Genomic DNA, 55715 nt, shown 5'->3' with positions numbered 1-55715 from the left:
TCACGGTCGCCTTGATGCTGCCCGCGGTCATTATGGTGGTCGCCTCGTACTTGCGCGGTCGCATCTATGCCGCGCTGAAGCACCCGATGCTGGCCGGCGTCAAGCTGTGGGCCGCGGCGCATCTGTTGGCCAACGGCGATCTCGGCTCCATCATCCTGTTCGGCTCGTTCCTGGGCTGGGCGGTCTATGACCGCATCTCGCTGAAGCGTCGCACCGATGCCGGCGGGCCGCCAATTCCGGTCGGCGGTGTCACCAACGATCTGATCGCGGTCGCGGTCGGCATCGTCGCCTATCTGGCGCTGGCGTTTGCGTTCCATCCGGTCGTGATCGGCGTGCCGGTCGTGGGGGTCTGACGCAGCGGATCAGCGCAAGACGGTTTCGCGCAGCCGTGCGCGGAAGGTGACAAAGCAACAAGCCGAGGGCGTTCGATGGACTGGTCGCAATCTCAGATCCCGCCGATGCGGCTCGAGGCGCGGTTTGGCGATCGGGTGGTGCCTTCCTTTGGCGACCGGCCGGCAAATCTGTGGGCGATGATCGCGGACGCCTGCGCCCGCAATGGCGATGGCGAGGCGCTGATCGCAGGCAATGTCCGGCTGAGCTGGCGGCAGGCCGTCGAGCAGGCGACCCGGATCGCCGCGGGCTTGCGCAAGCTCGGCCTGCAGCGCGGCGACCGCGTGGCGATCCTGCTCGGCAACCGTATCGAATTTCCGCTGCTGCTGTTTGCCGCCGCGCATGAGGGGCTGGTGACGGTGCTGCTCAGCACGCGTCAGCAGAAGCCGGAGATCGCCTATGTGCTCGCCGATTGCGGCGCCAAGATCCTGATCCACGAGGGCTCGCTCGCCGAGCGGCTGCCCGAGGCGCAGGATGTGCCTGATCTGATCCATCGCATCGCCATGGACGACGATCCGGCCCGATCGCGCTTCGCGGCGCTCGCCGACAACGCGCCGGCCTCGGCGCCGGTCGAGGTGAGCGAAGAGGACACCGCGATGATCCTCTACACCTCGGGCACCACTGGCAAGCCGAAGGGCGCGATGCTGGCCCATTGCAACATCGTGCATTCCTCGATGGTGTTCGTGTCTTGCCTGCAATTGACGGAAGCGGATCGTTCGATCGCGGCGGTGCCGCTCGGCCATGTCACCGGAATCGTAGCCAACATCACGACCATGATCCGCTGCGGCGGCGCGCTGATCATCATGCCCGAATTCAAGGCCGCCGATTACCTCAAGCTCGCTGCCCGCGAGCGCGTCACCTACACGGTGATGGTGCCGGCGATGTATAATCTCTGCCTGCTCCAGCCCGATTTCGACAGCTATGATCTGTCGAGGTGGCGCATCGGTGGTTTTGGCGGCGCGCCGATGCCGGTCGCGACCATCGAGAAGCTCAAGGCGAAAATTCCGGGCCTCAAGCTGATGAATTGCTACGGCGCGACCGAGACGACGTCACCTTCGACGATCATGCCGGGCGAGCTGACCGAGAGCCATATCGACAGCGTCGGCCTGCCTTGCCCGGGCGCGCGCATCGTGGCGATGGGCCCGGATGGGCGCGAGCTGCCCCGCGGCGAGATCGGTGAGCTCTGGATCCAGAGCGCCTCTGTCATCAAGGGCTATTGGAACAACCCGAAGGCCACCGCCGAAAGCTTCACGAGCGGATTCTGGCACTCGGGCGATCTCGGCTCGGTCGATGCGGAGGGATTTGTCCGCGTGTTCGACCGGCAGAAGGACATGATCAACCGCGGCGGCCTGAAGATCTATTCGGCCGAGGTCGAATCCGTGCTGGCCGGCCATCCCGCCGTGGTCGAGAGCGCGATCATCGCCAAGGCGTGCCCGGTGCTGGGCGAGCGCGTCCACGCCGTGGTGGTCACGCGAGAGCCGGTCACCCATGAGGTCCTGCGGACCTGGTGCGCCGAGCGGCTGTCTGACTACAAGGTTCCCGAGACCTTGGCGATCACAGCCGATCCCTTGCCGCGCAATGCCAACGGCAAGGTGCTGAAACGGCAGTTGCGCGAGCTCCTGGGAGCCTGAGCCGGGCAGGCCATCCGGGCTCTCCCGGGTGGTTAACGCCTTGATCGGGCTCGCTTTGCCTTGCCAGCGCCATATCGTTAGGGTACCTCGCCGCCACGTGGGGGACGGGATTCCTGACGCGGACGCTTCGGCGCGCGCACCCGGACGGGCATGGGATTAGCATAAGTGTCTGAATTATTTGACGAAGTCGACGAGGAAGTACGTCGCGAACAGCTCAAGAAGCTGTGGGATAAATATTCGATCTACTTCATCGCCCTGATGGTGCTGATCGTCGCGGGCGTCGCCGGCTGGCGTGGTTACCAATATCTGGAGACCAAGAAGGCCGCTGAGGCCGGCGCTGCCTTCGAGAAGGCCGTCGAGCTGTCGGAGCAGGACAAGCACGCCGACGCGGAGAAGGCCTTCACCGAGCTCGCCGCCAAGGCGCCTTCGGGCTATCGAACCCTGGCGCGGCTGCGCGCCGCGGCCGAGGCTGCCGCGCGCGACCCCAAGGCCGCCGCGAAGATGTATGACGACCTTGCTGCCGACCGCAGCGTGGGCGGTGAGTGGCAGGATCTGGCGAAGATCCGCGCCGCCGGCCTCGTGCTCGACAGTGCCAGCTATGCCGACATGCAGCAGCGCCTGGAATCCTCCGCTGCGCCCAAATCGACAGCGACCTTCCGCCATAGTGCTCGCGAGATGCTGGCGTTGTCGGCCTGGCGCAACAACGACATGACCGCGGCCCGCAAATGGCTCGAGGCGATCGCCGAGGACGGCGAGACGCCGCCCGGCCTGCGCTCGCGCGCCGAGGCGCTCCAGGCCCTGTTGCCGCCCGTCGCCAAAAGCTGACCAAGAGCTGACTGACGGGCCCTCTGACGTAAACGAGACACACGATGCGCCGTATGCCACGCTTGATCGCAGCCGCCGTCCTGATCGCCTTCACGGGCGTCCTGGGCGGCTGCTCCAGCTTCGATCCAAGCGACATGCTCGACTTCCTCGACACCAAGAAGAAGCTGCCGGGCGACCGCAAGCCGGTCTTCCCGGAAGGCGTGCCGGGCCTCGAACAGGGCGTGCCGAAGGAGCTGTACAAGGGCGCGCAGCAGCAGCCCGATCCGAACGCGCCCGCCGTCGCGGCCTTGCCCGCGGAGCCGCCGCCCGAGCCGGCCAAGCCGGCGAAGGGCGCCAAGGCTAAGAAGACGAGGCAGCCGGCCGCCGCAGCTGTGGCGCCGGCTGAGGCGCCTGCCGGCGAGGTTGACGGCGAGGCCCAGCCGGAGGCCGCGCCGCCCACGGCCGCCCCGCCGCCCAAGCACAAGATCGTCCGCAAGCGCACCACTGCACCGCCGCCGGATCAGCCGGTCCAGCAGGCACAACCGACCCAGACCACGCAGCAGCAATCGCAGGGAGCTTTCCCGGCGCCGCTGCCGAGCGGCAGCTTCTCGCGCTGATCATTCATTTCATTGACACGCGCAGCCCCGGCAGCGCACGAATGACCGATGTCCTTCACGATCGCCATTATCGGCCGGCCCAATGTCGGCAAATCGACGCTGTTCAACCGTCTGGTCGGGCAGAAGCTCGCGCTCGTCGATGATTTGCCGGGGGTCACCCGCGACCGCCGCGAGGGCGAGGCCAGGCTCGGCGATCTCGAATTCACCATCATCGACACCGCCGGCCTCGACGAGGGTGCCAGGGGCTCGCTGACCGCGCGGATGCAGGAGCAGACCGAGGCCGCGATCGCACAGGCGGACGCGCTGTTCTTCGTCATCGATGCCCGCATCGGCCTCACGCCCACCGATCGGGCCTTCGCCGATTTCGCCCGCAAGGCCAACAAGCCGGTGCTGCTGGTCGCCAACAAGAGCGAGGGCAAGCACGGCGATGCCGGCGCGATGGAGGCCTTCGCGCTCGGGCTTGGCGATCCCATCCAGATCTCGGCCGAGCACGGCGAGGGCATGGGCGAGCTCTATGATGAGCTCGCCAAGCTGATGCCGGAGCCCGTCGATGAGGATGAGGACGAGGACGACGGCGTGCCGCTCACGGAGGAGGAGGCCGCGACCCGCCCGATCCGCGTCGCCATCGTCGGCCGGCCCAATGCCGGCAAGTCGACGCTGATCAACCATCTGCTCGGCGAGGAGCGCCTGCTGACGAGCCCGGAGGCCGGCACCACGCGCGATTCCATCGCGGTCGAGATCAACTGGAAGGGCCGTGATTTTCGCGTGTTCGACACCGCGGGTCTCCGCCGTCGCTCGCGCATCGAGGAGAAGCTGGAGAAGCTCTCGGTCGCCGACGCGCTGCGTGCGGTGCGCTTTGCCGAAGTCGTCGTGCTGATGATGGACACGCAGAACCGCTTCGAGGAGCAGGATCTGCGCATCGCCGATCTGATCGAGCGCGAGGGCCGCGCCATCGTGCTCGCCGTCAACAAATGGGACCTGATGGAGACCAAGGGCGGCGGCGCGATCTCGGGTCTGCGCCGTGATGCCGATCACTGGCTGCCGCAGGTCAAGGGCGTGCCGATCGTCGCGGTGTCGGGCCTGATGGGCGAGGGCATCGACCGCCTGATGCAGGCGGTCCAGGACGCCTATGCGGTCTGGAACAGGCGCGTGCCGACCTCGGCGCTCAATCGCTGGTTCGAGCAGGCGGTCCAGGCCAATCCGCCGCCGGCGGTGTCCGGCCGCAGGCTGAAGCTGAACTACATCACGCAGAACAAGGCGCGCCCGCCGAGCTTCGTGCTGTTCTGCTCGCGCGCGGACGCGGTGCCGCAGTCCTATCTGCGCTACCTCACCAACTCCATGCGCGAGACCTTCGATCTGCCGGGTACGCCTGTGCGCATCACCCTGCGCGAGAAGGCCAATCCCTTCGCGCACAAGCGCAAGCGGCCGTCGTGAATGATGGCGCCGGAGAGGTGACGGCGCAGGGCGCTGTGCCAGCGAGGGGCGGCGCGGTCGCCTTCATCTTCGTGACCATCCTGCTCGACATGCTCGCGCTCGGCGTGATCATGCCGATCCTGCCGAAGCTGATCGAGAGCTTCGTCGACAACGACACCGCGCACGCGGCCCGCATCTTCGGCCTGTTCGGCACCGCCTGGGCCCTGATGCAATTCGTGTTCTCGCCGCTGTTAGGGGCCCTGTCGGATCGTTTCGGGCGGCGGCCGGTGGTTCTGCTGTCGAATTTCGGGCTTGCCGCCGACTACGTGCTGATGGCGCTGGCGCCGTCGCTGGCCTGGCTGTTCGTCGGCCGGGTCGTCTCCGGCATTACGTCGGCCAGCATCTCGACAGCCTTTGCCTATATCGCCGACATCACGCCGCCGGAGCGGCGCGCGGCGGTCTTCGGCCGGATCGGCGCAGCCTTCGGCGCCGGCTTCGTGCTCGGTCCGGCGCTGGGCGGCCTGCTCGGCGACATCGATCCGCGCCTGCCGTTCTGGGCCTCGGCGGGGTTGAGCCTCGCCAATGCGCTCTACGGGCTGTTCGTCCTGCCGGAATCGCTGGCGCCCGACAAGCGCGCGCCGTTTCGCTGGCGAACCGCCAGTCCGCTCGGAGCGCTCCACCTGCTGCGCTCAAACGCGGCGCTGGCCGGATTGTCCGTCGTCAATTTCATCGCGCAGGTCGCGCATGTCGTGCTGCCCTCGACCTTCGTGCTCTATGCGACCTATCGCTACGGCTGGGATTCCAAGACCGTGGGATTGACGCTGGCGATGGTCGGCATCTGCGCCATGGTGGTGCAGGGGCTCGCGATCGGTCCCATCGTGCGTGTGCTGGGCGAGCGGAACGCGTTGCTGCTCGGCCTGTGCTGTGGCGCACTCGGCTTCGTGGTCCTGGGCGCGGCGCCGACCGGGCCGCTGTCCTGGATCGGAATTCCCATTCTGGCATTGTGGGGCATTTCGGGTGCGGCGTCGCAAGCGTTGATGACACGGCTGGTGGCGCCCGAGCAGCAGGGTCAGCTGCAGGGCGCGACCGCGAGCGTGCAGAGCGTCTCGCAGCTCGTCGGCCCGTTCCTGTTCACGCTGACCTTTTCCTATTTCATCGGCGCCAGCGCGCCGCTGCATCTGCCCGGCGCGCCGTTCCTGCTGGCGGCGGCGCTGATGGTGGTGTGCGTCGCGATTGCGGTGCGGACGCTGGGTGGACCGAGGACGGTCTCGTAGGGTGGGCACTAAAAGTTGGGCGGATTAGCGAAGCGCAATCCGCCGTCTTCCAGGTGAGAGATAGAGGCGGGTTACGCCTGTGGCTAACCCGCCCTTACGACCTCTCGCCTATTTCTTCACCAGCGGGCAATCGCTGTCCTTGAGCGGCTTGGCGGCGTCTTCCGCCGAGATCGTGGCGATCTGCTTGTAATAGTCCCACGGTCCCTTCGACTCCTCGGGCTTCTTCACCTCGAACAGATAGGCCGGGATGAGGCGGCGGCCGTCCTGGCGCAGCGGGCCGTTGCCGAACAGCGGATCGTCGGTCGGCAGCTCCTTCATCTTGGCGACGACCTTGGCGCCGTCATGCGGATTGCCGCCGAGCGCGTCCATCGCCTTGAGATAGTGCAGCACCATCGCGTAATTGCCGGCCTGGGTCATCGACGGCATCGCGTTCTTGCTGGCGAGCTGCGAGAAGCGCTTGGACCATTCGCGGGTCTTGTCGTTCAGGTCCCAGTAGAACGATTCGGTGAAGGTCAGGCCCTGCGCGGTCTTCAGGCCCAGCGAATGCACGTCGTTGATGAACAGCAGCAGCGCGGCGAGCTTCTGGCCGGCGGAGACGATGCCGAATTCTGCCGCTTGCTTGATCGAGTTCGTGGTGTCGCCGCCGGCATTGGCGAGGCCCACGACCTTGGCCTTGGACGATTGCGCCTGCAGCAGGAAGGAGGAGAAGTCCGCGGTGTTGATCGGATGCTTGACGCTGCCGAGCACCTTGCCGCCGTTCGCAGTCACGACCGCCGTGGTGTCGCGCTCGAGCGCATGGCCGAAGGCGTAATCCGCGGTCAGGAAGAACCAGCTGTCGCCGCCGGCCTTGGTCAGCGCCTTGCCGGTGCCGTTGGCGAGCATGTAGGTGTCATAGGTGTAGGACACCGTGTTCGGCGTGCAGGCCTTGCCGGTGAGGTCCGCGGAGGCGGCGCCGGAATTCAGCAGCACCGCGTTCTTTTCCTTGACGAGGTTGCTGACCGCAAGCGCAACGCCGGAGTTCGGCGTGTCCGCGATCGCGTCGACCTTCTCGTTGTCGATCCACTGCCGGGCGATGTTGACGCCGACGTCGGGCTTGTTCTGATGGTCGCCGCTGATGACGTCGATCTTCCAGCCCTTCTTGAGCAGGCCGGAATCCTCGACAGCCATCTTGATCGCGACCACGGAGTTCGGGCCGCCGATGTCGGCATAGAGGCTCGACATGTCATTGAGCACGCCGATCTTGACGGTCTTGTCCTGCGCGAAAGCGGATGTTGCAAAACCGAAGGCGGCACAGGCCAGAAGGGCCGCAGAGCGGCGCGCGAACGTCGTCGTCATAAAAGGTTTCCTCCATTGTCAAATATGCGGACGGCTCTCTTGCGGAGCCTCGTTCCGGCTGATGGCTCTAGCCTGTCCGAGGCCCGGCGGCAATGCGCCTAAAGCCGGATGACGCTTTCGTCGCAGCGTCATCCGCAGGTTAACTTTTTGGACAAAATGCGTTGAGACGCTATTTGAGTGCGTCCGATGTCAGCTTGAATTTCTGGATGCGCTTTCCGGTGTCGACCTCGGCGGTATAGACATTACCCTTGGCGTCGATCGCCATGGCGTGCACCCAGTGGAATTGACCGGCGTTGCGGCCGCTATGCCCGAAGCTGCCGACCACGCTGCCGTCCTCGCGCTTGATCACCCTGATCTCGTTGTTCTCGCCGTCGGCGCTGAGCAGCCAGGTTTGCTTCGGATCCGGCCAGATCGCGATGTCCCACACCGCGCCGTTGCCGAGCGTGTTCTTCTCGAAGAAGAACTCCTTCACGAAGCTGCCGTCCTTTTTGAACACCTGGATGCGGTTGTTGATGCGGTCGCAGACATAGACGAGGCCGTCATTGGCGAGCTTCACACAGTGAACCGGATTGCCGAATTGCTGCGCGGCCGGCGCCTTGGGATCGTAGGGCGCCTGCTTGGCGTCGTCGGGCTTGTTGCCGTAGGCGCCCCAGTGACGCTTATAGGCCAGCGTCGTCGCGTCGAACACGATGACGCGGCGGTTGCCGTAGCCGTCGGCGATGTAGATCTCGTTCGCCTCCTTGTCGATCGCGGTCTCGGCAGGCTTGCCAAGCTGCGTCGTGTCGTTGCTGCCGAGGCTCGGCGCGAACTTGCCGATCTGGGCGACGAATTTGCCGTCGAGCGTGAACTTCAAAATGGCGTTGTCGTTGTCGGCATTGCCGCCAACCCAGACGAAGCCGCGCTCGTCGACCTCGATGCCGTGCTCGCGGCCGACCCATTCGTAGCCCTGGCCCGGCCCGCCCCAGGACCGCAGCAGATTGCCCTCGGCGTCGAACTCGAGCACGGGCGGCGCCGACACGCAGCATTTCGAGCGGGGCGGGGTCAGGCTCGCGCCCTTCTCGTCGTCGGTGAGCGAGCGCGGGCGATGGATCACCCAGATGTGGCCCTGCCAATCGACCGTGATGCCGCCGACCTGACCGAGGATCCAGTTGTTGGGCAGCTGCTTCGGCCAGGAGGGATCGACCGCGAAAGTCGGAACGTCGCCGGCCCGCGCTGTGCCCGGAAGCACGAATGCCACCGCGGCGATCAGGATCGAGACGGCGTGAGAGACATTCGCGAGCGCACGCGCAAAACCTGCGCGACCATGCCATTGCGTCATGGTGACCTCCCTTTTGGCTTGCGGCTTGCTGCCGCTTGAGCGGCGGCAGTCAATCGCGGGGAGGCATGCGAGTCAATCAGGCGGGCGAGCGAAAGCTCATCAGCGTGCGGGTCTTGTAATCGTAGAACTTGCCGGTCTCGGTCCAGTCGGGCGCGCACATCGGCACGATGCGTTCGGCGACCTGCTCGGGCGTGTCGAGCGTCGCCGGATCCTCGCCCGGCATCAGTGTGGCGCGCATGCGGGTACGGACCGGCCCCGGGTTGAACAGATTGACGCGCAGCTTCGTGTTCGCGGTCTCCTGCGCCCAGGCGCGCGCCAGCGTCTCCAGCGCGGCCTTGGACGCCGCATAGGGGCTGACATAGGCGGTCGCCTTGTTGGCGGCGCCCGAGGTGATGAACACGGCGCGCCCCGCGTCGGACTGCTTCAGCAGCGGCTCCATGCAGCGGATCAGCTGAAAGTTCGCGGAGACGTTGATCGCCATGACGTCGGTGAAAGCCTTGAGTTCGATATGGCCGATCGGCGAGGAGGGGCCGAGTATGCCGGCATTGCCGACGAGGATGTCGAGCTTGCCGTAGCGTTCATGCAGGCCGGCGCCGAGGCGCGCGATGCCGTCGGAATCGGTGAGGTTGAGCGGCACCAGGGTGGCGCTGCCGTCGAGTTTGCGGATCTCGTCGTCGAGTTCCTCCAGCCCGCCCTGCGTGCGGGCGGTGGCCACGATATGCGCGCCGGCCTTCGCCAGGGCGAGGGCCGTGGCATAGCCGATGCCGCGCGAGGCGCCGGTGACGAGAGCGATGCGGTCAGCGAGGGGGTGTGTCATGGCGGGGTTTTACAGGCGTGGACGGCCCGGACAAGCCCCCGCGTGGTCGTCATTCCGGGGCGGTCCGCAGGACCGAACCCGAAATCTAGAAGTTCGAGGCAACACATCGAGATCCCGGGTTCGGCGCTTAGGCACCGCCACGGGATGACGGCTTCGCCGTCAGCTCGCCTCCGCCAGCAGCGAGAGCTGCCGCGGCTGCTGCTCGGTCTGGGTCTGGTCGGTGAGGTGGGTCGGATACGCCCCGGTAAAGCAGTGATCCGAGAATTTCGGATTGGCGGGGTCGCGGCCGGGCTCGCCCATGGCGCGGTACATGCCGTCGATCGAGAGGAAGGCGAGCGAGTCGGCGCCGATGATCTCGCGCATCTCCTCCAGCGAATGCGTCGCGGCCAGAAGGCCGCCGCGGTCCGGCAGGTCGATGCCGTAATAATCGGGATACAGGATCGGCGGCGAGGCGAGGCGGAAGTGCACTTCCTTGGCGCCGGCATCGCGCATCATGCGCACGATCTTCTTCGAGGTGGTGCCGCGCACCAGGGAGTCGTCGATCAGGATGATGCGCTTGCCTTCGATCGCGGCCCGGTTGGCCGAATGCTTCATGCGCACGCCGGATTCGCGGATCGCCTGCGTCGGCTGGATGAAGGTGCGGCCGACATAATGGTTGCGGATGATGCCAAGCTCGAACGGCACGCCGGAATGCTGGCTGTAGCCGACCGCGGCGGGCACGCCGGAATCCGGCACCGGCACGACGACGTCGATCGGCACGTGGCTCTCGCGCGCAAGCTGGGCGCCGAAGGCCTTGCGCACCTCGTAGACCGAGCGGCCGTGCACGACGGAATCCGGACGGGAGAAATAGATGTATTCGAAGATGCAGGGACGCGGCGCCATCGGCGGGAACGGCTTGTGGATGTCCTGGCCATTCTCATCGAACACGATGACCTCGCCCGGCTCGATGTCGCGGATGAAGCGCGCGCCGATGATGTCGAGTGCGCAGGTCTCCGAGGTCAGGATCGGGCAGCCGTCGAGCTCGCCGAGCACCAGCGGGCGGATGCCGCGCGGATCTCGCGCGCCGACCAGCTTCTTGTTGGTCAGCGAGACCAGCGCGTAGGCGCCCTCGATCTCGCGCAGCGCGTCGATATAGCGCTCGATGAAGCGGCTGCGCTTGGAGCGCGCGACCAGGTGCAGGATCACCTCGGTGTCGGTGGTCGACTGCATCATCGCGCCGTTCTTCACGAGCTCGCGGCGCAGCGTCAGGCCGTTGGTGAGGTTGCCGTTGTGGGCGACGGCGAGGCCGCCGGCATTGAGCTCGGCGAACAGCGGCTGCACGTTGCGCAGGATGGTGGCGCCGGTGGTGGAATAGCGGACATGGCCGACGGCCATGTTGCCGGGCAGGCGGTCGATCACCTCGCGGCGGGAGAAGGTGTCGCCGACGAGACCGAGCCGACGTTCACTGTGGAAACGGCTGCCGTCGTAGGAGACGATGCCGGCGGCTTCCTGGCCGCGGTGTTGAAGGGCGTGCAGGCCGAGCGCGGTGATGGCGGCGGCGTCGGGGTGGCCGTAGATGCCGAAGACGCCGCATTCCTCGCGCAGCGTATCCCCCTCCAGATCGTCCTGGACCTCTAGCGCAGCCGGACCCGGGCCGGCGTGTGGATCGAGATCGAATTGGGCGTCCTGGTCAGGGTGTCGCATCTCGTCCACGCCTCTCTTTAGGGGCAATCAACGCGCCGCAGGTTTCTCGATCAGTTTCTTCAAACTGTCACGAGCAGGTTTACTGTATCCGTCGCCACTGCCCGAAGGCTGCTGCTCGGAATCAGCTTGATCATCATCTGGTTTGTTTTTCTTGAATCTCTTCAAGATGGTGTTCTCGGGGTCGTCAGGCAAGAGGGCCATCAGCCAATCCCCGGTTCCCTGCAGCACCACACGGGACTTCGCGCCCGTGACCCAGTCCGGGCGTTGCTTGTCCGGCACCAGCCAGGTGAAGAATAGGAACGCGACGACGACGATCAAAAGCCCGCGAGCCAGGCCAAACAGGAACCCCAGCGTGCGGTCCAGCGCGCCGATGCGCGAATCCAGGATCATGTCGGAGATCCGGACCGTGATCACGGAGACCACGACCAGGGTGCCCACGAATACGCCCGCGACGACGACGACGCTCGCCACCGTGTCGTTGTTGAAATAGGTCTTGGCGGTCGGCAGGAGCTTCGAGAACGAGTAGAGCGTTACGATCGCCGCCGCGCCCCAGGCCGCGATCGACAGGATTTCGCGCATGAAGCCGCGCACCATGGCGAGCAGGCCCGAGATCAGCATCACACCGAGCAGGATCAGGTCAAGGAGTGTAACTGGCATCGGCTGGTCTGGTCCGCTCGTACTTCGAAGGTGCTCTAGCGAATCGGTGTTTGGCCGCTGCCCTAAAAGAGGGGCAGACGGCGTTCCCGGCAAGGCCGCAACCACGCAATCCCATGCTGCTTTTGTGACGGCTGTATAGCGGCGGGGGCCTCCGGCGTCACCTCCACCTAGCCCTCTCCGCGGCGGAATCTTGCCGGTGTGGCATTTTTCTCGGCCGGCGCGTTCGATTCGCCCCGGCGCGAGCCGCGGGCGGCGATCTCGGCCACCAATGTCGTCAGGCTATTGACCGCGTTCAGCGTCAATCCGGCATCGCCGCCGGTCTCGCCCCGGGCCGATTCGGGCAGCACGGCGCGCTGGAAGCCGAGTTTTGCGGCTTCCTTGAGCCGGGCCGGGGTCTGTGCCACCGGCCGCACCACGCCGGAGAGCGAGATCTCGCCGAAATAGACCGCATCGGTCGGCAATTGCGCATTAACCAGGGATGACACCAGCGCCGCCGCGGCGGCGAGGTCGGCCGCCGGCTCGTGGATGCGCAGGCCGCCGGCGACGTTCAGATAAACGTCGTGGCCGGACAGCTTGACCCCGCAATGGGCCTCCAGCACCGCCAGCACCATCGACAGTCGGCTCGGATCCCAGCCGACCACCGCGCGCCTGGGCGTGCCGAGCGAGGTCGGCGCGACCAGCGCCTGCAACTCGACCAGAACGGGCCGCGTGCCCTCGATACCCGCGAAGACTGCGGTGCCGGGCGTGCCGAGATCGCGCTCGGACAGGAAAAGCTCCGAGGGATTGGTGACCTCGCGCAGGCCGAGGCCCGTCATCTCGAACACGCCGATCTCGTCGGTCGGCCCGAAACGGTTCTTCACGGCGCGCAGGATGCGGAATTGCTGCGAGCCTTCGCCCTCGAACGACATCACCGCGTCGACCATGTGCTCGACCACGCGGGGGCCAGCGATCTGGCCGTCCTTGGTGACATGGCCGACCAGGATGATGGCCGCGCCGGTCTTCTTGGCAAAACGGATCAGCGCCTGCGCCGAGGCGCGCACCTGGGTCACGGTGCCGGGCGCCGATTCCACCGTGTCGGTCCACATGGTCTGAATCGAGTCGATCACGATGAGGCGCGGAACGGCGCCCTCCGACAGTGTCGAGACGATGTCCTCGACCGAGGTCTCGGCGGCGAGCTGCACCGGCGCGTCCGACAGGCCGAGCCGCTCGGCGCGCAGCCGCACCTGCGCGACCGCCTCTTCGCCGGAGATGTAGACGACGCGGTGGCCTGCACGCGCCAGCAGGCTGGTCGCCTGCGTCAGCAGCGTCGACTTGCCGATGCCGGGATCACCGCCGACCAGCAGCACCGAACCACGGACGAAGCCGCCGCCGGTGACGCGGTCGAGCTCGGTCATGCCAGAGGACAGGCGCGGCGCATCCGGGCTCTTGCCGGCGAGGCTCTCCAGCGCAAACGTCCGCCCCTTGCGCTTGGAGCGGATCGAGACCGGCACGCTCCCGCTGGTGTCTTCTTCCGCGAGCGTATTCCACTCGCCGCAGGACTCGCACTTGCCCTGCCAGCGGTTATAGGCCGCGCCGCAGTTCTGGCAGACGAAGGAAAGCGTGTTCTTGGCCATGGGGACAGATGAGTCGAGGTTTCAGCTTGCTGATAGCACGGAATGGCAGGGTGATCGCCGGCGCTTCGATTATCTCAATTCGGCAGGCCAGATATACCTTTCATTAGCCCTGTGTCGCCGTGGCCGGATGGATTTTGCGAAGTGTTAGCGGACGCGGGTCCAACCTCGGAACCATCGGGGGCGGCGAAGAGAAATGACGAGATTCCTGCGAATAGTGCTCGCTGTGGGCATGGCCGGCGGCGTTTTCGCGTCCGCCAGCCCCAGCTATGCCAAGCCCCTCGACATCGTGTTCGTCAATCCCGGCAAGACCGGCGAGGTCTACTGGGACATGGTGGCGCAAACCATGCAGGCCGCCGGCCGCAAGCTCGATGCGCATGTCGAGGTGCTGACCAGCGAACGCAACTATCGCACCATGCAGGAGCTCGGATTCGGCGTGGTCGCACGCCGTGACAAGCCCGATTTCCTCATCCTGTCGAACGAGGAATCCGCCGCCGTTCCCATCCTGGAAGCGGCCGAGGCTGCGGGCGTCAAGACGCTGCTGCTCTCGAACACGCTGATCGGCGAGGATGCGGCGCGACTTGGACCGCCCCGGCAAAAGCTCAAGACCTGGCTCGGCGACATCACGACCGATCTTCAGACCGCGGGCGCGCGGATGGCCAACGCCCTGATTGCGGCCGCGCGTGCCGAGAAATGGCAGAGCCCGGACGGCAAGATCCATCTTCTCGGCATCGGCGGCGACGAGATCACGCCCGCCTCGATCGCGCGCAACGCCGGTCTCAAGCTTGCGGTGGATGCCGCGCCTGACGTCGTGGTGGACCGGCTGCTGTTCGCCAACTGGACGCAGTCGGAGGCCGAGCAGGTCACCACGAATTATCTGGGCTGGGCTTCGCGCAAGGAGATCCGGCCCGCCGGCATCTGGGCCGGAAACGATCCGATGGCGCTCGGCGCGCTGCGCGCGGTGGTCGCCGCCGGACTCGTGCCCGGCCGCGACATCCAGTTGGTCGGCCTCAACTGGTCGGAGGACGCGCTGCGCGAGATCAGGGCAGGCCGCCTGCTGCTGACCGACGGCGGGCATTTCCTGCTTGGCGGCTGGTCGATCGTCCTGCTGCGCGATTATGCCGACGGCTGCGATTTCGCGGCGGCCTCGCCCCGCGTCGAGGTCAAGACCTCTGCGATCACCCGCCAGAATCTCGCCTCGGTCGGCGACCTCATCAAGACGCGTGCGTTCGACCGGATCGACTTCGCGCGCTTCAGGGCGAAGCCGGGACGTTGCGGTCATTACGACTTCTCGCTCGATGCGCTGATTTCGTCGCTGCCGCTTCCCGAAGGCGCCGCGGACTGATGCGCGAGGATGAGGCGATGAACGAGCCTGAAAGTAACGACGAGGCCGCGCCGCCGCGCCTGCGCTCGGTCGTTCGCGCCATGATCTGGGCCACCGTGCCCGTTCTGCTGCTGGTGCAACTGCTGGCCTCCGCCGGCGTCGAGGCTTCGAGCTTCTGGTCGCAGATCAGACAGCTCGACGCCCGCATGGCCCGTGTTGCCGAAAGCCGCGCAGAGCTGATCGCCGAGCCGCTCTGGAAGATGCGCTACGACCAGGTCACGGGCGTGCTCAACGAGATCATGCACGACGAGACCATCGCGGCGGCGGCCGTCTATGACGACACGGGCGCTGCGATTGCCCGCGTGGTGGCGCGCCCCGAAGGCCAGACGGTCGCGGAGGTCTCGCGTCCGATCCAGTACAGCAACGGCAACATGGCCGTTCAGGCCGGCCGCATCGCCATCGCCTATTCCCATGCGACGTTGTATGCGGACACCGGCAGCCGGATGGTGCTGCTGCTGGTCGTCGGCCTGCTCGCGACGTTTGCGACCCTGATCGCCATGCGGATCTCCGCCAACATCTTCATCGGCAGGCCGCTGGCGGCGATGATGTCGGCGATCCAGCGCAGCAAGCAGGATGGCCGCGCCTATCCGGCGGACGTCACATCCGCGAACGAATTCGGCCAGCTCGCGCGCGCCTTCAACGCCATGCAGCACACGACGTCGGGCGCGCTCGACCGGCTCGGACACATGGCCGCGCACGATCCGCTCACGGGGCTGCCTAACCGGCGCTCGCTGACCGAGCGGCTTGCCGTCGCGAGCCGCGATGGCGGCAGGCCGGACGCGCTGGTGGCGTTCTGCTTCATCGACCTCGACGACTTCAAGGGCATCAACGACACCTTCGGCCACGAGGCCGGCGACCAGCTCCTGGTGCACATTTCCGAGCGTCTTCGTCGTGCGGTCGAGGCGGAGGATTGGGTCGCCCGGCTCGGCGGCGATGAATTCGTCGTCATTCGCCCCGAGGTGAGCAACGAGGCGTCGGCGCACGCCTTCGCGCAGCAGGTGCTGGCCGCCATTTCCGAACCGATCCGGCTCCACGACAAGCAGGTCGTGCCGCGCGCCAGCATCGGCCTTGCCGTGCGCCGCGCCGACGATCCGGAGCTGTCGCACCTGCCGACCCTGGCCGATATCGCGCTCTATCATGCCAAGAGCAAGGCGCCCGGCACGGTCGCCGTGCTCGACGAAGCGCTGCAGCGCGACTATCGCCGCCGCAGGGATCTCGAGCTTGCCATCCCCACGGGCTTTGTCGAGGGACAGTTCGAGGTCTGGTACCAGAGCCAGGTCGACCTCGAGAGCCAAGATGTCGTCGGCCTGGAAGCGCTGATCCGCTGGCGGCATCCCGAACATGGCGTGATCGGCCCGGCTGAATTCCTGCCGCTGATCGAGCGCAGCGGCAACAACGCGCGGCTGACCCGTTACGTGCTGACCGACGCCTGCTGGGCGCTGCAGCGGCTCGCCGCCGCCGGCAGGCCGCAGATCCGGATCGCGATCAATCTGCCGCCCTCCGAGCTTGCCGACCATTCGCTCGCCGCCGAACTGCGTGCGACCTGCGCGCGCTTCGACGTTGCGGCCTCACTGCTGGAGCTCGAGATCACCGAGGGCTCGCTGATCAACAACATCGCCAGCGCCTCCGAGACGCTGCATCGCCTGCGCCGCCTGGGCGCCACGATCGCGCTCGACGATTTCGGCACCGGTTACAGCTCGCTCGCGCATCTCCGGCGTTTCCCGCTCGACAAGGTCAAGATCGACAAGGCGTTCATCAACGAGATTCCCGATAGCGCGGAAGACAAGGCGATCGTCGGCGTGATCGCATCGCTCGCTGGCACGCTGGGGCTCACTTTGGTCGCTGAAGGCATCGAGCGCGCCGAGCAGGCCGCGGCCATGCGCGAGATGGGCGTGAGGTTCGGGCAGGGCTACTTCTATCAGCGGCCGCAGCCGCTCGACGCCGTGCTGCAATGGCTCGAGACGCGGCCGGCGGTCGAAAGCCGCGTCCTTGCCGACAGCCCATCGATCGCGCCCGAATTCGCCGCCTGAGCGCGATCAGGGCTGCGTCGCGTTCCACAGCATCGAGAGCCCGGCCGCGATCATGATCGCGTCCATCAGCAGGCGGAACATGTCCGGCTTCAGGTGCAGCACGAAGCGTTTTGCGATGAAGGCGCCCGACATCAGCGAGGCGCCCGCGATCAGGCCCTTCATGAAGACATCGCCGGTCAGCGCGCCGAAGCGCTCGAAGGTCACTGATTTCGCGAAATAGAGGCCGAGCGAGCTGGCGGCCTCGGTGGCCAGGAAGGCGCCCTTCGAGAGGCCGTAGAACAGGAACAGCGGCACGCTGAGCGGGCCGGTCGACACCACGATGCCGGTGAGATAGCCGATGACCGCCCCGCCGATAGCGAGGTGCCAGAGATTGGCCTTCAAATCGTGCCGCGCCAGCCAGTGCCGCACCGGCACCATCGCGATCAGGAACACGCCGATGGCGAGATCGACGGCATGCGAGGGCAGCGCCAGCAACGTCCGCGCGCCGAGCACGGCGGCCGGAATGCCCGTGACCGAATAGGCCGCGCAAGCCCGCCAGTCGACCTCGCGCCACCACGCCAGGATGCGCGAGAAATTCGCCATCACGGACGCCACCGCCATGATCGGCACGGCTTCCTTCGGCCCATAGGCATAGACCAGCACCGGCATCAGCATGATCGACGAGCCGGTGCCGACGATGCCTGAGATGGTGCCGGCGACGAGGCCGACGGTGAGGACGAACAGAAAGGCCAAGAGGAGAAGCTCCGGGAATCGGAGCAGTGTAGCTGCGCGGGCCGGCGAGAGCGATACCGGCTGCAGCCTGGGTGTGCTTCCCGCGAGGCCGGAACTCTAGCGCGGCAATGGCGCTTCCGCGACATCGAGCAGCGCGCCGAGCCCTTGCAGAAGGCGTCGCGTGGCCGCGTTCTCGGTGGCAAGACCAAATACGACAAGCGACCGTCCGGTCACGGCGTAAGCGTGTCCGAGCTCGAATGCGGGCATCTGGGCCTCAGGCTGATTGGTATCGATCAGGCCCAACCAGCTGTTTCCATCGGTGACCGTCGGTAGGGTGAAGTTCACCACGTCATAGTGGGCGTTGTAGATCAGAAGCATCGTCGCGTCCGAGCCGCGGCGCTTGATCCCGGTCTCCTGGGCGCGTCCGTCGAGCAGCATGCCGAAGCACTTGGCGTTGCCGTCCTGCCATTGCTCGCTGGTCATCTCGTCGCCGGAGGGCGACAGCCATGTGACGTCCTTGACGTCGAGCTCTTCGTTGTGCGAGCCGACCAGGAAGCGGCTGCGATAGAGGATCGGGAAGGCCTTGCGCGTGGCGATCAGTTTGCGCGCGAATTCGCGAAGGCTGCGGCCGTTTGCCGTGATACCCATCCAGTCGAGCCACGTCGTCTCGTTGTCTTGGGCATAAGCGTTGTTGTTGCCATTCTGGGTGTGCCCAAACTCGTCCCCGGCGAGCAGCATTGGCGTGCCGTGGGACAGTAGCATCGTCGCGAGCAGATTCCGCTTCTGGCGTTCGCGCAGCGTAGTGATCTCGGGATCGTCGGTCGGTCCTTCGACGCCGCAATTCCAGGAATGATTGTTGCTGTGCCCGTCGCGGTTGTCCTCTCCGTTCGCCTCGTTGTGCTTGTCGTTGTAGGAGACGAGATCGTTGAGGTTGAAGCCGTCATGCGCCGTGATGAAGTTGACGCTGGCCCAAGGCCGGCGTCCGCGCTTGTTGAAGAGATCGCCCGACCCCGACACGCGCTTGGCGAAGTCCGCGATTGATCCCTCGTCGCCCTTCCAGAAGGCGCGCGCACTATCCCTGAACTTGTCATTCCACTCGGCCCATCCGGGCGGAAATTGGCCGACCTGATAGCCGCCCGGGCCGATGTCCCATGGCTCCGCGATCAGCTTGACGCTGGACAGCACCGGATCCTGACGGCAAGCGTCGAGGAAGCCGCCGCCTTCGTCGAAGCCATAGGGTTCGCGCGCGAGGATGGTGGCGAGGTCGAAGCGGAAGCCATCGACCCGCATCTCGTTTGCCCAGTAGCGGAGGGAATCCGCAACCAGCTGCAGCACCCGCGGATGCGACAGGTTCACCGTATTTCCGGTGCCGGTATCGTTGATGTAGTAGCGCTTCTGGTCCGGCAGCAGCCGGTAATAGCTGGCATTGTCGATGCCCTTGAACGACAGCGTCGGGCCGAGCTCGTTGCCTTCGGCGGTGTGATTATAGACGACATCCAGGATGACCTCGATGCCATGGGCGTGGAACTGGTTGACCATTTCCTTGAACTCGTTCGCGAACGGCGTCTTCAGGTAACGCGGCTCCGGCGCGAAGAAGGCAATGGAATTGTAGCCCCAGTAATTGCGCAGGCCTTTGTCGACCAGATAGCTATCATCGACAAAAGCATGGATCGGCAGCAGCTCGGCGCTGGTGATCCCGAGCGAGCGTAGATAGGCGGGGATTTCCGAATGCGCGAGGCCGGAGAACGTCCCGCGGTCTGCCTCGGGCACCAGCGGATGCAGCTGCGTGAAGCCTTTGACGTGCATCTCGTAGACGATCGTCCGCTCCCACGGCACTTCGGGCTTGCGCGCCGCGCCCCAGGTGAACGCGGGGTCGATGACGCGGCACTTCTGCATGAGCGGTGCGCTGTCGCGCTTGTCAAAGGAGAGGTCCTTGTCGGCGTGGTCGAGCTGGTAGCCGAACAGCTCGGGCCCCCAGCGCAATTGTCCGACCAGCTGCTTGGCGTAGGGATCGAGCAGCAGCTTGTTGGGGTTGAAGCGATGTCCGGCGTCGGGCTCGTAGGGTCCATGAACGCGATAGCCATAGACCGTGCCGGGGCGGGCCGCCGGCAGATAGCCGTGCCAGACCTCATCGGTATATTCCGGAAGCTCGATGCGCTCGATTTCGGTTTCACCGTCGGCGTCGAACAGGCATAGCTCGACCTTGGTGGCATAGGCCGAGAACAGCGCGAAATTGACGCCGAGGCCGTCCCAGGTCGCGCCGAGCGGAAACGGCTTGCCTTCCGTGATCCGGGAACGGCGCAGGCTCGACGCCGCCCGCGTCAGGGCGTCGTCGGATTGCGTCTTTTGGTCCATGTCTGCCCCCCAATGACGATCGGGTCAGGATGTCGGCGCTGTTGCCGGTAGTTCGGTCGCGGCCTGTTCAGCAGCCGTTGCCGAGGCGATCACGGCGGCCGGCGGCACATCGGCCGGCTTGGGCAGGACGCTGGCGCGCTGCTGAGCCGCTTCCTTGCTGATCGCGGCGATGGAGTTGCCGATCCGCCCGGCGATGGCAGTCAACTCGGCATCTGACAGACCCAAGCGTTTCCTGACGAGGCGCATCTGCGCGCGGTCGGTCAGGTCGAGCTTGTTGCGAATGGGCTTCGGTGTCGAACGGCGCATGGCGGCAACTCCTGTGTGTGGTCGTAACAGTCGCCGGATGTTTCCGTTCCAGTGAATGCGAGACGCGTCAGCTTGCGGTTGTCGCTCCCATCGCCAGACTGGCGGAAGGTATCGGCATCCGGATCGCCACGTCACTTTCGGCAATTGCGAGCATGCCGAGTCCAGGCATTTGCTGAAGCGCGGGCAGGCGGCGATAAGCGGCAAGATAGTCTTTGGCCATCCGCTCGGCCGTGAAGCGTTGCTCGAACCGTTTGCGGATCGCCTGACGTTCGAGCGTGCCGACCAGTCTTGCTGCCGCAATCGCCTCTTCCGTCGTATTCACGACAAATCCGCTCACACCGTGATCGATGACTTCAGGCACAGAGCCGTGGGCAAGGGCAATCACCGGCGTGCCGCAGGCCATGGCTTCAATCATGACGAGACCGAACGGCTCCGGCCAGCAGATCGGGAACAGCAACGCGCGGGCGTTGCCGAGAAAATCGGCCTTCTGGAATTCGTTGATCTCGCCAATGAACTCGACATTCGGGTGCGCCGTGACCATCGGCGCGATGACCTGATCCCAATAGCCTTGATCGGCGGCGTCGATCTTGGCCGCCATCTTCAAGGGAACGCCAGTCCTGGCCGCGATTTCGATTGCCTTGTCGGGACCTTTCTCCGGCGAGATCCGCCCGAGGAACGCAAAATAGTCGCCGGAAGGTTCTTGCCGATAGGGCAGGATGTTCTCGGGCAGGCCGTGCAGCACGGTGCCGAGCCAGTTGACCGGCGGCATCGGATTGCGTTGCGCGTTAGAAATCGAGATCAGCGGCGGCTCGGGGAAGGCTGAGTAGAACGGCATCAGATCCGGAAGGTCGAGCCGGCCATGCAACGTCGTGAGAATTCGGTTCGCGTAGGGCCGCATCAAGGGATAGTGCAGTTGATCGGTGTGGAAATGAAGGACGTCGAATTCGTCCGCGCGTCGCGCAACACGGTCCAGCATCATGACGTGGTGGGGCGTCATGTCCTTGACGTCAGGATCGAGACGAAGGGCCATCTTCGAGCACGGCACCAACTCGGCCGACGTGATTGAATCTCCGCTTGCGAACAGCGTAACCTCGTGGCCCTGGCGCACCAGCTCTTCAGTCAGGTAAGAGACGATCCGCTCGGTGCCGCCGTACAGCCGCGGGGGACAGCTCTCGGCGAGGGGAGCAATTTGAGCGATCTTCATGGTCAGTCCCCTAGATCGATGATTTGTAGAGCGCCGCGTAGGATTTGGCCGACTGGCTCCAGCTGAAGGCCTGGGCCATGGCAGCCCTGCGCATATGATCGAGGCGATCCTTCATGCCGAAGGTCGAAAAGGCCCGGCACAGGCTCCCGAGGAAGCCGGGCGCCGATGCCCGGTCGAACAAAAATCCCGTCTCGCCGTCGACGATGGTCTCGGCGAGGCCGCCGGTGCGGTGGCCGATCGGCAGCGAGCCGAAGCGCTGGGCGTACATCTGGCTCAGTCCGCACGGTTCGAAGCGCGACGGCATCAACGTGAAGTCGCTGCCCGCGAAGATCTTCCGCGCCTCGGCGTCGTCGAAGCCGATCTTGACGGCAATCGATCGCGGCGCGCGCGCCTGCGCCTGGAGCAGGGCCTCTTCGAACCGCGGCTCGCCCTTGCCGGTGACGACGATCTGGCCCCCGGCATCGACGATCGTTTGCGCGCTTTCGATCACGAGGTCGACGCCTTTCTGATGGACCAGGCGCGCGACGAGGGCGAACAGGGGGCCGCGTGAGATTGCCAGGCCGAACTGGTCCCTGACGTCGTCGGCGTTGAGGGAACGCTCGGTCCAGTCACCGGCCCCGAATGGCTGCAACAGCGACGAGCACGTCCTCGGGTCCCAGCTCTCGTCGATGCCGTTGAGGATGCCGGACAGCTGGTTGCGATCAGCTCTTTGCTTCAGGAGCCCTTCCAGACCGCAGCCGAACTCGGCCGTCGTGATCTCCCGCGCATAGGTCTGGCTGACGGTCGTCAGGTGCGAGGCATAGACCAGACCCGCCTTGATGAAGGACAGGCGATTGTAGAATTCGACACCGTCGATGTTGAAGCTCGCCTCGGGGATCCCGAGCGGGGCCAGCGAGCTCCGATCGAAGACCCCCTGATAGGCCAGATTGTGGATCGTGAAGACGGTCGGAATGTGCGCGTAGTGCCATTCCAGATAGCCGGGGATCAGCGCGCATTGCCAGTCGTTGGCGTGAACCAGGTCGGCGGACCAGTCCTTGTCGACCAATCCTCTGGCGATCTGAGCGGCGGCATAGGAGAAAGTGGCGAACCGCACATTGTTGTCGGACCAATCCGCCCCGCGGCCGTCGGCATAGGGCGTGCCGTCCCGCTCGTACAGTTCGGGACAGCGCACGACGTAATATGTCAGGCCATCCGCGGTATGCCCGAGATCGACCTCGAAGGCGGGCAGGGCGGCGTAGGGCTGGCATCGACCCACGGTCTTGAGATCGCTCAAGCCGCGCAGAACCGCCGGATAGCCCGGGATGATGACGCGTACGTCAGCAAGGTCGCGTAAGGCGCGCGGCAGAGCCGCGGAGACGGCGGCAAGGCCGCCGACTTGAATGAAGTCTGATACTTCGGGCGTCGCGAACAGGATCCGCATTCGCTATGCCCACCGACCGGGGCAATAGTGGTCTTTGCCAACCATCTTTGAATTCCAACGACGCTTCGTCAGTGAAGCGTTGTGGCTCAAATTCTGCGGCGCAACAAAAGTTCCTAAGCTCAACGAGCGACTGAGCTTTTTTTGGCGACGGGTCCAAAAGTGTACACAAGCGGGCTGCGCTGGGGGCCGGAGGAACGAATGTCGGCAGGTCAGCTTTCTCGTCCGCAGGCATCCCTCAAGCGATCGTAACGGCGCGCGCATCGCGCTCCGCCTAAGGCATGCCAATGCGAGCATGCGGCGCGAAAGGCGAACAGATTGATTCAAAGACTGGGATTAGCAGGGCATGCCCGGCGCCGCGGCGCTGAGATCGTCGATCATGGGGTCAGCTTCAACCTGTGGGCACCGACGGCCCGATCGGTGGAGTTGCTGGAGACCGGCCGGCCGCCGCAGCGGATGTCACGCGACGACGATGGCTGGTATCAGATGCTCAATCCAACCGCGCATGCCGGCACGCGCTATCAGTTCAGGATCAACGAGGACCTGATCGTGCCGGACCCTGCCTCGTTCTTCCAGCCCGACGATGTCGGCGCGCCGAGCGAGGTGATCGATATGGCGGCGCTGCAGGATCCTATCCCTTATCCAGGCCGTCCCTGGGCGGAGGCCGTCATCTACGAGCTGCACGTCGGCACCTTCAGCGAGGAGGGGACCTATGCAGGCGTCGAGAAGCGGCTCCCGTATCTGCGCGATCTCGGCATTACCGCCATCGAGCTGATGCCGATCAACGATGTCCCCGGCCGGCACAATTGGGGCTATGACGGCGTGCTGCTGAACGCGCCCAACGCGCGCTACGGCAGGCCGCAGGATCTCAAGCGGCTGTTGCGGGCCGCACACGCCCTCGACATCATGGTTTATCTCGACGTGGTCTATAACCACTTCGGCCCGCAGCTGAATTACCTGCACGCTTACGCGGAGGACTTTTTCAACAAGCGTCACACGACCGGCTGGGGGCCTGCCGTCAATTTGGAGGGACGCGACGGCGCCTTCGTGCGCGAGTTCTTGATCGAGAATGCGCTGATGTGGCTGCGCGACTACGGCTTCGACGGTCTGCGCTTCGATGCCGTCCATGCCCTGAAAGACGATTCCGAGCGGCATTTCCTCATCGAGCTTGCCGAGACCATTCGGCACGAATTGCCGGGCCGGCGCGTGCATCTGATGCTGGAGAACGAGGCCAATCAGGCGCACCTGCTCGATCGCAGAGACGGACGGCCGAGATATTACGATGCGCAATGGGGCGACGATTTCCATAATGCGCTTCACGTCCTGCTCACGGGAGAAGACGAGGGGTATTATCGCGCGTTCGCGGACAAGCCGCTCGAACACCTTGCGCGATCGCTCACGGAAGGCTTTGCGTACCAGGGCGAGGTCTTTGCACTTCACAACGCGCCACGCGGTGAGCCGAGTGCCCATCTGCCGCCGGAAGCCACGATCTTCTTCGCGCAAAACCACGATCAGATCGGCAACCGCGCCTTGGGTGAGCGATTGTCGACATTGGTCGGCCCGGAAAAGCTGGAGCAGGCGATGGCGCTGGTCCTGCTCAATCCGCATATTCCCATGCTGTTCATGGGTGAGGAAGCGGCTGTCGAAACGCCGTTCCTGTTCTTCGCGGACTGGACCGGAGAAGCTGCCGAACTGACGCGGGAAGGGCGCCGCAAGGAGTTTTCGCACTTCAAGGCCTTCTCGACACCCGAAATGCGCGCCAGGATTCCGGACCCGTGCGACGAGAGCACCTTTCAGGCCTCGAAACTCGACTGGGCCAGCATCGAGGGTTCTCCCGCTTGCGCGCACTTTCGCGCTTTGACGACGCGATTGCTAAGGATCCGGCGCGAGAGGATCGTGCCGCTGATCGAACAAGGCTTCGTCTCGGGGCAGCGTGAATTGCTTGGCGATCATCCGCGTCAGGGCGGGCTGGACGTGCGCTGGCAGACAAAGACGCGTGAGACGTTGCAGCTTGTCGCAAACTTTGGGGATCATCCGCTGCCGATGCCGGAATTGGTGAGAGGCGAATGCCTGTGGCAGGCAGGGCCGGCGGACGAACAAATTCTCGCGCCGGGCGACATCATCGTACGACTGGGGCAGGCTTGACCGGCGTGAGCTTGCGGGGTGCGCTCCCAACTGCAATCATCCGTGCAAACCGGATAATGATGCAGTGTCCCTGAGATCCCTCAGAAGCAACGTCCGTCGCCTCTATGAGGGCGAAACGCCCAGTGGCGTGCGCTTCCGCTATGCGCTGCTCGCCTTCGATATCGTGACGGTGCTGTTCATCATCGCGACTTCGTTCCTGCCACCCAGTGAGGTCTTCGAAACGCTCGACGTCGTGTTCGGCGTGCTGCTGCTCGCCGATTTCTCGGCCCGGCTCCTCGTCAGCCGGCATCCGTTTCGAAAGTTCGGTCAGCTCGCGACCTGGGCCGACATGGTCGCGATCGTATCCTTTCTGGCGCCGCTTGCCGGCGAAGCGGCCGGCTTCCTGCGGATTTTGCGGACGCTGAGACTGCTTCGGGATTATCAGGTATTGGTGAGGCTCCGCATGGATTTCCCGTTCTTTCGTCGCAACGAGGACGTCATCTTCGCGGTGACGAACCTCGCAGTTTTCATCTTCGTCATGACGGGCGTCGTCTATGAGACCCAGAAGTTTCGCAACGGCGAGATACACAATTATGCCGATGCGCTGTATTTCACGGTCACGGCGCTGACGACGACCGGGTTCGGCGACATCACCTTGCCGGGGACGCTCGGCCGGCTCATCACCGTCGTGATCATGATCTTCGGCGTCACCCTGTTCTTCAATCTGGCACGCGCCCTCATCAGCCCCAGCAAGGTCCGATTTCCCTGTCCGGCTTGCGGGCTGCAAAGGCACGACGCCGATGCTGTGCATTGCAAGGCTTGTGGGGTCGTCCTCAATATTCCCGACGAAGGGGCAGCCTGACGCGCCTTGTGCGGTCAGGCGACGCCGCTGCAGCCGGAATTTCGGAGGCGCTAAGCCATTGATTCGACTAGAGCCGGCTACTGTGCATGGGGTTGTTTTCGCATTTATTGCCCATGCACTGCGCTGCTGACAGCATGTTGGCAGCAGGGGCAGGCTACGACCAGCTCCTGACAAAGCGGGGAGCGGATCATGCCGATCGAGGCAAGCTGTCATTGTGGTGAGACGGTGTTCGAGGTGACGGAGGCGCCATCGAACGTGACGCGCTGCACGTGTTCGCTCTGTGCCAAGCGCGGGGCGTTGTGGGCCTATTACACGCCGGCGCAGTTTCGCCTGCTGTCACCGCCGGACAATGTCGCGACCTATCTGTGGGGCAGCCGCACGGTGAAGCACCATTTCTGCGCGAGTTGCGGTTGCGGCACCTATTCGGAGTCGCCGGACTGGTCGACCGGCAAGCCCGATTTCGACAATCCCAAGGTCGCAGTGAACGCGCGTCTGTTTGACGATTTCGATCTCGACGCTGTGCCGGTGAACATGATCGACGGCAGGAATCTGTGGTGAACCAATCTGTGGTGAATCGCGGCGCATGTCCGCCGCGCGTTCGTGCTCTTGAGGCCGTTTTGAAAAGCTGATTTGGTTTCGGCCCTGGAAAAATAGGGAGGAAGCCATGATGCGTCTTTTTGCGCGAGTGATGCTCGCAATGTGTCTGGCCGTTGCAGCCGGCCTCAATGCACAGGCGCAGACCAAGCCGAAGGTCACCTCGCTCGGGCCGGACTTCCCTAAGGCCGTGCTGTTCGTCGGCAACAGCTTCTTCTACTACAACAACGGCATGCCCGGGCATCTCACCTTCATGGAGCGGGCTGCCGATCCCGCCAACAAGATGGCCTATCGCAACACCATGGCCACGATCGGCGGCTCCGGCCTCGACTGGCACGACATGGACAATCTGCTGCGGCCGGGCGGCCTCGGCGCCTATTCCTTCGACGAGCAGAACAACGTCATCTTCAACAAGCCGGGCCGGCAATACGACGCCGTCGTGATGATGGATTGCAGCCAGTGCCCGATCCATCCGCAATTGAAGGATGCCTTCGTGACGTTCGCGAAGAAGGACAGCGACATCGTTCGTACCCACGGCCTGCGGCCGGTGTTTTTTATGTCCTGGGCCTATGCGGATAAGCCCGAGATGACGGAGCAACTGGCCGAAGCCTATACTACCGCCGGTAATGCCAACGACGCGCTGGTCATTCCCGCAGGTCTTGCCTTTGCGCGCGTGCGCAAGTTGCAGCCGGAGCTCAATCTCTACGCGCCGGACAAGCGGCATCCGAGTCCGGCGGGCACGTATCTTGCGGCCTGCGTGACATTCGCTGCGGTGACGGGACGCTCTCCGGTCGGAAATTCGTACGTGATGGGGCTGGATGCGCCGACGGTCGAGCTGCTGCAAAAGGCGGCGTGGGACACGGTGCAGGACTATTACGGACGGTGATCAACGACGCGATCTTGTAGGGTGGATTAGCGCAGCGTAATCCACCACCTTGGTCACCGCGGAAAGAGAAGTGGTGGATTACGCCTTCAACTGATCCACCCTACGGCACCGTCATCGTGGCTCTTTCAACACCACCCATGCCGGCGCGTGATCGCTGGCGCCTTCCTCGCCGCGGACGTCTCTGTCGACGCCGGCCTTGACGAGCCGCGGGGCGAGGGCAGGGCTGAGCAGGAGATGATCCAGCCTGAGGCCCGCGTCGCGCGGCCAGCGGTTCCGCTTGTAGTCCCAGAACGTGTAGATGCGTTTGTCCGGATGTTGCTCGCGGATCGCATCGCACCAGCCCTGCGAGACGAGCGAGGCATAGGCCGCGCGGCTCTTTGGCTGCACCAGCGCATCCTTGTCCCATGAGCGCGTCGGATAGATGTCGATCTCCGTTGGCGCGACGTTGTAATCGCCGGCGAGCACGACGGGCAGATCCTGCTTGATGAAGCTGTTGGCGTGGCGCCTGAGGCGCGCAAACCAGTCGAGCTTGTAGTCGAATTTCGGTCCCGGCTGCGGATTGCCGTTGGGCAGATAGATGCTGGTGACGATGATGCCGCGCACGGCGGCCTCGATGTAGCGGGCTTCGTGATCGCTGGGTCTTCCAGGCAAACGGTCGCGCGTGAGAATGGGCTCGGCCTTGCGGGCGAGGATGGCGACTCCGTTCCAGGTCTTTTGTCCGCGCCACACCGCGCCATAACCAGCCCTTTCGATCGCGGTCGCCGGAAATTCGCCATCACTTGCCTTCAATTCCTGGAGGGCGACGACATCGGGCTTTGCCGCACGCAGCCATGCCAAGAAATTGGGCAGGCGGCGGTTGATGTTGTTGATGTTGAATGTCGCGATCTTCATGTAGAGCTACCGGCTCCTGCCTTCCGTCCCGGAGATACAATGTCGAAGTTGAACTTTGCCGCTATCGTCGTCGCTGTCGCGCTCTCCGGGCCCGCGTCGGCACAATCGCCCGACCCGCGCGGGGCCTGCAAGGCAGACTACGACAAATTCTGCGCCGGCATCGCGCCCGGCGGCGGCCGCATCGTCGCCTGCCTCACCGAGAAGCGCGACCAGCTCAGCGCGACCTGCAAGTCGGTGCTGGACAACAGAAAGAAGAAGTAAGTCGACACTCTCGTGTCCCGGACGCGCGTCGCGCGAGCCGGGACACGGAAGGCGGCACAGCATAATTCGGAGAGATGGGCCCCGGCGCTGCAGCGCACCGCTCCCGGACGATGCTTCGCATCGCCTAGACAGCGCTGCGCAGCGTTCGGGGCACGCGAGCGTTGCTCAGCCCGGCACCGGCGGCGGGGCCGCGGGTGGCTCGATCGGCGGCGGGGAGGGCGGCTGAACGGTCGCTTGCGCCGGCTCCGGCTTTGCCAGCGGCTCCTCCACATCGCCGCCCTTGTAGATGCGGGCATAGCGGTGGCCGAGGCTGGTCAGCACCTCATAGCCGATGGTGCCGAAATGATGTGCGAGCTCGTCGACGGTGATGCCCTCGCCGAGCAGCGTCACCATGTGGCCACGCCGCGCCGCGTTCGGCGGCAGATCGGTGATGTCGATCGCGATGAGGTCCATTGAAATACGTCCGGCTACCGGGCAGCGCTTGCCGGCGACGATGACTTCGGCGCCGCGGGTGCCGTCATTGGAGCTGGCGGCGCGGAAATAGCCGTCGGCATAACCGACTGCGATGATCGCGAGCTTCGTCGGCCGCCGCGCGGTCCAGGTGCCGCCATAGCCGACGCTCTCGCCGCGCTCGATGGTGCGGGTCTGCACGATGCGCGCCTTGAGGTCGACCACCTGCTGCATCGGATTGTCGGCCTCCGGTGTCGGGTTGACGCCGTAGAGGGCCGCGCCCGGCCGCACCAGGTCGAACTGGAACGGTGCGCCAAGGAAGATGCCGGAGGAATTGGCGAGCGCTGCCGGCACGCCGGAGAATTCGCTGGCGATGCTGCGGAAGGCGGCGAGCTGCCTGGCGTTGACAGGGCTGTTCAGCTGCTCGGCCGAGACCAGATGGCTCATCACCAGCGTGATGCCGTGATCGCCGGCGTTGATGCGGGGGATGATGGCCTGCGCCTCCTGGAGCGTCAGCCCGAGCCGGTTCATGCCGGTGTCGATGTGGATGGCGGCGCCGCCGTTCCACCCCGTCCGGCGGCAGAACACGTCCCATTCGGCAAGCTCGTTGAGATCGCCGATCACTGGGCGGCAATTGATCTTGGCGTAGTGCTCGCCGGTGTTCTGGAAATAGCCGCCGAGCACGTAAATCGTGGGCTCCGGGACGGCCGCGCGCACCTTGCTCGCTTCCTCGATGGTGGCGACGAAGAAGGTCTTGCAGCCGGCCTTGCTCAGCGCACGCGCGACCTCGGCAGCGCCGCAGCCATAGGCGTCGGCCTTGATCACCGCCGAGCATTCGGCGGGCACCGCCGTCTTCTCGAGCTTGCGCCAATTGGCGATGACGGCGTCGAGATCGACGGTCAGCACGCCGCCATAGGAGGCGAGCGCGGCGGCCTGATTGGCCTCCGCGGAGAGAAGGCCGGATTGCGGGTTCATTTTCGGGTCGGACGCCATTGTCATGGCGCCGTTTTACGCAAGAGGAAGTTGCTGTTCAAGGAACTCAGTAGTCGTTGCCGCTACGAACCGGCAGCTGACTGTCAGGCGCGAGGTCGCCGAACCGCGTGACCGAGGCTTCGAAAGCCAGATCGACGGTGCCGGTCGGGCCGTGGCGCTGCTTGCCGATGATGACTTCGGCCTTGCCGTGCGCAAGACTCATGTCGAGCTGCCACTTCTCGTGTTCAGGCGTGCCCGGGCGGGGCTCCTTCATCGCGAGGTAATATTCCTCGCGGTAAACGAACAGCACGACGTCGGCGTCCTGCTCGATTGATCCGGATTCACGCAAGTCGGAGAGCTGCGGCCGCTTGTCGTCGCGCGATTCCACCTGACGCGAGAGCTGCGACAGCGCGATCACGGGAACGTTGAGCTCTTTGGCCAGCGCCTTCAGGCTGGTCGTGATCTCCGTGATTTCCTGCACGCGATTGTCGCTCCGCTTGCCGGAGCCCGAGAGCAGCTGGATGTAGTCGATGACGAGCAGGTCGAGGCCCTTCTGGCGCTTCAGCCGGCGCGCCCGCGCCATCAGCTGGGCGATCGACAGGCCGCCGGTGGCGTCCACGTAGAAGGGCAGCGACTGCAGCTCGATCGAGACCTCCCGGATCTTGTCGAAATCGGCTTCCGAGATGCCGCCGCGGCGGATGTGGGAGGAGGGGACGCCGGTGCGCTCGGCCACGATACGCGTGGCGAGCTGGTCGGCCGACATTTCGCAGGAGAAGAACCCGATCACGCCGCCATTGGCGGCCTTCGTGGTCCCGTCGGCCTGGAGCTCCGGAACGTAGGCTCGTGCGACGTTGTAGGCGATGTTGGTCGCAAGAGAGGTCTTGCCCATGCCGGGACGGCCTGCCACGATGATGAGGTCGGAGTGCTGCAGGCCGCCCATCTTGGTGTCGAGGTCGCGCATGCCCGTCGAGATGCCGGACAGCTTGCCGTCGCGCTGGAACGCCTTGGCCGCGAGATCCACCGCGACCGCCAGTGCCTGCGAGAATTTCTGGAAGCCGCCGTCATAGCGGCCGGATTCGGCGAGCTCGTAAAGCTTGCGCTCGGCGTCCTCGATCTGCGCCCGCGGCTGGAAGTCGACCGGCGCGTCATAGGCGACATTGACCATGTCCTCGCCGATGCCGATCAGGTCGCGCCGTAGTGACAGGTCGTAGACGGTGCGGCCGTAATCCTGGGCATTGATGATGGTGGTCGCTTCGGCGGCAAGCCGCGCAAGATATTGCCCGATGGTCATGCCGCCGACATCGGTGTCGGCGGGCAGGAACGTCTTCAGCGTGACGGGCGTCGCGATCTTGCCCATCCGGATCAGGCTGCCGGCAGTCTCGAAGATGGTCTGGTGCAGCGGCTCGAAGAAATGCTTCGCCTCCAGGAAGTCGGAGACGCGATAGAAGGCGTCGTTGTTGACCAGGATCGCGCCCAGAAGGCTCTGTTCCGCCTCGATATTATGCGGAGCGCTCCGATAGGCGGGCGTTCCGGCGTCGGGCGCGAGTTTGAGAACGTTCGAATCAGTCAGGGCCATGGTCGGACGTACTTAGCAATTTTCTTGGGCGGATGCGGGGCCGGGATAAAGCGCCGCCGCAGGTCAAAGCGAAAGCGAAAGCTGACCGCTATCAACCGCTCAGTGAAAATGGTGGATGATTAGCAGTCGCAGCACGCGCCGCGCTTGACGGATTTTTGCGGAACCTGCTCCGGCGCCGGAAACGGCCGCGACCGTGCCATGGAAAAATCCGGAAACCATGAACTTTATGGGTTTGCGCGCAGACGTATCAAGAAGCGCGCGAAAATGGGCGCACGGCGACCCGCTTTCGGCGCGGCTTCAGACCAGCAGGAGGTAGACCAGCGCAACCAGAGCCGCCCCGACGCCGGTAACGATCAGGGCGTAATCGGTGCGGAGGTCGTCCTGCACGTCAAACGAGGTTTGGGTCTCTTTGCTCATGGCGACGGTCTAAGCCAGGCCCGACCAGACTTATGTGAAGTGGATCACATCTTCCCGGATTCTTTCGGGGGTATGACCGGAACAGGCGGACGGGAGGGGAATTGTCTCCCACGGTCCGCCAACAGGGAACGAGGCAAGCGATGCGGCCAGAACGGCAGCACCAGATTTGGCGAAGCGAGGCAGGTAGCCGGCTTTGGCTGTCGGGACTGATTGCGGCCATGGAGCACGCTGAACGCCCCGAAGTGCGTCGCGAGCCCGTGGCACCCGCAATCCTGGTGGAACTGCGGGCCCAACTGGCGTTAACGGCCCTTGCCCGGTTCTCCCCGCTTTCGACCCTGCGTCACTAGGATCTATTCACTCGCCAGCTGTAGCCTCGGCTTGGCCGCAGCTTCGCGAGCCCGCAGCCGGCTTTCTTCGCGCGGCAAGTAGTCGCGGGTGATCGGCACCACGCCCTGCCGGCGCGTGAGCTGGATCTGGAAGTTCATCATGGCCTGCTTGCGGAACGTCATCTCGCAGGCCGCCAGATAAAATTCCCACATCAGGGCGAAGCGCTCGTCGTAGAGCTGCACGGCCTCCTCGCGCCGCGCCATGAAACGTTCCCTCCAGGCTTTGAGCGTTTCCGCGTAGTGCAGGCGCAGGATCTCGATATCGCAGACCAAGAGGCCGGCGCGCTCGATCGCCGGCAGCACTTCCGACAAGGCCGGGATGTAGCCGCCGGGGAAGATGTATTTGGCGATCCAGGGGTTGGTCGAGTCCGGGCCCTGCGAACGGCCGATCGAATGCAGCAGCATGATGCCGTTCTCGCTGAGCAGCTCGGCACAGCGCTGGAAATAGGTGTCGTAGAAATGGGCGCCGACATGCTCGAACATGCCGACCGAGACGATGCGGTCGAACGGACCGTCGATGTCGCGATAGTCCTGGAGCAGGAATCTGGCCGAGCCGGTCAGGCCCTTTTCGGCCGCGCGTGCATTGGCGATCTGCAACTGCTCGGTGGAGAGCGTGATGCCGGTGACGTCAGCGCCGGCGATCTCGGCGAGATAGAGCCCGAGCCCGCCCCAGCCGGAGCCGATGTCGAGCACGCGCTGCCCGGGCTTGACGCGCAGCTTGGCGGCGATGTGCCGCTTCTTGGCGAGCTGCGCGTCGTCGAGGGTCGCGTCCTGCGTCTCGAAATAGGCGCAGCTGTATTGCTTGTCGGCGTCCAGGAAGAGCGAATAGAGCCGGGCGTCGAGATCATAATGATGTGCGACGTTCCGGCGGGAGCGCGAGCGCGGATTGAACTGCTTCAGGTGCCGCGTCAGATAGCGCAGATGCCACCAGGGTCTTGCCCAGTGCGGCAAGAGGTCGGGTTGGTCGAGCAGGATCGCGAGGGCATCGGCGATGCTGCCGCGTTCGACGACGAACTCGCCGTCCATATAGGCCTCGCCAAGCCCGAGCTCGGGATTGACCAGGACCTTGCGTTCCGCCTCCGCAGTGACGAAGCGCACCGCGACCGGCTCGCCGGCGCCGTCGCCGACGGTGAATTTCGATCCGCTGGAGCCGGTCACCGTCAATGACCCGCGGCGGATGAATTGGGTCAGGAATCTACGCAACAATCGGTCCATCGCCACCTTCCTCTCGAGCGAATCCCAAGAGATGCGACTAGATGCGACTAACCCGGCCTTCACGTCGGACGCTCAGGTCCCGCTCTGGTTCCTATGCGTTTGCATCCAAATCTGGGGAGGGCGGGACGGCTGCGCTATTGCGCTGAGTTCACAGCCGATATTCCAAAAGCGCTTAATCACATCCTTGCGCGTGCAGGCTGCTTCCATTCGCGGCTCAATCGGATAAAAGGTGACCCGCCGCCGTGCCGGAGGCCGGCTGCACCTCTCGGAATTCAATGGAGATGATGGGAATGTCGAGCCGAGCGCTCAGCCTCGCGACGGTACTGCTTCTGATGGGCTTCGGCACCGCCGATACCGTTTTTGCGCAGGTGACCAACCTCGAGGCCGGCAAAAGCCCGTCCCAGATTTTCTCGCAGACCTGCACTGCGTGCCACAAGAGCCCGCGCGGACTTCTGAAGTCCGTCGCGCCGGGTTCGCTGCCGGGCTTCCTGCGTCAGCACTACACCACGAGCTCGGACATGGCGGGTATTCTCGCCTCCTATCTCGTCTCCAACGGTGCCACCGACACCCGCTACCAGGCCAAGGACGGCAAGAAGGACGGCGCCAAGGAAAAGGACGCGAGCACCAATCCCGAGCATCAGGGCCGCCGTCCGCGCGCCCAGGACGCCGTCAAGCCAGAGGGGGAGGCCGCTGCTCCCGCCGCGGAAGGGGCGCGCCAGAAGCGTGCCGCGCGTCCGGCCGAGGAAGGCGCGAAGCCCGAGGGCCAGGCTGCGCCCGAAGGACGTAAGGGCAAGCGCCGCGCCAAGCCCGGGCATGAGGAAGCCCCGAAGGTCGATGCCGCCGCGCCGGCCACCGAAGAAAAGAAGAGCGAGCCCAAGGCGGAGACTGCCAAGCCTGAGATCGTCAAGCCTGAGATCGTCAAGCCTGAGACCAAGCCCGACGAGAAACCGGCTGAGTCCAAGCCTGACAGCGCCAAGGTCGAACCCCGCGGCAATGAGACGCCGGCGCTGCGGTCCGATCCGGTCCCTCCAGTCACGCCCGCCGCGAAGCCGGCCGAGCCCACCAAACCGGCGGAAGAGGCAGCTCCTAAGCCTGCCGCGCCGGCTGCCAGCTCTGAACCGGCGGCCAAGCCGCAGGAGCCGGCACCGCCCGCGACCGCTGCAGCTCCGCCTGCCGCGCCGGCCGAATCCTCCGGCCCACCGACGCCGCCGATCTCGCGCTAAGCCAGCCCGTTTTTGATCGACCAGCGGAGGCCGCGTTCGTCGCGGCCTCCGCATTGTATTGACCGGCGCTAGAGTAGTGCTCTAGAGTAATGCTCTAGGAGGCTCCGATGACGGCGAGTGTGCGGGATGATTTGTTGGCGGCGGGTCTCGTCGTGTTCGACCGCGTCGGCTTTGAAGCCGCGACGGTGGCCGCGATCCGCAGCAAAGCGCGGGCCTCCAATGGCAGCTTCTTTCACGCCTTCGGCTCGAAGAAGGAGCTTGCCGGTGCGCTGTTCCTGGAGGTCTTGCGGCACTATCACGCCGCGGTGCTGGCCGCGCTCGATCCCGTGCCCAATGCGGAACAGGGCATCGATCGGTTGATCCGGGCCCATCTCGACTGGGTGGTGACCAGCCGGCGCGAGGCGCGCTATCTCTTCGAGATTTCGCGCAGCGAGTGGGGCGAGGACATTCGCGACGCCCAGCGCGCGCAGAATGGGCGCCTCGCCGAAGGCATCGAGCGCTGGCGCGCGCCGCTGGTTGCAAGCGGTGAGCTCTTGCCGATGACGCGGGCGATGTTCATCAGCCAGCTCATCGGTCCGGCGCAGATTTTCTGCCGCGCCTTTCTGTCGGGACGCGACCGCGCCGATCCGCGCGCCGAGACCGACACGCTGATCGCCTGCGCCATCCGCGCGCTGCGGCCATACGATCGCATCAACAAGCAATAAGGAGAGACTGCATGCGCGAAGAGGATCCGGAATTTGCGCCGATTGCCGAGCACATCCATGCCAATGTCGGCCGCCAGGGCTTCATGAACCTGGTCGGCGCCGAGCTCTCGGAGTTGACGCGCGGCACCTGTACGATTGCCGTGGATCGCCGGCCGGAGCTGCTGCAGCAGCACGGCTTCTTCCACGGCGGCGTCACCGCCTTCCTGGTCGACAACGCCACGACGATCGCAGCCGCCACCTCGCGCGGCCAGCCGGCGCTGACGGCGGAATACAAGCTCAATCTGCTCTCGCCCGCGGTCGGCGAGAAGCTGATCTGCCGGGCCCGCGTGATCAAGCCGGGCCGTCAGGTCTCGGTGGTCGCAGCCGACGTGTTCTGCGTCAGCGACGGCGTCGAGAAGCACACGGCAACGGCGCTGGCCTCGATCGCGATGTTGAGCGAGGACGTCGCTGCGAAAACGAAAAGCCCGGCCGCCTGAGGCAGCCGGGCTTCGCGGTCTCGCGCGAATGCGAGGCTTACTTCTCTTCCGCGGCCGGCGCCGGCTCGACGTCGTCGGGCTCGGCTTCCGGATCGAAGAACTCGCCGGCGGCGGCGATCGCCTCGGCGGCCGCGTCGCGGTCCTCGTTGCGGGTCGAGATGTCCTCGCCACGGTTGATGCGCTCGGCCTCGTCCTGGCTGCGCGCGACGGTCACGGTGATCTCGACCTCGACCTCGGGGTGAACGGCGACGATGACCGTGTGCTTGCCGATGGTCTTGATCGGCGCGTCGAGCTGCACCTGCGGACGGTCGAGGTGGACGCCGTCGGCCTCGAACGCCATGACGATGTCGCGCACCGTGACCGAGCCGAACAGCTGGCCGGCTTCCGAGGCCTGACGGATCACGATGATGTTCTTGTCCTTGATCTTCTCGGCGACCTTGGACGCCTCGCCCTTAGCCTGCAGGTTGCGGGCCTCGAGCTCGGCCTTCATGCCGTCATACTTGGAACGGTTGTCGGCGGTGGCGCGCAGCGCCTTGCCACGCTTCAGCAGGAAATTGCGGGCATAGCCGTCGCGAACCTTCACGACTTCGCCCATCTGGCCGAGCTTGTTGACGCGTTCCAGCAAAATGACTTCCATATTCGTTCTCCTTTTGAAGTGGTTTGTAGGTTTCAGTTCCGGTGGTTGACTTAAGGGGTCGGCAGTGGCGGCGGCTGCCGGCTGCGCAGGAAGCGCTCGCGGAAGCCGAACATGGCGTCCGCAAGGCCGAGGATCACCATCGCGATCACGGGCCATCCGAACACGACCACGACGGCGTAGGTCGAGCCGAGCCAGAACGTGCGGCTCTTCAGCGCCAGCGTCAGCGTATGCAGCACGGCGAAGCCGGTCAGCGCATAGCCCATCATCAGCGCGGCCGCGGCGATCTGGGCGGCGATCGCGAGCAGCCCGCCGGTGAAGCAGAAGGCGAGCGCGATGCAGAGCCCCACCAGCGTCATCGGCGGCAGCTCCGCCGTCTTCATGTCCGGCCAGGGGCGCCGCAGCCGGCCCGATGTCGCCGTGATCTTGGCGCTGAGCCAGAGGTTGAGGGTCAGCGTCATCATCGCGATGACAGTGGCCCCGGCCGGCGCGATGCGCACCAGCGCGTCGACGAACTGACCGGCTTCGCCGGAGCTCTGCGGGTCGGTGGCGCGGAGGAGGCGCATCAGGCCGCGCCGCAGCGTGCCGAGGATGGTTTCGGCATCGGTCCCGAGCGTGAGCAGGGCGGCCATCGTGGTCAGCGTGGCGAAGCCCGCGAGCCACAGCAGGATACGGCCGACCGGATACCATTCGAGCTCAGGCGAGGCGGGAGGCTCGGTAGTCGCGTCTGGCGTGACAGGTCCTGAGGGACGGCTGAGCAGGACGAGATGGCCGAGCCACCACGCGGGGAGCGCGACGGTGACGGCGAAGGCGATGCAATAGGGCAGGCCGAACAGCGCGCCGAGGCCGATCGCGGCAGCGATGCCGCCAAGGCTCGCGCAAAGCGGTCCCCAGCCGATCGCGGCGACCATCAGCGGCAGCGGAGCGAGATAGAACAGGACGAGCGAGATCAGCGCGCCCGAAATGATCGAGGCGAACATCAGGGCCGACGCAGCGCCGGCGATCAGGCCAATCAGTGCAAAAGCCATCATCAGCTGTCCCGCTCCCTTCGAGCGGTTAGAGGCCACTTGCCCCAACCATCGGCGACCGGACGACCCGGAAGCCTTATGAGTTTAGAAAGTCGCGGCCGGCGGCGACGTCGCCGCCGGCCGAGTTCGTCTTAGCGAATGACGTAGGGCAGCAGGCCCAGGAACCGCGCGCGCTTGATGGCGCGGGCGAGCTCACGCTGCTTCTTCGCGGACACCGCGGTGATGCGGCTCGGCACGATCTTGCCGCGCTCGGAGACGTAACGCATCAGCAGCTTGGAGTCCTTGTAGTCGATCTTCGGAGCATTGGCGCCCGTGAACGGGCAGCTCTTGCGACGACGGAAAAACGGACGGCGTGCACCAGCTTCAGCCATTGGTCTTACTCCCCATCCGTCGTGGTGGTTTCAGCGTCTTCGCGCGGACGGCGCGGGCCGCGATCACCGCGGAAGCCACCACCGTCGCGATCGCCACCGCGGAAACCGCCTTCACGGTCGCCACGGAAACCGCCGCCTTCACGATCGCGGAAGCCGCCGCCACGGTCGTCACGCTCGCGGTCGCGGTCGGCCTTGCGCATCATCGCGGACGGGCCTTCCTCGAGCTCCTCGACGCGGACGCTGAGATAGCGGATCACGTCTTCGCTGATACGCTCCTGGCGCTCGATCTCGGCGATCGCCGCGGACGGCGCGTCGATGTTGAGTAGCACGAAGTGCGCCTTGCGGTTCTTGTTCATGCGATAGGTGAGGGAGCGCACGCCCCAATTCTCGGTCTTGGTGACCTTGCCGCCGAGACCCTCGACGATACCGGTCATCTGCGCAGTCAGCTCTTCGACCTGCTGCGTGCTCGCGTCCTGACGCGCGAGAAAGACATGCTCATAAAGAGCCATGGTGGTCCTTTCCTCATGTTGGCGCATCGCCCGGCGTCAAGCCCTTAAGAGGCCTTCGGAAAGGACTCTGGGATTAAGCTCAGAAGGCGGAAACACGGGACGACGGGCCGACTGGCCCTGCCACACCAAAATCACGAATGATTTGCTGAGACCGTCCGTTCAGCTCCCGGCCGGGGTCTGCGGATGCGCGCCTTATACGGATTTTGACCGGCTTTGCAAGGTTGAGGGCTGGATTTCGGCTCGGATCGCCCAAGGGACGGTGCCCTCCCGCGTCCTCCAATACCAACGGGTCTTGATTTATTTGTTTGTATGTCATACAAATAACTCGGCGGAGAGATCCCATGGCGGAAAAGTCGGTCCATGAGGCGGTTGAGGCGGCGGGTGATCCCAAGCACGCCGCCCGTGCGACGCGCTCCGCCGGCCGCAAGATGCGCTCGCTGCTGCTGGATGCGGCGAGTCCGCTGTTCCGGGAGCGGGGGCTCTCGGGCACCGCGATCACCGACATCGCGGCCGCAGCGGACGCCTTCCCGAGCCAGATCACCTATTACTTCCGCACCAAGGAGGCGCTGTTCGTCGAATGCGCCTGCCGCGATTTGCTGTATCTGGCGCGTGAGACCGAGCAGGCGGCGCTGCAGGCGCGCACCCCGCGGGACTACACGCATGCGCTGGCGCAGACCGTGACGGCGAGCGATTCCGTCGCCTTCTTCGCCGAAGCCCTGACATTGACGCGCCGGCGCCAGGATCTGGCGCCTCTGGTCGAGCGCACGATCGAGCGCCTGCACGGTGAAGGCGCGCGCGCCTATGCGAGCCAGGTGGCGCGGCACGGCTGGCGATCGCTGCGGGCGCCCGACGAAAGCTCGCGGCGCTTCTGGGCCGTCGCCATCGGCGTCATTCTCGAAGGCTATGCGATGGGCCGTTCGCCCGAGGCGCTCTGCGCCGAGATGCTGCGGGTGCTCGGTGAGCAGGCGAAATCCACCGACACGGCGCGCCTGCGCCTCGTCGACGACGCGTCACATTCGAATGAAGAGGGGTAGGCCATGACCGCGCTTCGCATGCGTGCCCGCGATTTCCTGACCGACGACCAGCTCGCCGACGTGCGCCAGCGCGTGACCTGGAAGGGCGTTGCGCTGATCGCGCACGCCTGGGCGCTGATCGTTGGGGCGGTTGCGCTGGTCGCCTGGTGGCCAAATCCTGTCACCTATGTTCTCGCCGTCGCCATCATCGGCTCGCGCCAGCTCGGCCTTGCGATCCTGATGCATGACGGCGCACATGGCTGCCTGTCCGCCGACGAGAAAACCAATCTGACCCTGAGCCAGTGGTTCTGCGCCTATCCGCTGTTCGCGGAGACGCGCAGCTACCGGCGCTATCACCTGCAGCATCATGCGCGCACCCAGCAGGAGGATGATCCCGACCTCGTTCTCTCGGCGCCGTTTCCGATCACGAAGCTGAGCTATCGTCGCAAGTTCATTCGCGACATCACCGGACAGACCGGCTACCAGCAGCGCAAGGCGCAGCTGCTCAACGCGCTCGGTGCGAAGGATTGGCCGTGGCGTCAGCGCCTTTCGCATTTCTGGGACAAGCTCGGTCCGCAATGCATCGTCAACGCCGTGATGTTCGCCGCGTGCGTGGCGGCCGGCGTGTGGTGGGCCTATCCGCTGCTCTGGCTGGTGCCGCTGTTGACCTGGATGATGGTCATCACCCGCATTCGCAACATCGCCGAGCACGCCGTCGTCCCCGACAGCAGCGATCCCTTGCGCAACACCCGCACCACGCATGCCAATCTTCTCGAGCGCCTGTTCATCGCGCCGTACTACGTGAACTATCACCTCGAGCATCATCTGCTGTTCTATGTGCCCTGCTACAATCTGCCGAAGGTGCACCGGCTGCTGAGCGCAAGCCGGCATGCGGACCGCATGGAGGTGCAGCCGGGCTATGCCGCCGTGCTGCGGCTGGCGACGGCGAAGCCCGACGGGGACGACCGGCCGGGGCAGCTGGTGAACAGCGCTCGCCGTGCCCAGGCGGGGGCGAAGGTCGACGCCAACCAGACCGCCGGCGGGTTTTGACGCGGCGTATCCCCAGTTGAATGCCGGCCCGGGTTCCCATCTCGGCTTGACAGTCCGGCCCCGGACAGTGTCTACGGCCCCCTTTGGAGCGTGATCCGGAACCATGGCCGAGGGAGCTATGGCCAGGGAACCAGATATCAAGGCCGCGCGTAATCGGCTGCTGGTTCTTACGAGGGATCGTGCCCGACAAGCAGGGAGCGCCGATGACGGCAGCATTCACATTTCCGGGGCAGGGGTCCCAGGCCGTTGGCATGGGAAAGGCCCTGGCCGACGCCTTTCCGGTGGCGCGCGCCGTGTTCGACGAGGTCGATGCCGCGCTGTCCGATAAGCTGACGACCATCATCTGGGATGGCCCGGCCGAAACCCTCCAGCTTACGGAAAACGCCCAGCCGGCGCTGATGGCGGTCTCTGTCGCCACCCTGCGCGTGCTGGAGGCCGAGGCCGGATTTTCCGTGGGGCGAGACGCGGCCTTCGTCGCCGGTCATTCGCTCGGTGAATATTCGGCACTGGCTGCGGCCGGCAGCCTGACGCTTTCCGATACCGCCCGTCTCCTTCGCATCCGCGGTCTCGCAATGCAAAAGGCCGTCCCGGTCGGCGCCGGCGCAATGGCCGCGCTGCTCGGTCTCGACTACGAGGCCGCCATGGAGGTCGCCAATGAGGCGGCCCAGGGGCAGGTCTGCCAGGCCGCCAACGACAATGGCGGCGGGCAGGTGGTCGTCTCGGGCGACAAGGCCGCGGTTGATCGCGCCGTCGAGATCGCCAAGACCAAGGGTGCCAAGCGCGCGATGCTGCTGCCGGTGTCCGCACCGTTCCATTGCAGGCTGATGCAGCCCGCCGCCGACGCCATGGCGGAGGCGCTCTCGAAAGTCACGATCAAGGCGCCGGCCGCCCCGCTGGTGTCGAACGTGCTGGCGAGCGCCATCACCGACCCCGACGAGATCCGCCGCCGCCTGGTCGAGCAGGTCACGGGCACGGTGCGTTGGCGCGAGTCGGTTGCCTATATGGCAGGACAGGGCGTCACCCGCTTCTTCGAGATCGGCGCCGGCAAGGTGCTGACCGGTCTCGTCAAGCGCATCGCAGACGGTGCCGTCGGCGTTGCGGTGGGCGGACCCAACGACATTGCCGCCGCCAAGGATGCATTGGCCGCCGCGAAGCAGGCTTGAGTTTACGCACGATCATTCCGGAAAACCGCTGCACACTTTTCCGGATCGTGCATTGGAGGAGTTATCGATGTTCGATCTGACTGGCAAAAAGGCGCTCGTCACCGGCGCCACCGGCGGCATCGGCGGCGCGATCGCGCAGGCGCTGCACGCGCAGGGCGCCACCGTCGCGATCTCAGGGACGCGCAAGGAAGTGCTGGATGAGCTTGCCGGCAAGCTCGGCGAGCGCACCCACGTGCTGCCCTGCAATCTCTCCAAGGCCGACGAGGTCGAGGCGCTGGTGCCGGCTGCGGAAGCCGCGATGGGCCAGGTCGACATCCTCATCGCCAATGCCGGCATCACGCGCGACAATCTCTTCGTGCAGCTCCGCGACGAGGATTGGGAGGAGGTCATCAACGTCAATCTGACCTCGACCTTCCGCCTCGCGCGCGCCGCGACCAAGCTGATGATGCGCAAGCGCTTCGGCCGCATCATCGCCATCACCTCGGTGGTCGGCGTCACCGGCAATCCCGGACAAGGCAACTACACCGCCTCGAAGGCGGGCCTGATCGGCATGATCAAGACGCTCGGGGCCGAATACGCCAAGCGCGGCGTGACCGCGAACTGCATCGCGCCCGGCTTCATCAAGACGCCGATGACCGACGCGCTCAACGACAAGCAGCGCGAAACGATTCTGACCAAGGTTCCGGCCGCCCGTCTGGGAACGCCCGAGGACATCGCCGCGGCCGCCGTGTACCTGAGTTCGAACGAAGCAGCCTACGTCACCGGCCAGACCATCCACGTCAACGGCGGCATGGCCATGATCTGAAGCCCTCGTTCCGCGCTGCCCCGATCGGCGGCGCGGATGCGGCAAACGGCCGTTTCCGGAGCGAAATGAGGCTTGTAGTCAAGGCAATTGAAGTGTGATAACCGGACCTTCAACGGATGGGCAAAGAACGCCATTGCAGGTTTTTGAAACCCTGTATATTGGCGATGCGGAGCCTTGGCCGTCGTTCGCCGGGCCCTGTATCGGTTAGGATGGGGCCAAATCAAGTTCGTAAGCGAAGGCAAGTAACACGACCACGACGGCTCGTATCGTCCCGGGGGGTCGGGTCTACAGGGAACAACACGAGGTTATGCAATGAGTGACATTGGCGAGCGGGTTAAGAAGATCGTGGTCGAACACCTTGGTGTTGAACCCGAGAAGGTTGTCGACGCTGCGAGCTTCATCGACGACCTCGGCGCCGACAGTCTGGACACCGTCGAGCTGGTGATGGCGTTCGAAGAGGAATTCGGTTGCGAGATTCCGGACGACGCCGCGGAAACGATTCTCACCGTCGGCGATGCCACGAAGTTTCTCGAGAAGAACGCGAAGAGCTAAGGCTCTTCATTTTCGCGGGGACAACATTGAAACCGGACGGGCCGCTTCGCAGCGGTCAGCCGGTTTCTTGTTATTGGCCGTGAATCTTTCGATGCGGAGTTTTCTGACATGAGGCGGGTTGTCGTCACTGGTCTCGGCATGGTGTCGCCGCTCGGCTGCGGCGTCGAACCGACCTGGAAACGCATCCTCAACGGCGAAAGCGGCGCGCGCCCGATCGAGAGCTTCGATGTCTCCGATCTTCAGACAAAATACGCCTGCACCGTCGTGCGCGGCGACGGCAGCAACGGCACCTTCAATCCCGACAAGTGGATGGAGCCGAAGGACCAGCGCAAGGTCGACGACTTCATCATCTTCGGCATGGCCGCAGCCGGCCAGGCGCTCGACGACGCCAACTGGCATCCCGAGACCGAGGAGGACAAGTGCGCGACCGGCACCATGATCGGTTCCGGCATCGGCGGCCTGAGCGGCATTGCCGAGACCGCGCTGCTCCTGAAGGAACGGGGACCCCGCAAGGTATCGCCGTTCTTCATTCCGGGCCGCCTGATCAATCTCGCCTCCGGATATGTGTCGATCAAGCACGGGCTGAAGGGCCCAAACCATTCGGTGGTCACGGCCTGCTCGACCGGCGCGCATGCGGTCGGCGATGCCGCCCGCCTGATCGCGCTGGGGGACGCCGACGTGATGGTCGCAGGCGGCGCCGAGTCGCCGATCAGCCGCATCGGTATCGCCGGCTTCAACGCCGCGCGCGCGCTCTCGACCGGCTTCAATGAGACGCCCGAGAAGGCTTCGCGTCCCTACGACAAGGACCGCGACGGTTTTGTCATGGGCGAGGGCGCCGGCGTCCTCGTGCTGGAAGAGCTCGATCACGCCCGGCGCCGCGGCGCGAAGATCTATGCCGAGGTGATCGGCTACGGTCTGTCGGGTGACGCCTATCACATTACGTCGCCGTCGCCCGATGGCGATGGCGGCTTCCGCAGCATGTCGGCCGCGCTCCGGCGCGCCGGCCTGACGGCATCCGATCTCGACTACATCAACGCGCACGGCACCTCGACACCGCTCGGCGACGAGATCGAGCTCGGTGCCGTCGAGCGCCTGCTCGGCAATGCCGCCTCCAAGGTCGCGATGTCGTCGACCAAATCGTCGACGGGGCATCTGCTCGGCGCAGCGGGCGCGATCGAAGCGATCTTCGCCATTCTCGCGATTCGCGATAATGTCGTGCCGCCGACGATCAACCTCGACAATCCGTCGGTGGAGACCGCAATCGACCTCGTGCCGCACACGGCCAAGAAGCGTGAGGTCAATGTCGCCTTGTCGAACTCGTTTGGTTTTGGCGGTACCAATGCGTCGGTGATCGTCCGGCGTTTGGCCAGTTAGCTTGAGTTTGAGACGAATCCACCGTTTTGCCGTATTCGGCGATAGTCATGGACGTGGGCGTGCATTTGGCGCGGCAGGCGATTGCCGAGCCGCTATTGAACCGGCAGGATTCAGGTTGTTTCGATGAGTGAAAGGCCGCCCATTTCGCCCCGGAGTCCGCGGGCAGCGCTCGAGCCTGAACAGCTCCCACCGCCGCCGAAGCGATCGGACCGTGCGCGCAATCCCTTCGTGGTCGTCGGCAACGCCATCATCACCCTTCTGCTGATCGCCATGCTCGGCGCCGGCGGCGTCTATTATTACGGCCGGCAGGTGCTGGAATCGCCCGGGCCGCTGAAGGACGACAAGATCGTCAACATCCCGCAGCGCGCGGGCAAGCGCGACATCGCCGAGACACTGAACCGGGAAGGCGTGACCGACGTCAATCCCTGGGTGTTCATCGCCAGCGTCGCCGCGCTGAAGGCAAGCTCGGACCTCAAGCCGGGTGAATATGCGTTCCAGAAGAACGCTTCGCTCCGCGACGTCATCGCCACCATCGTCGAGGGCAAGGTGGTGCAGCATGCCGTCACGATTCCGGAAGGCCTGACCTCCGAGCAGATCGTGGCGCGGCTGTCCGACAACGACATCTTCACCGGCAGCGTGCGCGAGCTGCCGCGCGAAGGCACGCTGCTGCCGGAGACCTACAAATTCCCGCGCGGTACCCCGCGCGAGCAGGTGGTCCAGCGCATGCAGCAGGCGCACAAACGTGTGCTCGCCGAGATCTGGGAGCGTCGCAATCAGGACATTCCGGTCAAGTCGCCGGAGCAGCTGGTGACGCTGGCCTCGATCGTGGAGAAAGAGACCGGCAAGCCCGACGAGCGCAGCCGCGTCGCCGCGGTGTTCGTCAATCGCCTGAAGCAGCGCATCAAGCTGCAGTCCGATCCGACCATCATCTATGGCCTCGTCGGCGGCAAGGGCACGCTGGGCCGCCCGATCAAGCGCAGCGAGATCACGCAGCCTTCGCCCTACAACACCTATGTCATCGAGGGCCTGCCGCCGGGCCCGATCTCTAACCCCGGCCGCGCCTCGCTGGAGGCCGCCGCCAATCCGGCCCGCACCCGCGACCTCTATTTCGTCGCCGACGGCACCGGCGGGCACGCCTTCACCGAGACCTACGACGCGCACCAGAAGAACGTCGCCAAGCTGCGCGCGATGGAAAAGCAGATCCAGAACGACACGGTCGAGCCGGCCGAGGACGCGGCGCCGCCCGCTGCAGCCGCGCCCGGGACCGTCGATACGCCGACGGCGACCACGCCGGCGCGGCCCAATCAGCAGAAAAAGCCGCCCGCGGCACGCCCCGCAGCTCCGCCGCCGGCGCGGCAGGGCGCGGTGCAATCCTCGCCGCCGGTGGTCCAGCGCTAGGCGCGTTGCAGATCTGCCTGCGGACTTTGCGGATTCCACTTTCCTGCAAAATAGTCTTAAGATTCGCGTGGCTTGATGCCCCCGCGAATCCCGCGTTTTTGGAGAAATTGACCTGATGGCGCTGTCGTCCATGACCGGCTTTGCTCGAAGCCACGGCGCAAGCGGGCCGTACACGTTCGAATGGGAATTGAAGTCGGTCAACGCCAAGGGCTTTGATCTCAGGGTGCGGCTGCCGCAGGGCTTCGACGAGCTCGAGGCGCACGCCAAGAAACGCGCCGGCGAGCTTTTGTCGCGCGGCACTGTCTACGCCAATCTCACCGTCAAGCGCGCCAACGCCGCAGCTTCCGTGCGCGTCAACGAGGACGTGCTCAACGCCGTCCTGAAGGCGGCGGCTGTGATCGCCGGCAAGGTCGACGCGGTGGCCCCGAGCATCGACGGCCTGCTTGCGATCAAGGGTGTCGTCGAGGTCGCCGAGCCCGAGGGCGACGAGGAAGAGGACAAGGCCGCGCGCGCTGCTGCCGCCGAGGCCTTCGACAAGGCGCTCGATGAGCTCGTCGCGATGCGCAAGCGCGAAGGCACCTCGCTGGGGCAGATCCTGACCCAGCGGGTCGACGAGATCGAGCAACTGGCGAAGAAGGCGGAAGGCGCGCCGGGGCGGAAGCCGGAGGCGATCAAGGCACGGCTTGCCGAGCAGATCGCGACGCTGCTCGACACCTCCGACCGCTTCGACTCCGACCGTCTGATGCAGGAGGCGATCCTGATCGCCACCAAGGCCGACATCCGCGAGGAGCTCGACCGCATCGCATCCCACATCGCGCAGGCGCGTGAATTGATCGGCAAGGGCGGCCCGGTCGGCCGCAAGCTCGACTTCCTGGCGCAGGAGTTTCACCGCGAGGTCAACACCTGCTGCTCGAAGTCGAACGACATCGAGCTGACCAATACGGGGCTCGCCATGAAGAACGTGGTCGAGCAGTTCCGCGAGCAGGTCCAGAATCTGGAGTGATCGATGACATCAGGCGGTCACGGAACTGACGGTGTCGAACGGCGCGGCTTGATGTTCGTGCTGTCCTCGCCCTCGGGCGCGGGCAAGACCACGCTGTCGCGGATGTTGCTCGAGCGCGAGCCGGGCTTGAAGATGTCGGTATCGGCGACGACGCGGCAGATGCGGCCGGGCGAGGTCGAGGGGCGGGACTATTTCTTCGTCAGCAAGCCCAAGTTCGAGACGATGGTGGAACAGGACGAGCTGCTCGAATGGGCCACCGTCTTCGACAATCTTTACGGGACGCCCCGTGCGCCCGTCGAAGCGGCACTATCGGCCGGGCAGGACGTGCTGTTCGACATCGACTGGCAGGGCACGCAGCAACTGCACCAGAAAGCAAGCATCGACGTCGTTCGGGTTTTCATCCTGCCGCCCTCGGCGGCCGACCTCGAGAAGCGGCTGCATTCGCGCGCGCAGGATTCCGACGAGGTGATCCGCAAGCGCATGAGCCGCGCCAGCCACGAGATGAGCCACTGGGCCGAGTACGACTACATCGTCATCAACCACAATGTTGATGAGGCCTTCGCCGAGGTGCAGTCGATCCTGAAGGCCGAACGCCTCAAGCGCGAGCGGCGGATTGGCCTCGTTGGTTTCGTGCGAGCTTTGCAAGGTCAGCTTCAGGGTTAGGCTGCGGCAGCCGCGGCCCTTGCTTCGCCAGCCGTTCCAGCATCGCGGTGATCACGTCGACGTCGACGGCCTCCTCGGCCTGCACATCTTCATCGTGATCGACCGCGTCGCGGGCCACGGGCTTTGTGTCGTTGGTCTCCTTGGCCGCGAGCCGCGGCGGCGCCGCCTCGATCTCGAACGCGCCGTTGAAGATGTCGGCCTTGTCGAGCGCTGCGGCCTCGTTGCGAAGGGAAGCGGATTGGGCCGCGATCCTGCCGATCTCCTTGGTGAAGGCGGCGAGTTGCGCGGTCTGCGGCGGCCGTGCTTCGTCGAAATCGACCGGGCGCGGCTGCGTGCGCGGCGTGACGGCCGGCGTCGCACCGACCCAGGGCGCGCGGCTTCCGTCATGATCTTGCGGTGTCCAATCGTCCCAATGCCCGCGACGGTCGGCGGCCTGGACGCGGACGCGTCCGCCGGCGAAGCGGTAGATCAAGCTGGCGAGGATTCCCGCCAGTGCCAGCGCGCCACCGATCACGAGCAACAGCATCTGGACCGAGCCGCTGGGCTTGTCGGTCGTGCTGTCTGTTGCAGCGGGCGGGAGCGGAGCAGGGGATTTTGACGGTTTTGCTTTCGACTGCGCAGCAGCTCCCCCCATGGCATTTGCCGGCTGGGGCTCTGGCGTGGTGGAGGCTGCCGGGACATCGGGCCACGGTGTGGCGACGGGAGCTTGCTGGGCGCTGCCATCAGCAGCCTGGTTCACCGGTTGTTGTGTCGGTGGCGGGGAGGTCGGTGTGGCCGGCGCAGACGCGTTCGGCGCCTTGGGGGCCGCACGCGGCCCCACATATTCGGCACGCGCGTCCTGCACGGTCTGCAGCGGCGGTGCGGATGAATCCGGTGGCGCGTCGGCTGCGGCCTCGGCGGTCTGCGCAGCCTTCGCGTTGTCCTTGCCGCCCGCGGCGCGCAAATACCAGCATTGCCGCTTGGTCGCGCGGTCGAGACGATAGTACCAGTGCTGTCCCTGCGGCGCGGCGCCCTTCGGCGAGGCGAGACAGTCGGCGGCCGCGTTGGCCGTGCTCGGTGGGTTCGGCGCGTTCTGCGACATTGCGGCCAGTGGCAAGCCGGCAATGACGCTGCCGACCAGCGCGGATACGAATTTTGCGGTGCGGTTGCCCATCCTGGTCTCCCGGTTACGCATGACGCAACTCTTTACCAGCCCTTTGTCATCAAAGACTTGGGTGGCAATGAGCCGCAAATCCGGAGAGGATGTGGCTTGAATTGGGCCTGCGGGGCGGTTGTTCCGCGGCGAAATCGGGCGTGTTGCGGCTACTGTTTCGCCGAACTCCAGGTTCCGCCGCAGCCGTCGGAGCGGCGCCATGTGCCGGAACCGCTGCGCGCGCCGAGGCGTCCCGATCCGGTGAAGGTCACGCCGTCGCCTTGACCCACCGTGCTCACCGCGCCGCTCGGGCTGACGGTGCCGGTGACGCCCTGGCCGATGACCTTGCCCGAGGAGACCACGACCGCGCCGGACGTGGTGCCGCCGCAGCCGACGCTGGTGACCACCCAGGCGCCGTCAAAGCCACCGCCGCTACCTCCGCCGCCGCTGCGCCGCGACGACGAGCGCGGCTCTTCAGCCGGCCTGCTCCGGCGCGCCGACGGCGTGGGCTCGGCCGAGCGGTCCGAGGAACGATCCTGGCGCGAGCCGGACAGCGACTTCTCGTCATTGCCGATCGCGCCGCCGGCGCTGCCGGACTGGGCGAAGGCGCAAGGCGGAGCGACGGCGACGGTGAGGAGGAAAGCGATGGCGATGGGGCGGACAACGGCAATGGGCATGAGCAAGAATCCAGCAAGAATCCAGAATGAAAAGGCATCAGCGGCCGGAGCCGTCGGCACAGACGGAACCGATAATGCGGCAAGCTTTGCCAGCCTTGCCGCATTCGTCAAGCGCGGCGTCCTTCGCGCGTTGGACGCCCTCGCGCTGGACCAGCGACCAGGATTTGTCGGAGATCGCGAAGGCGCCGCAGCTTCGGCCGTAGAAGGAAAGCTCGATCGGGCATTTGGCGCCGGCGCAATTGCCGCGCGCATCCGCCACCGCGGCTCGCCGCGAGGCGTGGTTCCAGGAGATCCCCCATTTGCTGCTGTCGGGCCCGTAGACGATCGAGCCCCAGGGCTTGAGATCCTCCATCTTGCGCATGCGCAGCAGCAGGCCTTCGGTCGGCTCCCCATTCGGCGCCATCGAGATCCGCTGCTGCAATTTCGTGATGGCGCGGGTCAGGCCGTCGGGCGTGTCAGGATCGAAATTGAGCTCGTAGAGCCGCTCGCTGAGCTCGCTGAGCAGCGCGGCATCGCGCAAGGGGACGCGGTCGGGATCGGCGCGCAGACGCTCCGCGGGCAGGGGATCCGGCTGCATCGCCGCGATCTGCGGCGGGGCGGTCTGCGTCGGAGCGACGAAATAGAACGTGCCGTCGATCGGTGAGGACGACACCCAGGGCTGCTGCGCGCCCGCGGTGGCGCGCTTCACCGCAAGGCCGACCTGGTTGAAGGTCTGGAACACGTCGAGGCCAGCGACCCGGATCGTGGTCGCAAGCGCCTTGGTGTAAGGGCTGTGGCCATCGGCGCCGTCCTGGGCGACGTTGCCGGGCTGGGTCGCATAGGAGATCAGCGTGCCCTCGGGCGCACGCATCTGCGCGAGGCCGCCATCCGATGATCGCAAGCCACGTGAGCCGAACGGGTTGTTGCGGCAGGCATCGAGGATGACGAGGTTGAGCCGCGTGCCGGAGCCCTGCATCTGGCGCAGCACGAGGTTGACGTCGGTCATCTGGAAGTCGACATCCGCCTCGCGCGTCGGATTGGCGCTCACAGGCACGAGGTAGTTGGAGCCAGCTACCTGCACGCCGTGGCCGGCATAATAGAACAGCGCGACGTCGGCGCCCTGGACCTGCCGGCCGAAACTCTGCACCGCGACGTCCATCGCGCCCTTGTCGAGATCGAGCTGGGCGCGTCCGCCGATCAGGGTGAAGCCGAGCGCACCCAGCGTCTCCGCCATCAGGCCCGCATCCTTGGATGGATTGTCGAGCGGCGTGATGTTCTTGTAGGCGGAGTTGCCGACCACCAGCGCGACGCGCTTCTCCGCCGACGCCGGCTCTGCGGTGACGACGAGCAAGGCCAGCGCCGCCAGCCCCACAACGCGATTGAAAATCCCCGCGCGCATCAAAATTCCCCAAAATAATGGGGCAGTCTAGCAGCAAGGCGTGCCGGCGAAAAGCGGAAGGGAGCCGGGGTAACTCGCGCGCGTCTCCCGGACGCGCTGCGGCGCTCTTGCGCGGCTGCGCAGAGCCGGCTGCGCAGAGCCGGGACCCCGGGCTCGCGTGCCTGCGCACGCATCCCGGAATGACGGTGGACGCGGGGATAGACGTTCATTTCAGCGGCAGGAATAAATCCGCGGTCGCCTCGTGCTCGCCGACGTCGGGGGCGAAGCTCAGCCGCTGGCAGTAGATCGGGAAGTCGCGGGCTTCCTCGCCGCTGGCCGGCAGCCAGTCGCGATAGAGGTAGAGCGCGGCCGGCTCCAGATTGTCGGTGTGGCCGACGATGCGCAGCACCGCGCAGCGTCCGCCGGGGATCTCGCCGGCCTTGATTGCTTCGCCGCTCGTCTCGATCGGACGGTCGGTTCCGACACAGAGGTCCACGCTGTAGTCCCCAGGTGAGGCCGGCCGCCGCTCGGATCGCCAGACGTTGAAGGTCGGACTGTTGCGCGGGTGCAGGCCGGCGGCTTTGCGCCAGGCGATGAAACGCTGGATGGTGGCGGGAAGCGTCGCCGGGTCGCCCCGATGCTCCATGATCGCCACCGCAATCGTCGGCACGTCGCGGATCGTCACGTCGTCGCTGGTGAAGGTCTTCTGCATGAACTTGCTCCTCGCGTTGTCGAGAGGCCCGAAGGCCGCAAGCCACGGCTCCCAGTCGGGAGACTTCCGGAACGACGACGGCGATTGACCGAACCGTTGCCGAAAGGCGCGGGCGAAGGCGTCAGGTGCGTCGTAGCCGGCATCCATCGCGATATCAGTGACGCTTTCGGCCTCGCTATAGGCCAGCCGGTATGAAGCGCGCTTCATGCGGGCGAGCTGGATATAGCGATGCACGGAGAGCCCGAAGGTCGCCGTGAACTGCCGGTGGAAATGATATTTCGAATAGGCTGCGACGCTGCTCAGCGCATCCAGGTCCAGATCCTCGTCGAGATGCCGGTCAATGTGATCCAGCACCCGCTGCATCCGGGCATGGTAGTTCTGAAGCGCCGCCGTCATCGTTCCGTTCTCCGTGGCAGCACCAGCTAAAGCGCACGCGGACGTCAATTGCTCGACCGATCTTGCGGTTTTGCCATGGGACGCAGAACGCCGCCAAGATGCTTCAACTTGGGAAACTTATGATCTCCGCCGCCGTTGAATTGTGGCTGAGGAGACGTCATGCCGATCAAGGATCAGGTCGAGAATTTCACCAGGAAGCTGGTGGAGCACCATCCCGATGCGGCAACCTTACATGGAGATGCCCATGAAAGCGGTCATTGCCGCGGTCGCATTCGCAGCCATGTCATTTGCAGCCACGTCATTTGCAGGCATGCCTGGCCCGGTCATGGCCCAGAATAAGGGTCCGGCTCCGCAGACCGGCATGGACAGGCCGGAAAATACCAACGGTGCCACGGAGAAAGGGACGATGGACACCACGGGCATGAATGCCAATCGGGCAAACCAGCCCGAAACGAAAGGCGTGTCCGGACAACGCAGGACAGACGACAAGAAGAAATAGCCGATCCCGCGCGCCGCGCCGTCGCCAATCGCCGATCCAGAGGATGGTGCGCCGGACCTCGCATTCGTCCGCCGTGCTCAGGTCAGATAGTCCGGCGTGAAATCGGCGAGCTTGCGCAGCTCCTCGGGATGCAGCAGCTCGATCTCGCTGCCTTCCCAGGCGATCAATCCACGATGTCTCAGCTCCTGGATGGTGCGATTGACGTGGACGATCGAGAGTCCGCAGGCATCTGCGACGTGCCGCTGCGTCATCGGCATCTGGAAGCAGCCGTCCGTGACGAGGCCGACGACCTCCAGCCGTGCGGCGAGCTCGCAGATGAGGTGCGCGACCTTGGGCAAGGCCGCCTGCGCGCCGAGGCGCGCGATCCATTGCCGCGAGATCGCCGCATCGATCAGCGTCTCGCGCCAGAACGCGCGCGTCAAATGGCTCGAGCCGTCGAGAAGCTGCCTGAGCTGGCTGTGCGCGACTGCGCCGACGATGGTCGGTCCGAGGCCGACGAGGTCCGCATCCATTGGCGAGACCAGCAGGGTGTGCAGGCATGGCATGTCGCCGGGAACGTGGAACGCGAGGATCTGGCTGCGGTCGCCGACGATGCGGGCCTGATACAGGAAGCCGCTGACGACGAAGACGCAGCGCGAGACGGCCTCGCCCTGGCGTAGCACGATCTCGCCGTCGGCGACTTGCCGCAGCGTGGAGGGCAGGGCGGCGATCTGTCGGCGTTCGTCCTCTGACAGGACTTCGATGGCCTGCAGACGTGTGATGAGCGTTGGGTGAGGCATGAGCCTTGCGTGCTGCTCAGGCGTCGCGCGGGACCGACGCTTCGGCGAAGCGCCGCGAGAGTTTTGCAAGACTCCAGTCGGAGACCGGCGCCGAGCGGAACTCGCGGATGGCGCGAGCGAGCTCCTGATCCGACATCGGTCCCACCGGCTCCCTCAACGTGCCCTTGAAGAAAGCATCTTTGATGCAGTCGAAGTGCTCGCTGGTATCCGACGTGAACAGGTTGCGGATGCGCTGAAGAATTGTCGTAGGGCTCATGAAAGGACGGCTAAGTTCGCAGTCGAGGGTGATAGTTGAACGCGACGCGGATCGGTCGCAGATCGATTAGCAACCTGTGCTTCCGAGACGCGTTCTAGTCCGCTGAACCCAAGCCGGATGTATCATTTGATAGAACCGGCGTGATTTTTGGCGGACCATGGAAAAAGCCCACGACGTGTTGATCCGGAACCTGTGCGAGCACACCGCGCTCGCGGGGGAAGATCTCGCCCAGATTCGCGCGCTCACCTTCACGCTGCGCGATTTGGAGCCGAACGAGGACTTCATCCGTCAGGGCGACGAGCCCGAACATTCGGTACTGGTCGTCTCGGGCATGGTCGCGCGCTACCATCTGCTCGCCGGCGGCGGGCGACAATATCTCGCGTTCCACCTCACGGGCGACCTGCCGGACGCGCAGGGCCTGTTCATCGACCAGATGGACCACGGATTGAGCGCGCTGGGGCCGGCCTCGGTCGCCTTCATCCCGCATCGCGAATTGTTCACCGCGTTCCGGCAGCGGCCGAACTTTGGCTTGGCCGTCTGGCGCGAGACGCTGCTCGATGCCGCGATCTTTCGCGAGGCGATCACCAACAACAGCGCTCGGCCCATGCAGGCGCGCATGGCGCATCTGTTCTGCGAGCTGTTTTACCGCGCCCGCGCCGCACAGCTCGTTCGCGGCAATCGCTGCCCCTTGCCGATCAGCCTGGCGCAACTCGGCGAGACGCTGGGCATGGCGATCGCGACCGTGAACCGGACGCTCGGTGAGCTTCGGCGCAGCGGCGCCATGGACCTGCGCGAGGGCGAGCTGATCGTGCTGAAATGGCGCGACTTGCAGCGGCTCGGCGATTTCAGCCCGGTCTATCTGCACCAGAAACGGCAGTCGGCGCCGCTAACGTGAGACCGCCGGCGCGCTAGCCATCGGCGGGTGCCGCGCCCAGCACTTCGTCAAAATGCTTCTTGACCCAGTCGTTGCAGCGGCAGGCTCTGGCGTCGAGCGCCGCCGCGTCGAGGATCAGGATGGCGCCGCGGCGGGTGGCGAGGATGCGCCTCGCCTTGAACATCTGGATGACGCGGCTGGCATAGGAGCGGGAGACGCCCAGCATGCCGGCGAGTTGCTCGTGGGTGAGGGGAATCTCGGCCTGGCCGATACGTTCCTGCGCGGAGATGATCCACTTGGCGGCGCGCTGCTCGATCGAATGCGCAGCGTTGCAGGCCGCGGTTTGCAGCAACTGCGCGAACTGGCAGTCGGCATAGCGCGAAAACACCTCCTGCAGCGCCGCGGATCTCTGCTGCGCCTGCTCGAGCGCGCGCAGCGGCAGCCGGACGAGCGTGCCGCCCAGTTTCACGACGACGCGGGAATAGGCGAGTGACGGATTGCGGCCGGCGGCAATACCCACCGCACCCTCGCGACCGATCAACAGGCTCTCGACCTCGCGATCATCCTCGACCGGAACGGCGAACGAGACAAGCGTGGGGCCGCAGGGGAAATGAACCGCCGTCACGGCGTCGCCGGCGTGATGCAGGATGTGGCTCGCCTCGACTTCGACCGGCTGGAGATAGGGTGCGAGAAGCTCGAAATCTCGTGGGGCAAGCTGACGGAGCAGATCGTTCTGGGGCCGACCGGTCACAGTTTCTTCTCTTGTCTGGCCGGGAATCGGCGCCGCCCAGAACCCTACGTTTCCGTGGCGGAACCAACGGTTCCAAAGTGCACACAAGACCTCGCCGAGAGCTGAAAAGTTGAGGCGACGGCTTTCCGGAATTCCGGAAAGCTAGCGCGGCGGGATTGCAGGCGGCGCCCTCAGCGTCGATTGCCGCGAGGTCTGTTCAGGAGTGAACATAGTGGGCCCGCGGATTGGCGTACCGTAAAAGCGCCAGGCGCCGTACCCCGTGCGCCTTGCCCGACGGACCGCCGGCCGCAAACCGCCTGAATGCCGCCGGGCCGGCGGCCCAAGGGCGGCAAGGATCTGTCAGCCGAAGCGCGCTTCGCGATCCCATGAGGATCGGCGTTGGGCCGCATGCGCGCGATAGGCGTCGATCGCCCGGTTGGCGAGCATCAGCTGCCGGCGTTCGCCGGTCCTGAGCTGGGCTTCGATGGCGTCGAGAATGACGTTCGCGCTCTCGTCGGGAGGGCCGAGCTCGCCGCTCTGCTCCAGGCAGCTCCAGGCGATGAAGAATGCGCTTTCGACCGTGCAACGAATGGACATGCGCTGCCAACGCGGCGGGGTCGAAGGCGTTCCGTGCGGCGGGCCCGACTTGCGCCAGGCCCGCAGCAAGCAATCGGTCAGTTCTTCAGCACGATGCGGCCGACGACCTTGCCGGCACGAAGCTCGTCGATCCATTTCTGGACGTCGCCC

The 55715-nt window shown here is 65.3% G+C and carries 54 protein-coding genes (1 of these 54 running past the window's edge); 27 read left to right on the top strand and 27 right to left on the bottom strand.

The genetic code is table 11. From position 1 onward, the window contains the following. The 6 genes from RPS27_RS27390 to RPS27_RS27365 form a co-directional block, all read left to right on the top strand. Positions 1–353 carry the 3' portion of an NnrU family protein gene (locus tag RPS27_RS27390; RefSeq protein WP_211417403.1) on the top strand. It extends 232 nt beyond the left edge of the window, so the window shows 353 of its 585 coding nt (coding positions 233–585); the start codon falls outside the window, past its left edge; it ends in the stop codon at positions 351–353. A gap of 75 nt (positions 354–428) precedes the next feature. After that, positions 429–2021 carry a class I adenylate-forming enzyme family protein gene (locus RPS27_RS27385; RefSeq protein WP_212066056.1) on the top strand — a complete coding sequence of 531 codons (1593 nt, stop codon included), beginning with the start codon at positions 429–431 and terminating at the stop codon, positions 2019–2021. Positions 2022–2186: 165 nt separating this feature from the next. Then, on the top strand, positions 2187–2846 hold the full coding sequence (locus tag RPS27_RS27380) for a tetratricopeptide repeat protein (RefSeq protein WP_194402496.1): 660 nt from the start codon (positions 2187–2189) through the stop codon (positions 2844–2846). Between the two features lie 44 nt (positions 2847–2890). Then, positions 2891–3442 carry a hypothetical protein gene (locus RPS27_RS27375; protein ID WP_194402495.1) on the top strand — a complete coding sequence of 184 codons (552 nt, stop codon included), beginning with the start codon at positions 2891–2893 and terminating at the stop codon, positions 3440–3442. Positions 3443–3490: 48 nt separating this feature from the next. After that, on the top strand, positions 3491–4876 hold the full coding sequence (der, locus tag RPS27_RS27370; RefSeq protein WP_212066058.1) for a ribosome biogenesis GTPase Der: 1386 nt from the start codon (positions 3491–3493) through the stop codon (positions 4874–4876). Then, positions 4873–6129, top strand: a complete 1257-nt coding sequence (locus tag RPS27_RS27365; RefSeq protein WP_211417400.1) for a TCR/Tet family MFS transporter — start codon at positions 4873–4875, stop codon at positions 6127–6129. The genes der and RPS27_RS27365 overlap by 4 nt, the downstream gene beginning before the upstream one ends. 108 nt (positions 6130–6237) lie before the next feature. Here RPS27_RS27365 and RPS27_RS27360 read toward each other — a convergent pair whose 3' ends face one another. The 6 genes from RPS27_RS27360 to radA form a co-directional block, all read right to left on the bottom strand. Continuing rightward, positions 6238–7464 carry an ABC transporter substrate-binding protein gene (locus RPS27_RS27360; protein ID WP_212066060.1) on the bottom strand — a complete coding sequence of 409 codons (1227 nt, stop codon included), beginning with the start codon at positions 7462–7464 and terminating at the stop codon, positions 6238–6240. A gap of 169 nt (positions 7465–7633) precedes the next feature. After that, positions 7634–8782 carry a hypothetical protein gene (locus RPS27_RS27355; protein ID WP_212066062.1) on the bottom strand — a complete coding sequence of 383 codons (1149 nt, stop codon included), beginning with the start codon at positions 8780–8782 and terminating at the stop codon, positions 7634–7636. A gap of 76 nt (positions 8783–8858) precedes the next feature. Next, on the bottom strand, positions 8859–9599 hold the full coding sequence (locus RPS27_RS27350; RefSeq protein WP_212066064.1) for an SDR family NAD(P)-dependent oxidoreductase: 741 nt from the start codon (positions 9597–9599) through the stop codon (positions 8859–8861). A 159-nt stretch (positions 9600–9758) separates the two neighbouring features. Next, a complete protein-coding gene (purF, locus tag RPS27_RS27345; protein ID WP_194402489.1) occupies positions 9759–11282 on the bottom strand; it encodes an amidophosphoribosyltransferase in 1524 nt (507 codons plus the stop codon). Between the two features lie 27 nt (positions 11283–11309). Then, positions 11310–11939, bottom strand: coding sequence for a CvpA family protein (locus RPS27_RS27340; protein WP_011086837.1), 630 nt, complete (start codon positions 11937–11939; stop codon positions 11310–11312). A gap of 167 nt (positions 11940–12106) precedes the next feature. Further along, complete coding sequence (gene radA, locus RPS27_RS27335; RefSeq protein WP_211417396.1) at positions 12107–13552, bottom strand: DNA repair protein RadA; 1446 nt, start codon at positions 13550–13552, stop codon at positions 12107–12109. 193 nt (positions 13553–13745) lie between these two features. Between radA and RPS27_RS27330 the strand changes: the two genes are divergently transcribed. Together RPS27_RS27330 and RPS27_RS27325 are read left to right on the top strand one after the other, a co-directional pair. Next, complete coding sequence (locus RPS27_RS27330; protein ID WP_211417395.1) at positions 13746–14894, top strand: ABC transporter substrate-binding protein; 1149 nt, start codon at positions 13746–13748, stop codon at positions 14892–14894. A 17-nt stretch (positions 14895–14911) separates the two neighbouring features. Continuing rightward, complete coding sequence (locus tag RPS27_RS27325; protein WP_211417394.1) at positions 14912–16963, top strand: bifunctional diguanylate cyclase/phosphodiesterase; 2052 nt, start codon at positions 14912–14914, stop codon at positions 16961–16963. A 6-nt stretch (positions 16964–16969) separates the two neighbouring features. On the opposite strand, the gene RPS27_RS27320 is transcribed toward RPS27_RS27325, so the two are convergent. From RPS27_RS27320 to glgA, 5 genes are all read right to left on the bottom strand, one after another. Next, positions 16970–17695 carry a sulfite exporter TauE/SafE family protein gene (locus tag RPS27_RS27320; protein WP_212066066.1) on the bottom strand — a complete coding sequence of 242 codons (726 nt, stop codon included), beginning with the start codon at positions 17693–17695 and terminating at the stop codon, positions 16970–16972. A 96-nt stretch (positions 17696–17791) separates the two neighbouring features. Continuing rightward, positions 17792–20029 carry a glycogen debranching protein GlgX gene (gene glgX / locus RPS27_RS27315; protein ID WP_212066068.1) on the bottom strand — a complete coding sequence of 746 codons (2238 nt, stop codon included), beginning with the start codon at positions 20027–20029 and terminating at the stop codon, positions 17792–17794. Between the two features lie 24 nt (positions 20030–20053). Next, positions 20054–20335 (bottom strand): hypothetical protein, encoded by a 282-nt coding sequence (locus RPS27_RS27310; RefSeq protein ID WP_211417391.1) that lies wholly within the window; start codon positions 20333–20335, stop codon positions 20054–20056. Between the two features lie 67 nt (positions 20336–20402). Then, positions 20403–21539: a glycosyltransferase family 4 protein gene (locus RPS27_RS27305; protein ID WP_212066070.1), complete on the bottom strand. Its 1137-nt coding sequence runs from the start codon at positions 21537–21539 to the stop codon at positions 20403–20405. A 10-nt stretch (positions 21540–21549) separates the two neighbouring features. Next, on the bottom strand, positions 21550–22959 hold the full coding sequence (glgA, locus tag RPS27_RS27300; protein ID WP_313754719.1) for a glycogen synthase GlgA: 1410 nt from the start codon (positions 22957–22959) through the stop codon (positions 21550–21552). 315 nt (positions 22960–23274) lie between these two features. Between glgA and treZ the strand changes: the two genes are divergently transcribed. The 4 genes from treZ (at position 23275) to RPS27_RS27280 (ending at position 27422) form a co-directional block, all read left to right on the top strand. Then, positions 23275–25101, top strand: coding sequence for a malto-oligosyltrehalose trehalohydrolase (treZ, locus tag RPS27_RS27295; protein WP_249131653.1), 1827 nt, complete (start codon positions 23275–23277; stop codon positions 25099–25101). A 64-nt stretch (positions 25102–25165) separates the two neighbouring features. Next, entirely contained in the window at positions 25166–25942 is a 777-nt protein-coding gene (locus tag RPS27_RS27290; protein WP_211417389.1) for a potassium channel family protein, read from the top strand. A 189-nt stretch (positions 25943–26131) separates the two neighbouring features. Then, positions 26132–26500, top strand: coding sequence for a GFA family protein (locus RPS27_RS27285; RefSeq protein ID WP_194402481.1), 369 nt, complete (start codon positions 26132–26134; stop codon positions 26498–26500). 106 nt (positions 26501–26606) lie between these two features. Further along, positions 26607–27422 (top strand): DUF4886 domain-containing protein, encoded by an 816-nt coding sequence (locus RPS27_RS27280; protein ID WP_212066074.1) that lies wholly within the window; start codon positions 26607–26609, stop codon positions 27420–27422. Between the two features lie 111 nt (positions 27423–27533). On the opposite strand, the gene RPS27_RS27275 is transcribed toward RPS27_RS27280, so the two are convergent. Continuing rightward, positions 27534–28313, bottom strand: coding sequence for an exodeoxyribonuclease III (locus RPS27_RS27275; protein WP_212066076.1), 780 nt, complete (start codon positions 28311–28313; stop codon positions 27534–27536). A gap of 39 nt (positions 28314–28352) precedes the next feature. On the opposite strand from RPS27_RS27275, the gene RPS27_RS27270 reads away from it, so the two are divergent. Continuing rightward, positions 28353–28574, top strand: coding sequence for a cysteine rich repeat-containing protein (locus RPS27_RS27270; RefSeq protein ID WP_194402478.1), 222 nt, complete (start codon positions 28353–28355; stop codon positions 28572–28574). Positions 28575–28739: 165 nt separating this feature from the next. Here the strand turns inward: RPS27_RS27270 and alr are convergent, their stop codons facing one another. The 3 genes from alr to RPS27_RS27255 all read right to left on the bottom strand — a co-directional run bounded on the left by alr (position 28740) and on the right by RPS27_RS27255 (position 33590). Next, entirely contained in the window at positions 28740–29999 is a 1260-nt protein-coding gene (gene alr, locus RPS27_RS27265; RefSeq protein ID WP_409517573.1) for an alanine racemase, read from the bottom strand. A 64-nt stretch (positions 30000–30063) separates the two neighbouring features. Next, complete coding sequence (locus RPS27_RS27260) at positions 30064–31572, bottom strand: replicative DNA helicase (protein WP_194402477.1); 1509 nt, start codon at positions 31570–31572, stop codon at positions 30064–30066. Between the two features lie 767 nt (positions 31573–32339). Next, positions 32340–33590 carry a cyclopropane-fatty-acyl-phospholipid synthase family protein gene (locus RPS27_RS27255; protein WP_212066078.1) on the bottom strand — a complete coding sequence of 417 codons (1251 nt, stop codon included), beginning with the start codon at positions 33588–33590 and terminating at the stop codon, positions 32340–32342. Between the two features lie 290 nt (positions 33591–33880). Between RPS27_RS27255 and RPS27_RS27250 the strand changes: the two genes are divergently transcribed. From RPS27_RS27250 to RPS27_RS27240, 3 genes are all read left to right on the top strand, one after another. Then, the gene (locus RPS27_RS27250; protein ID WP_212066080.1) at positions 33881–34813 is read left to right on the top strand and encodes a hypothetical protein; all 933 of its coding nucleotides are present in this window, start codon (positions 33881–33883) and stop codon (positions 34811–34813) included. Between the two features lie 107 nt (positions 34814–34920). Continuing rightward, the gene (locus tag RPS27_RS27245) at positions 34921–35517 is read left to right on the top strand and encodes a TetR/AcrR family transcriptional regulator (RefSeq protein ID WP_212066082.1); all 597 of its coding nucleotides are present in this window, start codon (positions 34921–34923) and stop codon (positions 35515–35517) included. 11 nt (positions 35518–35528) lie between these two features. Continuing rightward, entirely contained in the window at positions 35529–35993 is a 465-nt protein-coding gene (locus RPS27_RS27240) for a PaaI family thioesterase (protein WP_211417381.1), read from the top strand. Between the two features lie 37 nt (positions 35994–36030). On the opposite strand, the gene rplI is transcribed toward RPS27_RS27240, so the two are convergent. From rplI to rpsF, 4 genes are all read right to left on the bottom strand, one after another. After that, complete coding sequence (gene rplI, locus RPS27_RS27235; protein ID WP_211417380.1) at positions 36031–36630, bottom strand: 50S ribosomal protein L9; 600 nt, start codon at positions 36628–36630, stop codon at positions 36031–36033. 50 nt (positions 36631–36680) lie between these two features. Beyond that, positions 36681–37658, bottom strand: coding sequence for a hypothetical protein (locus RPS27_RS27230; RefSeq protein WP_212066085.1), 978 nt, complete (start codon positions 37656–37658; stop codon positions 36681–36683). A 128-nt stretch (positions 37659–37786) separates the two neighbouring features. Further along, positions 37787–38026 carry a 30S ribosomal protein S18 gene (gene rpsR / locus RPS27_RS27225; RefSeq protein WP_007592020.1) on the bottom strand — a complete coding sequence of 80 codons (240 nt, stop codon included), beginning with the start codon at positions 38024–38026 and terminating at the stop codon, positions 37787–37789. A gap of 5 nt (positions 38027–38031) precedes the next feature. Next, on the bottom strand, positions 38032–38535 hold the full coding sequence (gene rpsF / locus RPS27_RS27220) for a 30S ribosomal protein S6 (protein WP_008133548.1): 504 nt from the start codon (positions 38533–38535) through the stop codon (positions 38032–38034). 341 nt (positions 38536–38876) lie between these two features. Here rpsF and RPS27_RS27215 point away from each other — a divergent pair, with 341 nt between their 5' ends. From RPS27_RS27215 to gmk, 9 genes are all read left to right on the top strand, one after another. Then, positions 38877–39569, top strand: a complete 693-nt coding sequence (locus RPS27_RS27215; protein ID WP_212066087.1) for a TetR/AcrR family transcriptional regulator C-terminal domain-containing protein — start codon at positions 38877–38879, stop codon at positions 39567–39569. Between the two features lie 3 nt (positions 39570–39572). Beyond that, positions 39573–40598: a fatty acid desaturase family protein gene (locus tag RPS27_RS27210; RefSeq protein ID WP_211417377.1), complete on the top strand. Its 1026-nt coding sequence runs from the start codon at positions 39573–39575 to the stop codon at positions 40596–40598. Positions 40599–40801: 203 nt separating this feature from the next. Beyond that, complete coding sequence (gene fabD, locus RPS27_RS27205; protein WP_211417376.1) at positions 40802–41761, top strand: ACP S-malonyltransferase; 960 nt, start codon at positions 40802–40804, stop codon at positions 41759–41761. Between the two features lie 67 nt (positions 41762–41828). After that, positions 41829–42566 carry a 3-oxoacyl-[acyl-carrier-protein] reductase gene (fabG, locus tag RPS27_RS27200; protein ID WP_211417375.1) on the top strand — a complete coding sequence of 246 codons (738 nt, stop codon included), beginning with the start codon at positions 41829–41831 and terminating at the stop codon, positions 42564–42566. A gap of 312 nt (positions 42567–42878) precedes the next feature. Further along, on the top strand, positions 42879–43118 hold the full coding sequence (locus RPS27_RS27195; protein ID WP_008130699.1) for an acyl carrier protein: 240 nt from the start codon (positions 42879–42881) through the stop codon (positions 43116–43118). A 108-nt stretch (positions 43119–43226) separates the two neighbouring features. Next, positions 43227–44492 carry a beta-ketoacyl-ACP synthase II gene (fabF, locus tag RPS27_RS27190; protein WP_212066089.1) on the top strand — a complete coding sequence of 422 codons (1266 nt, stop codon included), beginning with the start codon at positions 43227–43229 and terminating at the stop codon, positions 44490–44492. A gap of 123 nt (positions 44493–44615) precedes the next feature. Beyond that, positions 44616–45890 carry an endolytic transglycosylase MltG gene (mltG, locus tag RPS27_RS27185; protein WP_194402466.1) on the top strand — a complete coding sequence of 425 codons (1275 nt, stop codon included), beginning with the start codon at positions 44616–44618 and terminating at the stop codon, positions 45888–45890. Positions 45891–46005: 115 nt separating this feature from the next. Further along, positions 46006–46893: a YicC/YloC family endoribonuclease gene (locus RPS27_RS27180; protein ID WP_212066091.1), complete on the top strand. Its 888-nt coding sequence runs from the start codon at positions 46006–46008 to the stop codon at positions 46891–46893. A 3-nt stretch (positions 46894–46896) separates the two neighbouring features. Continuing rightward, entirely contained in the window at positions 46897–47556 is a 660-nt protein-coding gene (gmk, locus tag RPS27_RS27175; protein ID WP_211417371.1) for a guanylate kinase, read from the top strand. Here the strand turns inward: gmk and RPS27_RS27170 are convergent. The 4 genes from RPS27_RS27170 to RPS27_RS27155 all read right to left on the bottom strand — a co-directional run bounded on the left by RPS27_RS27170 (position 47489) and on the right by RPS27_RS27155 (position 51830). After that, the gene (locus RPS27_RS27170) at positions 47489–48730 is read right to left on the bottom strand and encodes a hypothetical protein (RefSeq protein WP_313754718.1); all 1242 of its coding nucleotides are present in this window, start codon (positions 48728–48730) and stop codon (positions 47489–47491) included. The two genes, gmk and RPS27_RS27170, sit on opposite strands and share 68 nt — an antisense overlap. 128 nt (positions 48731–48858) lie before the next feature. Then, positions 48859–49365, bottom strand: a complete 507-nt coding sequence (locus tag RPS27_RS27165) for a hypothetical protein (protein ID WP_212066095.1) — start codon at positions 49363–49365, stop codon at positions 48859–48861. A gap of 37 nt (positions 49366–49402) precedes the next feature. Continuing rightward, the gene (locus RPS27_RS27160) at positions 49403–50743 is read right to left on the bottom strand and encodes a caspase family protein (RefSeq protein ID WP_212066096.1); all 1341 of its coding nucleotides are present in this window, start codon (positions 50741–50743) and stop codon (positions 49403–49405) included. Between the two features lie 205 nt (positions 50744–50948). After that, positions 50949–51830, bottom strand: a complete 882-nt coding sequence (locus tag RPS27_RS27155; protein ID WP_212066098.1) for a GyrI-like domain-containing protein — start codon at positions 51828–51830, stop codon at positions 50949–50951. A gap of 244 nt (positions 51831–52074) precedes the next feature. Here RPS27_RS27155 and RPS27_RS27150 point away from each other — a divergent pair, with 244 nt between their 5' ends. Beyond that, entirely contained in the window at positions 52075–52329 is a 255-nt protein-coding gene (locus tag RPS27_RS27150) for a hypothetical protein (protein ID WP_212066100.1), read from the top strand. Between the two features lie 77 nt (positions 52330–52406). On the opposite strand, the gene RPS27_RS27145 is transcribed toward RPS27_RS27150, so the two are convergent. Both RPS27_RS27145 and RPS27_RS27140 read right to left on the bottom strand, forming a co-directional pair. Further along, complete coding sequence (locus RPS27_RS27145) at positions 52407–53108, bottom strand: Crp/Fnr family transcriptional regulator (protein ID WP_212066102.1); 702 nt, start codon at positions 53106–53108, stop codon at positions 52407–52409. Positions 53109–53124: 16 nt separating this feature from the next. Further along, entirely contained in the window at positions 53125–53364 is a 240-nt protein-coding gene (locus RPS27_RS27140; protein WP_211417366.1) for a hypothetical protein, read from the bottom strand. A 157-nt stretch (positions 53365–53521) separates the two neighbouring features. On the opposite strand from RPS27_RS27140, the gene RPS27_RS27135 reads away from it, so the two are divergent. Next, a complete protein-coding gene (locus RPS27_RS27135) occupies positions 53522–54259 on the top strand; it encodes a Crp/Fnr family transcriptional regulator (RefSeq protein WP_212066104.1) in 738 nt (245 codons plus the stop codon). A 13-nt stretch (positions 54260–54272) separates the two neighbouring features. On the opposite strand, the gene RPS27_RS27130 is transcribed toward RPS27_RS27135, so the two are convergent. Then, the gene (locus RPS27_RS27130) at positions 54273–54989 is read right to left on the bottom strand and encodes a Crp/Fnr family transcriptional regulator (RefSeq protein ID WP_212066106.1); all 717 of its coding nucleotides are present in this window, start codon (positions 54987–54989) and stop codon (positions 54273–54275) included. A gap of 339 nt (positions 54990–55328) precedes the next feature. Continuing rightward, positions 55329–55565, bottom strand: coding sequence for a hypothetical protein (locus RPS27_RS27125; protein WP_212066108.1), 237 nt, complete (start codon positions 55563–55565; stop codon positions 55329–55331). Between the last annotated feature and the right edge of the window lie 150 nt (positions 55566–55715).

Source organism: Bradyrhizobium sp. WYCCWR 12699 (genome assembly GCF_032144035.1).
GTDB lineage: Bacteria > Pseudomonadota > Alphaproteobacteria > Rhizobiales > Xanthobacteraceae > Bradyrhizobium.
Note: the sequence above shows the minus strand (reverse complement) of the source record. Positions and strands in the feature narration are given on the sequence as shown.

Excerpts from the sequence above, each read along its gene's own strand:
- RPS27_RS27135 (WP_212066104.1), top strand. The coding sequence starts at position 53,522 with ATGGAAAAAGCCCACGACGTGTTGATCCGGAACCTGTGCGAGCACACC.
- RPS27_RS27355 (WP_212066062.1), bottom strand. The coding sequence starts at position 8,782 with ATGACGCAATGGCATGGTCGCGCAGGTTTTGCGCGTGCGCTCGCGAAT.
- alr (WP_409517573.1), bottom strand. The coding sequence starts at position 29,999 with ATGAACCCGCAATCCGGCCTTCTCTCCGCGGAGGCCAATCAGGCCGCC.
- fabD (WP_211417376.1), top strand. The coding sequence starts at position 40,802 with ATGACGGCAGCATTCACATTTCCGGGGCAGGGGTCCCAGGCCGTTGGC.
- fabF (WP_212066089.1), top strand. The coding sequence starts at position 43,227 with ATGAGGCGGGTTGTCGTCACTGGTCTCGGCATGGTGTCGCCGCTCGGC.
- RPS27_RS27340 (WP_011086837.1), bottom strand. The coding sequence starts at position 11,939 with ATGCCAGTTACACTCCTTGACCTGATCCTGCTCGGTGTGATGCTGATC.
- der (WP_212066058.1), top strand. The coding sequence starts at position 3,491 with ATGTCCTTCACGATCGCCATTATCGGCCGGCCCAATGTCGGCAAATCG.
- RPS27_RS27275 (WP_212066076.1), bottom strand. The coding sequence starts at position 28,313 with ATGAAGATCGCGACATTCAACATCAACAACATCAACCGCCGCCTGCCC.
- RPS27_RS27140 (WP_211417366.1), bottom strand. The coding sequence starts at position 53,364 with ATGAGCCCTACGACAATTCTTCAGCGCATCCGCAACCTGTTCACGTCG.
- RPS27_RS27245 (WP_212066082.1), top strand. The coding sequence starts at position 34,921 with ATGACGGCGAGTGTGCGGGATGATTTGTTGGCGGCGGGTCTCGTCGTG.
- RPS27_RS27210 (WP_211417377.1), top strand. The coding sequence starts at position 39,573 with ATGACCGCGCTTCGCATGCGTGCCCGCGATTTCCTGACCGACGACCAG.
- fabG (WP_211417375.1), top strand. The coding sequence starts at position 41,829 with ATGTTCGATCTGACTGGCAAAAAGGCGCTCGTCACCGGCGCCACCGGC.
- RPS27_RS27350 (WP_212066064.1), bottom strand. The coding sequence starts at position 9,599 with ATGACACACCCCCTCGCTGACCGCATCGCTCTCGTCACCGGCGCCTCG.
- RPS27_RS27310 (WP_211417391.1), bottom strand. The coding sequence starts at position 20,335 with ATGCGCCGTTCGACACCGAAGCCCATTCGCAACAAGCTCGACCTGACC.
- RPS27_RS27270 (WP_194402478.1), top strand. The coding sequence starts at position 28,353 with ATGTCGAAGTTGAACTTTGCCGCTATCGTCGTCGCTGTCGCGCTCTCC.
- RPS27_RS27125 (WP_212066108.1), bottom strand. The coding sequence starts at position 55,565 with ATGTCCATTCGTTGCACGGTCGAAAGCGCATTCTTCATCGCCTGGAGC.
- RPS27_RS27230 (WP_212066085.1), bottom strand. The coding sequence starts at position 37,658 with ATGATGGCTTTTGCACTGATTGGCCTGATCGCCGGCGCTGCGTCGGCC.
- RPS27_RS27385 (WP_212066056.1), top strand. The coding sequence starts at position 429 with ATGGACTGGTCGCAATCTCAGATCCCGCCGATGCGGCTCGAGGCGCGG.
- RPS27_RS27170 (WP_313754718.1), bottom strand. The coding sequence starts at position 48,730 with ATGCGTAACCGGGAGACCAGGATGGGCAACCGCACCGCAAAATTCGTA.
- RPS27_RS27180 (WP_212066091.1), top strand. The coding sequence starts at position 46,006 with ATGGCGCTGTCGTCCATGACCGGCTTTGCTCGAAGCCACGGCGCAAGC.
- glgA (WP_313754719.1), bottom strand. The coding sequence starts at position 22,959 with ATGCGGATCCTGTTCGCGACGCCCGAAGTATCAGACTTCATTCAAGTC.
- RPS27_RS27280 (WP_212066074.1), top strand. The coding sequence starts at position 26,607 with ATGATGCGTCTTTTTGCGCGAGTGATGCTCGCAATGTGTCTGGCCGTT.
- RPS27_RS27195 (WP_008130699.1), top strand. The coding sequence starts at position 42,879 with ATGAGTGACATTGGCGAGCGGGTTAAGAAGATCGTGGTCGAACACCTT.
- mltG (WP_194402466.1), top strand. The coding sequence starts at position 44,616 with ATGAGTGAAAGGCCGCCCATTTCGCCCCGGAGTCCGCGGGCAGCGCTC.
- RPS27_RS27155 (WP_212066098.1), bottom strand. The coding sequence starts at position 51,830 with ATGACGGCGGCGCTTCAGAACTACCATGCCCGGATGCAGCGGGTGCTG.
- RPS27_RS27325 (WP_211417394.1), top strand. The coding sequence starts at position 14,912 with ATGAACGAGCCTGAAAGTAACGACGAGGCCGCGCCGCCGCGCCTGCGC.
- rplI (WP_211417380.1), bottom strand. The coding sequence starts at position 36,630 with ATGGAAGTCATTTTGCTGGAACGCGTCAACAAGCTCGGCCAGATGGGC.
- RPS27_RS27250 (WP_212066080.1), top strand. The coding sequence starts at position 33,881 with ATGTCGAGCCGAGCGCTCAGCCTCGCGACGGTACTGCTTCTGATGGGC.
- RPS27_RS27145 (WP_212066102.1), bottom strand. The coding sequence starts at position 53,108 with ATGCCTCACCCAACGCTCATCACACGTCTGCAGGCCATCGAAGTCCTG.
- radA (WP_211417396.1), bottom strand. The coding sequence starts at position 13,552 with ATGGCCAAGAACACGCTTTCCTTCGTCTGCCAGAACTGCGGCGCGGCC.
- RPS27_RS27305 (WP_212066070.1), bottom strand. The coding sequence starts at position 21,539 with ATGAAGATCGCTCAAATTGCTCCCCTCGCCGAGAGCTGTCCCCCGCGG.
- RPS27_RS27150 (WP_212066100.1), top strand. The coding sequence starts at position 52,075 with ATGAAAGCGGTCATTGCCGCGGTCGCATTCGCAGCCATGTCATTTGCA.
- RPS27_RS27160 (WP_212066096.1), bottom strand. The coding sequence starts at position 50,743 with ATGCGCGCGGGGATTTTCAATCGCGTTGTGGGGCTGGCGGCGCTGGCC.
- rpsR (WP_007592020.1), bottom strand. The coding sequence starts at position 38,026 with ATGGCTGAAGCTGGTGCACGCCGTCCGTTTTTCCGTCGTCGCAAGAGC.
- RPS27_RS27330 (WP_211417395.1), top strand. The coding sequence starts at position 13,746 with ATGACGAGATTCCTGCGAATAGTGCTCGCTGTGGGCATGGCCGGCGGC.
- RPS27_RS27260 (WP_194402477.1), bottom strand. The coding sequence starts at position 31,572 with ATGGCCCTGACTGATTCGAACGTTCTCAAACTCGCGCCCGACGCCGGA.
- RPS27_RS27360 (WP_212066060.1), bottom strand. The coding sequence starts at position 7,464 with ATGACGACGACGTTCGCGCGCCGCTCTGCGGCCCTTCTGGCCTGTGCC.
- RPS27_RS27255 (WP_212066078.1), bottom strand. The coding sequence starts at position 33,590 with ATGGACCGATTGTTGCGTAGATTCCTGACCCAATTCATCCGCCGCGGG.
- glgX (WP_212066068.1), bottom strand. The coding sequence starts at position 20,029 with ATGGACCAAAAGACGCAATCCGACGACGCCCTGACGCGGGCGGCGTCG.
- rpsF (WP_008133548.1), bottom strand. The coding sequence starts at position 38,535 with ATGGCTCTTTATGAGCATGTCTTTCTCGCGCGTCAGGACGCGAGCACG.
- RPS27_RS27165 (WP_212066095.1), bottom strand. The coding sequence starts at position 49,365 with ATGCCCATTGCCGTTGTCCGCCCCATCGCCATCGCTTTCCTCCTCACC.
- RPS27_RS27375 (WP_194402495.1), top strand. The coding sequence starts at position 2,891 with ATGCGCCGTATGCCACGCTTGATCGCAGCCGCCGTCCTGATCGCCTTC.
- RPS27_RS27240 (WP_211417381.1), top strand. The coding sequence starts at position 35,529 with ATGCGCGAAGAGGATCCGGAATTTGCGCCGATTGCCGAGCACATCCAT.
- RPS27_RS27285 (WP_194402481.1), top strand. The coding sequence starts at position 26,132 with ATGCCGATCGAGGCAAGCTGTCATTGTGGTGAGACGGTGTTCGAGGTG.
- gmk (WP_211417371.1), top strand. The coding sequence starts at position 46,897 with ATGACATCAGGCGGTCACGGAACTGACGGTGTCGAACGGCGCGGCTTG.
- purF (WP_194402489.1), bottom strand. The coding sequence starts at position 11,282 with ATGCGACACCCTGACCAGGACGCCCAATTCGATCTCGATCCACACGCC.
- RPS27_RS27215 (WP_212066087.1), top strand. The coding sequence starts at position 38,877 with ATGGCGGAAAAGTCGGTCCATGAGGCGGTTGAGGCGGCGGGTGATCCC.